The 54,470-nt window shown below is 69.7% G+C and carries 57 protein-coding genes and 1 pseudogene (2 of these 58 running past the window's edge); 35 read left to right on the top strand and 23 right to left on the bottom strand.

Going from position 1 to position 54,470, the window contains the following annotated elements; translation table 11 throughout:
- Together adeC and AVME950_RS14310 are read left to right on the top strand one after the other, a co-directional pair.
- On the top strand, positions 1–148 hold the 3' end of the coding sequence (gene adeC / locus AVME950_RS14315) for an AdeC/AdeK/OprM family multidrug efflux complex outer membrane factor (protein WP_284430324.1). It extends 1,307 nt beyond the left edge of the window; 148 of the gene's 1,455 nt are visible here — the last part of the coding sequence; its start codon lies off the left edge, out of view; its stop codon occupies positions 146–148.
- A gap of 40 nt (positions 149–188) precedes the next feature.
- Positions 189–836, top strand: coding sequence for a TetR family transcriptional regulator (locus AVME950_RS14310; protein ID WP_284430323.1), 648 nt, complete (start codon positions 189–191; stop codon positions 834–836).
- Between the two features lie 7 nt (positions 837–843).
- Here AVME950_RS14310 and AVME950_RS14305 read toward each other — a convergent pair whose 3' ends face one another.
- Entirely contained in the window at positions 844–1,764 is a 921-nt protein-coding gene (locus tag AVME950_RS14305; protein ID WP_284430322.1) for a LysR family transcriptional regulator, read from the bottom strand.
- A 107-nt stretch (positions 1,765–1,871) separates the two neighbouring features.
- On the opposite strand from AVME950_RS14305, the gene AVME950_RS14300 reads away from it, so the two are divergent.
- Complete coding sequence (locus AVME950_RS14300) at positions 1,872–2,678, top strand: SDR family NAD(P)-dependent oxidoreductase (protein WP_284430321.1); 807 nt, start codon at positions 1,872–1,874, stop codon at positions 2,676–2,678.
- A gap of 8 nt (positions 2,679–2,686) precedes the next feature.
- Here AVME950_RS14300 and AVME950_RS14295 read toward each other — a convergent pair whose 3' ends face one another.
- Entirely contained in the window at positions 2,687–4,228 is a 1,542-nt protein-coding gene (locus AVME950_RS14295) for a YifB family Mg chelatase-like AAA ATPase (RefSeq protein ID WP_284430320.1), read from the bottom strand.
- Positions 4,229–4,746: 518 nt separating this feature from the next.
- On the opposite strand from AVME950_RS14295, the gene AVME950_RS14290 reads away from it, so the two are divergent.
- The 13 genes from AVME950_RS14290 to AVME950_RS14230 all read left to right on the top strand — a co-directional run bounded on the left by AVME950_RS14290 (position 4,747) and on the right by AVME950_RS14230 (position 17,269).
- Positions 4,747–5,409 carry a carbonic anhydrase gene (locus tag AVME950_RS14290; protein ID WP_284430319.1) on the top strand — a complete coding sequence of 221 codons (663 nt, stop codon included), beginning with the start codon at positions 4,747–4,749 and terminating at the stop codon, positions 5,407–5,409.
- A gap of 18 nt (positions 5,410–5,427) precedes the next feature.
- The gene (locus AVME950_RS14285; protein WP_284430318.1) at positions 5,428–7,041 is read left to right on the top strand and encodes a SulP family inorganic anion transporter; all 1,614 of its coding nucleotides are present in this window, start codon (positions 5,428–5,430) and stop codon (positions 7,039–7,041) included.
- 298 nt (positions 7,042–7,339) lie between these two features.
- A complete protein-coding gene (locus AVME950_RS14280) occupies positions 7,340–8,068 on the top strand; it encodes a TorF family putative porin (protein WP_272565959.1) in 729 nt (242 codons plus the stop codon).
- Positions 8,069–8,110: 42 nt separating this feature from the next.
- A complete protein-coding gene (gene glnK / locus AVME950_RS14275) occupies positions 8,111–8,449 on the top strand; it encodes a P-II family nitrogen regulator (RefSeq protein ID WP_092744562.1) in 339 nt (112 codons plus the stop codon).
- A 46-nt stretch (positions 8,450–8,495) separates the two neighbouring features.
- Positions 8,496–9,932: an ammonium transporter gene (gene amt, locus AVME950_RS14270; RefSeq protein WP_284430317.1), complete on the top strand. Its 1,437-nt coding sequence runs from the start codon at positions 8,496–8,498 to the stop codon at positions 9,930–9,932.
- A 204-nt stretch (positions 9,933–10,136) separates the two neighbouring features.
- Positions 10,137–11,114 carry an SMP-30/gluconolactonase/LRE family protein gene (locus tag AVME950_RS14265; RefSeq protein WP_502869411.1) on the top strand — a complete coding sequence of 326 codons (978 nt, stop codon included), beginning with the start codon at positions 10,137–10,139 and terminating at the stop codon, positions 11,112–11,114.
- Positions 11,115–11,232: 118 nt separating this feature from the next.
- Positions 11,233–12,357: a glycolate oxidase subunit GlcE gene (glcE, locus tag AVME950_RS14260; RefSeq protein WP_284430316.1), complete on the top strand. Its 1,125-nt coding sequence runs from the start codon at positions 11,233–11,235 to the stop codon at positions 12,355–12,357.
- 4 nt (positions 12,358–12,361) lie between these two features.
- Complete coding sequence (locus AVME950_RS14255) at positions 12,362–13,165, top strand: YoaK family protein (RefSeq protein ID WP_284430315.1); 804 nt, start codon at positions 12,362–12,364, stop codon at positions 13,163–13,165.
- Between the two features lie 23 nt (positions 13,166–13,188).
- Positions 13,189–14,448: a glycolate oxidase subunit GlcF gene (glcF, locus tag AVME950_RS14250; RefSeq protein WP_284427008.1), complete on the top strand. Its 1,260-nt coding sequence runs from the start codon at positions 13,189–13,191 to the stop codon at positions 14,446–14,448.
- A gap of 78 nt (positions 14,449–14,526) precedes the next feature.
- On the top strand, positions 14,527–15,507 hold the full coding sequence (locus tag AVME950_RS14245; RefSeq protein WP_284430314.1) for a ProQ/FINO family protein: 981 nt from the start codon (positions 14,527–14,529) through the stop codon (positions 15,505–15,507).
- Between the two features lie 102 nt (positions 15,508–15,609).
- A complete protein-coding gene (locus AVME950_RS14240) occupies positions 15,610–16,008 on the top strand; it encodes a VOC family protein (RefSeq protein ID WP_284430313.1) in 399 nt (132 codons plus the stop codon).
- A gap of 13 nt (positions 16,009–16,021) precedes the next feature.
- Positions 16,022–16,498 (top strand): GyrI-like domain-containing protein, encoded by a 477-nt coding sequence (locus AVME950_RS14235; protein WP_284430312.1) that lies wholly within the window; start codon positions 16,022–16,024, stop codon positions 16,496–16,498.
- A 66-nt stretch (positions 16,499–16,564) separates the two neighbouring features.
- Positions 16,565–17,269: a helix-turn-helix transcriptional regulator gene (locus AVME950_RS14230; RefSeq protein WP_284430311.1), complete on the top strand. Its 705-nt coding sequence runs from the start codon at positions 16,565–16,567 to the stop codon at positions 17,267–17,269.
- Positions 17,270–17,320: 51 nt separating this feature from the next.
- Here the strand turns inward: AVME950_RS14230 and AVME950_RS14225 are convergent, their stop codons facing one another.
- Positions 17,321–18,916 carry a hypothetical protein gene (locus AVME950_RS14225; protein WP_284430310.1) on the bottom strand — a complete coding sequence of 532 codons (1,596 nt, stop codon included), beginning with the start codon at positions 18,914–18,916 and terminating at the stop codon, positions 17,321–17,323.
- Between the two features lie 665 nt (positions 18,917–19,581).
- Here AVME950_RS14225 and AVME950_RS14220 point away from each other — a divergent pair.
- The gene (locus AVME950_RS14220) at positions 19,582–20,286 is read left to right on the top strand and encodes a hypothetical protein (RefSeq protein WP_284430309.1); all 705 of its coding nucleotides are present in this window, start codon (positions 19,582–19,584) and stop codon (positions 20,284–20,286) included.
- A 14-nt stretch (positions 20,287–20,300) separates the two neighbouring features.
- A complete protein-coding gene (locus AVME950_RS14215; protein WP_284430308.1) occupies positions 20,301–20,771 on the top strand; it encodes a hypothetical protein in 471 nt (156 codons plus the stop codon).
- 31 nt (positions 20,772–20,802) lie between these two features.
- Here AVME950_RS14215 and AVME950_RS14210 read toward each other — a convergent pair whose 3' ends face one another.
- The 4 genes from AVME950_RS14210 to lplT all read right to left on the bottom strand — a co-directional run bounded on the left by AVME950_RS14210 (position 20,803) and on the right by lplT (position 24,915).
- Positions 20,803–21,288, bottom strand: a complete 486-nt coding sequence (locus AVME950_RS14210; protein ID WP_284430307.1) for a glutathione peroxidase — start codon at positions 21,286–21,288, stop codon at positions 20,803–20,805.
- Positions 21,289–21,356: 68 nt separating this feature from the next.
- Positions 21,357–22,367 carry a TRAP transporter substrate-binding protein gene (locus tag AVME950_RS14205; protein ID WP_284430306.1) on the bottom strand — a complete coding sequence of 337 codons (1,011 nt, stop codon included), beginning with the start codon at positions 22,365–22,367 and terminating at the stop codon, positions 21,357–21,359.
- A 202-nt stretch (positions 22,368–22,569) separates the two neighbouring features.
- Complete coding sequence (locus AVME950_RS14200) at positions 22,570–23,442, bottom strand: DMT family transporter (protein ID WP_284430305.1); 873 nt, start codon at positions 23,440–23,442, stop codon at positions 22,570–22,572.
- A 192-nt stretch (positions 23,443–23,634) separates the two neighbouring features.
- The gene (gene lplT, locus AVME950_RS14195; protein ID WP_272565936.1) at positions 23,635–24,915 is read right to left on the bottom strand and encodes a lysophospholipid transporter LplT; all 1,281 of its coding nucleotides are present in this window, start codon (positions 24,913–24,915) and stop codon (positions 23,635–23,637) included.
- Positions 24,916–25,054: 139 nt separating this feature from the next.
- Between lplT and alr the strand changes: the two genes are divergently transcribed.
- Positions 25,055–26,161 carry an alanine racemase gene (gene alr / locus AVME950_RS14190; RefSeq protein ID WP_284430304.1) on the top strand — a complete coding sequence of 369 codons (1,107 nt, stop codon included), beginning with the start codon at positions 25,055–25,057 and terminating at the stop codon, positions 26,159–26,161.
- Positions 26,161–26,988: a hypothetical protein gene (locus AVME950_RS14185; protein ID WP_284430703.1), complete on the top strand. Its 828-nt coding sequence runs from the start codon at positions 26,161–26,163 to the stop codon at positions 26,986–26,988. The genes alr and AVME950_RS14185 overlap by 1 nt, the downstream gene beginning before the upstream one ends.
- 19 nt (positions 26,989–27,007) lie before the next feature.
- Here the strand turns inward: AVME950_RS14185 and AVME950_RS14180 are convergent, their stop codons facing one another.
- On the bottom strand, positions 27,008–27,943 hold the full coding sequence (locus AVME950_RS14180) for a LysR family transcriptional regulator (RefSeq protein WP_284410533.1): 936 nt from the start codon (positions 27,941–27,943) through the stop codon (positions 27,008–27,010).
- Between the two features lie 158 nt (positions 27,944–28,101).
- Between AVME950_RS14180 and AVME950_RS14175 the strand changes: the two genes are divergently transcribed.
- Positions 28,102–29,694, top strand: coding sequence for an ABC transporter substrate-binding protein (locus AVME950_RS14175; protein WP_284430303.1), 1,593 nt, complete (start codon positions 28,102–28,104; stop codon positions 29,692–29,694).
- Positions 29,695–29,820: 126 nt separating this feature from the next.
- On the opposite strand, the gene AVME950_RS14170 is transcribed toward AVME950_RS14175, so the two are convergent.
- The 3 genes from AVME950_RS14170 to AVME950_RS14160 all read right to left on the bottom strand — a co-directional run bounded on the left by AVME950_RS14170 (position 29,821) and on the right by AVME950_RS14160 (position 31,967).
- Positions 29,821–30,429, bottom strand: coding sequence for a glutathione S-transferase family protein (locus AVME950_RS14170; RefSeq protein WP_284430302.1), 609 nt, complete (start codon positions 30,427–30,429; stop codon positions 29,821–29,823).
- 135 nt (positions 30,430–30,564) lie between these two features.
- Positions 30,565–31,542, bottom strand: coding sequence for a 2-dehydropantoate 2-reductase (locus AVME950_RS14165; protein ID WP_284410538.1), 978 nt, complete (start codon positions 31,540–31,542; stop codon positions 30,565–30,567).
- A 110-nt stretch (positions 31,543–31,652) separates the two neighbouring features.
- The gene (locus AVME950_RS14160; protein WP_284430301.1) at positions 31,653–31,967 is read right to left on the bottom strand and encodes a hypothetical protein; all 315 of its coding nucleotides are present in this window, start codon (positions 31,965–31,967) and stop codon (positions 31,653–31,655) included.
- A 221-nt stretch (positions 31,968–32,188) separates the two neighbouring features.
- On the opposite strand from AVME950_RS14160, the gene radA reads away from it, so the two are divergent.
- From radA to AVME950_RS14125, 7 genes are all read left to right on the top strand, one after another.
- Positions 32,189–33,568 (top strand): DNA repair protein RadA, encoded by a 1,380-nt coding sequence (radA, locus tag AVME950_RS14155; RefSeq protein WP_284394641.1) that lies wholly within the window; start codon positions 32,189–32,191, stop codon positions 33,566–33,568.
- Between the two features lie 82 nt (positions 33,569–33,650).
- Positions 33,651–34,100, top strand: a complete 450-nt coding sequence (locus tag AVME950_RS14150) for a glycerate kinase (protein WP_284430300.1) — start codon at positions 33,651–33,653, stop codon at positions 34,098–34,100.
- Between the two features lie 42 nt (positions 34,101–34,142).
- Positions 34,143–35,081 carry a branched-chain amino acid transaminase gene (locus AVME950_RS14145; RefSeq protein ID WP_272565924.1) on the top strand — a complete coding sequence of 313 codons (939 nt, stop codon included), beginning with the start codon at positions 34,143–34,145 and terminating at the stop codon, positions 35,079–35,081.
- A 5-nt stretch (positions 35,082–35,086) separates the two neighbouring features.
- Positions 35,087–35,293, top strand: coding sequence for a zinc-finger domain-containing protein (locus AVME950_RS14140; protein WP_272549760.1), 207 nt, complete (start codon positions 35,087–35,089; stop codon positions 35,291–35,293).
- A gap of 3 nt (positions 35,294–35,296) precedes the next feature.
- Positions 35,297–36,097, top strand: a complete 801-nt coding sequence (locus AVME950_RS14135; RefSeq protein ID WP_272565923.1) for a glycosyltransferase family 2 protein — start codon at positions 35,297–35,299, stop codon at positions 36,095–36,097.
- Positions 36,094–37,410, top strand: coding sequence for an O-antigen ligase family protein (locus tag AVME950_RS14130; protein WP_284430299.1), 1,317 nt, complete (start codon positions 36,094–36,096; stop codon positions 37,408–37,410). Before AVME950_RS14135 ends, AVME950_RS14130 begins: the two co-directional genes overlap by 4 nt.
- Before the next feature lie 19 nt (positions 37,411–37,429).
- Positions 37,430–38,404 carry a glycosyltransferase gene (locus AVME950_RS14125; protein WP_272565920.1) on the top strand — a complete coding sequence of 325 codons (975 nt, stop codon included), beginning with the start codon at positions 37,430–37,432 and terminating at the stop codon, positions 38,402–38,404.
- A 29-nt stretch (positions 38,405–38,433) separates the two neighbouring features.
- Here the strand turns inward: AVME950_RS14125 and AVME950_RS14120 are convergent, their stop codons facing one another.
- The 4 genes from AVME950_RS14120 to AVME950_RS14105 all read right to left on the bottom strand — a co-directional run bounded on the left by AVME950_RS14120 (position 38,434) and on the right by AVME950_RS14105 (position 42,634).
- The gene (locus AVME950_RS14120; protein WP_284405767.1) at positions 38,434–38,949 is read right to left on the bottom strand and encodes a hypothetical protein; all 516 of its coding nucleotides are present in this window, start codon (positions 38,947–38,949) and stop codon (positions 38,434–38,436) included.
- Positions 38,950–39,177: 228 nt separating this feature from the next.
- Positions 39,178–40,398: a HAMP domain-containing sensor histidine kinase gene (locus AVME950_RS14115; protein ID WP_284430298.1), complete on the bottom strand. Its 1,221-nt coding sequence runs from the start codon at positions 40,396–40,398 to the stop codon at positions 39,178–39,180.
- A gap of 3 nt (positions 40,399–40,401) precedes the next feature.
- A complete protein-coding gene (locus AVME950_RS14110; protein WP_284427522.1) occupies positions 40,402–41,118 on the bottom strand; it encodes a response regulator in 717 nt (238 codons plus the stop codon).
- A gap of 181 nt (positions 41,119–41,299) precedes the next feature.
- Positions 41,300–42,634 carry an AmpG family muropeptide MFS transporter gene (locus AVME950_RS14105; protein ID WP_284430297.1) on the bottom strand — a complete coding sequence of 445 codons (1,335 nt, stop codon included), beginning with the start codon at positions 42,632–42,634 and terminating at the stop codon, positions 41,300–41,302.
- Between the two features lie 109 nt (positions 42,635–42,743).
- On the opposite strand from AVME950_RS14105, the gene AVME950_RS14100 reads away from it, so the two are divergent.
- From AVME950_RS14100 to AVME950_RS14090, 3 genes are all read left to right on the top strand, one after another.
- Positions 42,744–43,415: a helix-turn-helix domain-containing protein gene (locus AVME950_RS14100; RefSeq protein WP_284430296.1), complete on the top strand. Its 672-nt coding sequence runs from the start codon at positions 42,744–42,746 to the stop codon at positions 43,413–43,415.
- Positions 43,416–43,543: 128 nt separating this feature from the next.
- Complete coding sequence (locus tag AVME950_RS14095) at positions 43,544–44,476, top strand: DMT family transporter (protein ID WP_502869410.1); 933 nt, start codon at positions 43,544–43,546, stop codon at positions 44,474–44,476.
- A gap of 103 nt (positions 44,477–44,579) precedes the next feature.
- Positions 44,580–45,479, top strand: a complete 900-nt coding sequence (locus tag AVME950_RS14090) for a M48 family metallopeptidase (RefSeq protein WP_284430294.1) — start codon at positions 44,580–44,582, stop codon at positions 45,477–45,479.
- A 28-nt stretch (positions 45,480–45,507) separates the two neighbouring features.
- Here AVME950_RS14090 and AVME950_RS14085 read toward each other — a convergent pair whose 3' ends face one another.
- Positions 45,508–46,146, bottom strand: a complete 639-nt coding sequence (locus AVME950_RS14085; RefSeq protein ID WP_284430293.1) for an MBL fold metallo-hydrolase — start codon at positions 46,144–46,146, stop codon at positions 45,508–45,510.
- A gap of 106 nt (positions 46,147–46,252) precedes the next feature.
- Between AVME950_RS14085 and AVME950_RS14080 the strand changes: the two genes are divergently transcribed.
- Positions 46,253–47,098, top strand: coding sequence for a hypothetical protein (locus AVME950_RS14080; RefSeq protein WP_284430292.1), 846 nt, complete (start codon positions 46,253–46,255; stop codon positions 47,096–47,098).
- Positions 47,099–47,188: 90 nt separating this feature from the next.
- Here the strand turns inward: AVME950_RS14080 and AVME950_RS14075 are convergent.
- The 4 genes and pseudogenes from AVME950_RS14075 to AVME950_RS14060 form a co-directional block, all read right to left on the bottom strand.
- Positions 47,189–47,311, bottom strand: a pseudogene (locus AVME950_RS14075) (exodeoxyribonuclease III); the annotation flags it as partial.
- Between the two features lie 42 nt (positions 47,312–47,353).
- Positions 47,354–47,767 carry a PIN-like domain-containing protein gene (locus tag AVME950_RS14070; protein ID WP_284430291.1) on the bottom strand — a complete coding sequence of 138 codons (414 nt, stop codon included), beginning with the start codon at positions 47,765–47,767 and terminating at the stop codon, positions 47,354–47,356.
- Positions 47,764–48,453 carry a DUF433 domain-containing protein gene (locus AVME950_RS14065; RefSeq protein ID WP_284430290.1) on the bottom strand — a complete coding sequence of 230 codons (690 nt, stop codon included), beginning with the start codon at positions 48,451–48,453 and terminating at the stop codon, positions 47,764–47,766. Before AVME950_RS14065 ends, AVME950_RS14070 begins: the two co-directional genes overlap by 4 nt.
- A gap of 95 nt (positions 48,454–48,548) precedes the next feature.
- Entirely contained in the window at positions 48,549–49,364 is an 816-nt protein-coding gene (locus AVME950_RS14060; RefSeq protein ID WP_284430289.1) for an exodeoxyribonuclease III, read from the bottom strand.
- Here AVME950_RS14060 and pyrE point away from each other — a divergent pair.
- Both pyrE and AVME950_RS14050 read left to right on the top strand, forming a co-directional pair.
- Entirely contained in the window at positions 49,363–50,061 is a 699-nt protein-coding gene (gene pyrE / locus AVME950_RS14055; RefSeq protein WP_284407823.1) for an orotate phosphoribosyltransferase, read from the top strand. The two genes, AVME950_RS14060 and pyrE, sit on opposite strands and share 2 nt — an antisense overlap.
- 5 nt (positions 50,062–50,066) lie before the next feature.
- On the top strand, positions 50,067–50,735 hold the full coding sequence (locus tag AVME950_RS14050; protein ID WP_372588235.1) for a DUF4124 domain-containing protein: 669 nt from the start codon (positions 50,067–50,069) through the stop codon (positions 50,733–50,735).
- 35 nt (positions 50,736–50,770) lie between these two features.
- Here AVME950_RS14050 and gatB read toward each other — a convergent pair whose 3' ends face one another.
- The 3 genes from gatB to gatC are packed head-to-tail and all read right to left on the bottom strand — an operon-like array spanning position 50,771 to position 54,046.
- Positions 50,771–52,231: an Asp-tRNA(Asn)/Glu-tRNA(Gln) amidotransferase subunit GatB gene (gene gatB, locus AVME950_RS14045; RefSeq protein WP_284430288.1), complete on the bottom strand. Its 1,461-nt coding sequence runs from the start codon at positions 52,229–52,231 to the stop codon at positions 50,771–50,773.
- Between the two features lie 2 nt (positions 52,232–52,233).
- Positions 52,234–53,736, bottom strand: coding sequence for an Asp-tRNA(Asn)/Glu-tRNA(Gln) amidotransferase subunit GatA (gene gatA, locus AVME950_RS14040; RefSeq protein ID WP_284430287.1), 1,503 nt, complete (start codon positions 53,734–53,736; stop codon positions 52,234–52,236).
- Positions 53,737–53,746: 10 nt separating this feature from the next.
- The gene (gene gatC, locus AVME950_RS14035; protein WP_284394626.1) at positions 53,747–54,046 is read right to left on the bottom strand and encodes an Asp-tRNA(Asn)/Glu-tRNA(Gln) amidotransferase subunit GatC; all 300 of its coding nucleotides are present in this window, start codon (positions 54,044–54,046) and stop codon (positions 53,747–53,749) included.
- Between the two features lie 207 nt (positions 54,047–54,253).
- Here gatC and AVME950_RS14030 point away from each other — a divergent pair, with 207 nt between their 5' ends.
- Positions 54,254–54,470: the 5' end (the start) of a rod shape-determining protein gene (locus AVME950_RS14030; protein ID WP_092745880.1), read on the top strand. The gene runs 827 nt beyond the window's last position; the window shows 217 of its 1,044 coding nt (coding positions 1–217); the start codon lies at positions 54,254–54,256; the stop codon falls past the right edge of the window.

Here is a 54,470-nt window from a genome sequence, read left to right as displayed (position 1 = left end):
GCGCTCGCTCTACACCGCGCAGCAGAACCTGATCGGCACGCGGCTGTCGCGCTACACCAACCTCGTCACGCTCTACAAGACGCTCGGCGGCGGATGGGTGGAATCGACCGGAACACCGGTGGCCGCCGTCGGCACCGCGAAACCCTGATGCCGGCCGGGCACCTGACGGGGCCTGAGCGCCTGCCACCGTGGCCAAGCACACCAAGACCGAAGCGGAGCTGACGCGGGCGCGCATCGTCAGCGCGGCGTTGCAGGCCTTCGCCCGGCATGGGGTGCAAGGCGCCGGGCTGGGCGAGGTGGCGCGGCAGGCGGGGGTGTCCCGCGGCGCGATCTACTGGCACTTCGCGGACAAGACCGCGCTGCTGCAGGAGCTGCTCGGCCGCCTTCGGTGGCCGCTGGACATCGGTGCCCGCCTGGATGCCTACCAGAGCGCGGCGCAGCCCCTGTCGCTCCTGCACCGCTGCCTGGCCCACCAGATCGGCGAGTGCCGTGAAGACCCGGTGCAATGGCCGCTGGTGCAATGGGTGCTGCGCGAAGCCGTTGAGGCAGAGGGGTGGGAGGGCCTGCGACCGCGCGCGGCGGTGGCCCAGGCGGCGGCCGTTCGCCACCTGGAGTCCGCGCTGGCCGTGGCGGCGCGCCGGGGCCACTTGCGCGAGGGCCTGGAGCCGGCCCTGGCGGCGCGCTGTCTGCATGCGGTCGGGCGCAGCGTGTTGGCCGAGCCGGTGGAGGAGACCGATCCTGCCGGATACCGGCGGCATGTGGACGCCTGCCTTGGGTTTCTGATGGACGGCATGGCGCCGGGCAGGCCGCGCGCTGCCCTTGCCCCCAGCCCCTGACGCGGGCTCAGGCAAACGCATCGATGCGCGCTACGTGCGCCTCGATCACCTGCGCCATCCAGTCCATCACCACGCGCACGCGGCGGGGCAGGTGGCGGCGGTGGGCGTAGAGCAGGGTCAAGGCCATCGGCGGGGCCGGGTGGTCGGGCAGCACCTGCACCAGCGTGCCGCGCTCCAGGTGCGCATGCACCCCGATCAGCGGCGCCTGCACGATGCCCAGCCCCGCCAGGCAGGCGGCCTGGTACGCCTCGGCCCCGTTGACGGTGATGGGGCCGGCCATCGGCTGGCGCACGGTTTCGCCCTCGCGCAGGTACTCGAACCCGCCGGACCTCGCGCCCAGCGTGGTCACGTAGTGGATCAGGTGGTGGTGCGCCAGGTCCTGCACGGACTGCGGCTGCCCGGCCCGCGCCACATAGCCCGGGCTGGCGCAATTGACCATGCGCAACTGCCCGAGCGGCCGCGCCACCAGGCCCGGCTCCGACACCGTGCCCACGCGCACCACGCAATCGAAGCCCTCGCGCACCAGGTCTACGCGGCGGTCGGTGCTGCTGATCTCGATCTCCAGGCGCGGGTGGCGCTGCAGCAGCTCGGGCAGCTGCGGCAGGACCACGCGGCGCGCGATGCCGGTGGACATGTCGATGCGCACCCGCCCCCGCAGCGCTTCGCCCCCGGGCTGCTGGAACATGGACTGCAGCTCGTCCACATCGGCCAGCAGGTCCTTGCAGCGCTCGTAGTAGGCCTGGCCGTCCTGCGTGAGCTGCACCCGCCGCGTGGTCCGGTGCAGCAACCGGGTGCCGAGCTGGCTTTCGAGCTGCTGAACCGCCACCGACGCGGCGGCTTTCGGAATGCCGAGCGCATGGGCGGCCTGGGTGAAGCTGGACAGCTCCGCCACGCGGACGAACACCAGCATGCGGTCGAGGGGGTTCATTGTCTTTCTGGGGTGAACAAACTGATCAATTTTTGCCGATTTATGAAAGGGTGCCTGCTCAATAGACTGCCAAGCACGCTGTTTTCATGTCCACTCAAAGGCCTGCCATGACCGCTTCTCTCCCCTCCCCATCCTCCACCGCGCCCTCGCCGGAAGCCGGCGCGCCCATCGCCTTGGTCACCGGCGGCAGCCGGGGCCTGGGCCGCAATGCCGCGCTGCACATCGCCCGGCAGGGCATCGACGTGATCCTGACCTACCGCAGCCAGGCGGCCGAAGCCGAGGCCACCGTGGCCGAGATCGAACGCCTGGGCCGGCGCGCCGTGGCCCTGCCGCTCGACGTCTCGCAGAGCGCCGGCTTCGCCGCGTTCGCGGCCCAGGTGCGCGAGGTGCTGTCGGGCCGCTGGCAACGCGAGCGCTTCGACTTCCTGGTGAACAACGCGGGCATCGGCATCCATGCCGGCTTCATGGAGACAACCGAGGCGCAGTTCGACCAGCTCGTCGACATCCATTTCAAGGGCGTGTTCTTCCTCACGCAAAAGCTGTTGCCGCTCATGAACGACGGGGGGCGCATCGTCAATGTGTCCACCGGCCTGGCCCGCTTCGCGCTGCCGGGGTTCGCGGCCTATGCGGCCATGAAGGGCGCCGTGGAAGTGCTGACCCGCTATCTGGCCAAGGAGCTGGGCCCGCGCGGCATCGCCGTGAACGTGGTCGCCCCGGGTGCCATCGAGACGGACTTCGGCGGCGGTGCGGTGCGCGACAACGCGCAAATGAACGCCTTCATCGCGTCCCAGACCGCGCTGGGCCGGGTCGGCCAGCCGGACGACATCGGCGGCGTGATCGCCTCGCTGCTGCTGCCCGGCAGCCGCTGGGTCAACGCGCAGCGCATCGAGGCGTCCGGCGGCATGTTCCTGTAAGCCTCAGTTCAAGCCGCGCCGCGGTGCAGCACCCGCCGGTACTGCACGGCCTCGGCCACGTGCGCCGGGGCGATGGCCGCGCTGCCCGCCAGGTCCGCGATCGTGCGGGCCACCTTCAGCGCGCGGTGCGTGCTGCGGGCCGACCAGGCCAGCCGGGTCGCGGCGGCCTGCAGAAAGCGCGCGGCCGCATCGTCCAGCGCCAGGTGGGTGTCGATCTGCTGGCCCTGCAGGGCCTGGTTGGGCAGGCCCTGGCGGTCGATGGCCCGTTGCCGGGCCTGCACCACGCGCTCGCGCACCGCCGCCGTGGCCTCGCCGGGCGGCGCCTGCAGCAGCTCGCCCGGGGGCAGCGCGGGCACTTCCACATGCAGATCGATGCGGTCGAGCAACGGGCCGCTGAGCTTTCCCTGGTAGCGTGCCACCTGATCGGGTGTGCAGCGGCAGGTGCGCTGGCCGGAGCCGAGAAAGCCGCAAGGGCAGGGGTTCATCGCGGCCACCAGCTGGAAGCGGGCAGGGTATTCGGCCCGCTGTGCCGCTCGGGCGATGGTGATGCGGCCTGTCTCCAGCGGCTCACGCAGGGCTTCCAGCGCACTGCGGGCGTACTCCGGAAATTCATCGAGAAAAAGGACGCCATGGTGGGCGAGCGAGATCTCGCCGGGCCGTGGGGGTGAGCCGCCGCCGACCAGTGCAATCGCGCTGCAGGTGTGGTGCGGGGCGCTCGTATTTCTGTTGCCCCATCTTTCCGGGCCGAAGCGGCCGGCCAGGCTCGCAATGGCCGCGCTCTCCAGCGCCTCGTCCACCGTCATCGGCGGCAGCAGCCCGGCAAAGCGGTGCGCCAGCATCGATTTGCCCGATCCTGGCGGGCCGACCAGCAGCAGACCGTGGCCACCCGCGGCGGCGATCTCCAGCGCCCGCTTGGCGGCGGCCTGGCCCTTCACGTCGGCCAGATCCGCCGGCGGCGGCGCCGATTGCAGCGGTGACGCCTGCAGCCGCACGAACCCCTCGCCGGCCGGCTCGGCGGGCGCGTGGGCGGTGACGGGCAGAAAGTGCTGCACCACGTCGAGCAGGTGGCGCGCCCGGTACACCTCGGTGCCTGGCACCAGGGCGGCTTCCTCCGCGCTGCCGGGCGGCAGCACCATGCGCACGGCCACGCCGGCCGAGCGCAGGGCCAGACTGGTGGCGAGCGCGCCGCGCACGGGGCGCAACTCGCCGGACAGCGACAGTTCTCCCGCGAATTCATGGCCCGCCAGGCGCACGCTGTCGATCTGCCCGCTGGCCGCCAGAATCCCAAGCGCAATCGGCAGATCGAATCGGCCGGAGTCTTTGGGCAGATCGGCCGGCGCGAGATTGACCGTGATTTTCTGGTTGTGCGGAAACTCCAGCCCGGCATTCTGCAGTGCCGAGCGCACGCGTTCCCGCGCCTCCTTCACTTCCACATCCGCCAGACCGACCAGCGTGAAGCTGGGCAATCCGTTGGCCAGATGCACTTCGACCGTCACGCACGGGGCCTGCAGTCCCAGCAATGCCCGGCTCTGCACCAAAGCAAGACCCATGGTTGATTTTCTCCCTCGTTGGAAAGCCGGCTGTTCACCAGCGCCTGAATTTCGAAGGGCGAGGATATCGGCAATCGCGGCCCTTCCGGCACGGCAGCGGTGGCGAACCGGTGCAGAGGGCGCCCAGGCTGGCTGCTCCATGGCGCGGGATCGCTCCATCGGTCGGCCTTCGCGCGCCGCCGTTGCGGTCCTGTTTTGAATGCCTTCGTTTGCCGGGGTTAATCAGGGTCGGCAAAGCCGGGGATTAATTCCATGGAAAGGTCGGACCCGAAAAGATAAACAGCGGTTTAATAATGTACAACTCCGTACTTTATTCGCTGCGAATATTATTTTCACTCGAGGAGTTAAATAAAATTTCCTTATGTTGTGTGGAAAACAAGCGTGGCGCTGAGGCCATTGATCGAATCACACGCAAGCAAATGAAACATAAAAACCCCATATTAAAAATGGCAGTGGTTTTTGATCTAGCCTAATACCGTGCTGCACTGCAACATCGAATCAACAACACGGAGGTTTCCATGGACCTGACCACGCGACTCATGCTTCAAAACCGTGCCTGGGCTGACGAAATGACGTCACGCGACCCGGCATTTTTCGAAAACCTGGTGGCCGGCCAGCAGCCGCGCGTCTTCTGGATCGGGTGCGCCGACAGCCGCGTGCCCGCCGAAAGCATCACCAATGCCCTGCTGGGCGAGTTGTTCGTGCACCGCAGCGTGGCGAACCTGGTCCGTCCGGACGATCCCAACATCATGAGCGCGCTGCAATACGCCCTCGACGTGCTCCAGGTGCGGTACGTGATCGTCTGTGGCCATGAAGGGTGCGGCGGCGTCCGGGCCGCGCTGATGCCGGCCGAAAGCGCGGTGCCGGCGCGCGGAGACTACCTGGCCGAGCACCTTCGCCCGCTGCGGGCCCTGTACCGCCGCCGTGCGGGCGAGATCGACGGCCAGACCGTCCCCGATCCGGACGATGCCGATGAAGTCGCGGCCCGGGTGGGCCGCTTCGTGGAGCTGAACGTGGCCGATCAGGTGCACACGCTGGCGGCCACGCCCCAGGTGCAGCGCGCCTGGCAGCGGGGGCAGTCCCTGCAGCTGCTGGGCTGGGTCTACGCCTTGCGGGACGGGCGCCTGCGCCAGGTGCTGGACCTCGATGCCAGCAGCATCCAGCTGGCCGCGGCGGCCTGACCCGAAGGAGTGCGCACCATGCAAACCACCCTTCGCAACCCGGACGGCGCGTCGGCCGCCGGTCTTCTGGCCCACTGGCGCAGCGACGTGCCGGCGGGCGTCGTCGTCTTCCTCGTGGCCTTGCCCTTGTGCCTGGGCATCGCATTGGCCAGCGGCGTGCCGCTGATGGCGGGGCTTGTCTCCGGCATCGTGGGCGGGCTGGTCGTGGCCTGGCTGTCGGGCTCCCAGCTCAGCGTGAGCGGGCCGGCGGCCGGCCTGGTCGTGATCGTCGTCGATGCGATCGCCAAGCTGGGGAGCTTCGAGGCGTTCCTCGTGGCCGTGATGGTGGCGGGCGCGCTGCAGTGGCTGTTCGGCCGCCTGCAGGCCGGCGATCTGGGCGCCTGCTTTCCCTCGCCCGTCATCAAGGGGATGCTGGCCGCCATCGGGCTGATCCTCATCCTCAAGCAGCTTCCGGTGGCGTTTGGCTTCGTGTCGGGCGAGCAGGCCATGCGCCTGGTGCCCCGCACGATCGACGGCTTCGATGACCTTGGCCGGCTGGTCGGCGCCGTCACCGGCAGTGCGGTGATCATCGCCGCCGGTGCGCTGGCCATCCTGTTCGCCTGGGACTCCCCCTGGGCCAAGCGCCTGCCGCTGATCGGCCGGCTGCCCGGACCGCTGCTGGCGGTGCTCTGGGGCATCGGGTACCAGGCCGTGGCCATGGCCACCGAGCCGTCCGTGGCGCTGCCCGACCACCAGCGCGTGGCCCTGCCCGAAGGCGACGGCCTGGCCGCGCTGTGGTCTCAGCTCGCCTCGCCCGACTGGTCGGCGCTGGCGCGGCCGGAGGTCTACACCATCGCCTTCACCCTCGCCGTCGTGGCCAGCCTGGAAACCCTGCTGAGCCTGGAGGCGGCCGACCGGCTCGATCCGCTCAAGCGCGTGGCGCCGCCCAACCGGGAGCTGCAGGCGCAAGGGGTGGGCAACATGCTGGCCGGCCTGCTGGGGGGGCTGCCGATCACGGCGGTGATCGTGCGCACCTCGGCCAACATCCAGTCCGGTGCGCGCACCCGGCTGTCGGCGGTGTTCCATGGCGTGCTGCTGCTGGCGAGCGTGCTTTTCCTGTCGGAGTTCCTGCAGTGGGTGCCGCTGGCCGCGCTGGCCGCCGTGCTGCTGCACACCGGCTTCAAGCTGGCCAAGCCGGCCATGATCGCGGCGGTCTGGCGCGAAGGCTGGTCGGCGTTCGTGCCGTTCGCGGTGACGGTGGGCGCGATCCTGGCGACCGACCTGCTCATCGGCATCCTCATCGGGCTGGCCTGCAGCATGCTCTTCCTGATCCAGGCGAACACGCGCGGCGCGCTGACGATGATCTCCGAGGGCAACGTCCACCTGATCCGGCTCAGCAAGGATGTGTCGTTCTTCAGCAAGGCCACGCTGCGCAACCACCTGAACCGGGTGGAGCCGGGGCATTCGCTGGTCATCGACGGCTGCAACTGCGGCTTCATGGACCGCGACATCCGCGAGGCGCTGGACGATTTCATGGCCCATGCGCAGGAGCGCGGCATTCAGGTCGAACTGCGATCCATGCCGCAGGCGGGCCCCCCCGTCCCTTCGGACGAGCCCCCGGCGCAGTGGCTCAAGGCCCGTTCGGCGCGCTGACGGCGGGAGCGCTTCCTCCAAAAAAACAGCGCGGTCGGCCCCGCCGGGCGGCGGGATGCACCAACGCAGTGTGTCCCGCCGCCCTGTCCCCATGGCGGTGCATGGACGGACGATCGCGGCGAATCATGGCCTTGGTGGCACTGCAATGGTGCAAAAAGTAACGCGGGCGCATAGCATGTAACCACTTTCGGCATAGCTGCCAGGCCGGCGCCCAGGCCCGGATGGCACCGTGCGAGGGAGATGGCACGGTCCATGCTTGGAGCGTGGACATCCCTAATCAGCCACCCCCGGAGGAACCATGTCCCGTGTATCCATGAAGTCCTTGAGCGTCGCCCTCGTTGCCGCCCTGCCTCTGCTGGCCAGCGCACAACTGACGGGCAACGTCAGCCTGACCACCAACTACAAGTTCCGTGGCCAGGACCAGGACGCCAGCCGGGTCAAGGCCGTCAAGCCCGCCATCCAGGGCGGCTTCGACTACAGCTTCGGCGACAGCGGCTGGTATCTGGGCAACTGGAACTCCAGCGTGGACTGGCTGCCGGGCAATTCCATCGAGATGGATTTCTATGGCGGCTACAAATTCAAGGCCGGCGACGTGGACCTGGACCTGGGCGCGCTGACCTATGCGTACCCCGGCAATTCCGTCGGCAACACCACCGAACTCTACGGCGCGGCCACCTACGGCCCGCTGACGGCGAAGTACTCGCACACCATCTCCAAGGACTACTTCGGCTGGGCCTCCGCCAAGACGACCAGCAACAAGGGCCGCAACACCGGCTACTTGAACCTGGCGTATGCGCAGGAAGTGGCCCCCAAGACGACGCTGAAGGCATCGGTCGGCTTCACGCGCTTCGCCAGCGACATCAAGGACCTGGGCGTGCCCAACTACATGGACTACAGCGTGGGCGGTGCCTACGACTTCGGTTCGGGCCTGTCCCTGTCGGCCGCCGTGGTGGGCGCCAACAAGAAGGCCTTCTTCGGCCCGGTCAACAAGTCGCGCCTGATCGTTGCGCTCACGAAAACCCTGTAAGACAACGGGCGCCGAGGGGTGCCTCCAATGGAGAAAAGCAACATGAAAATGGTGACAGCCATCATCAAACCCTTCAAGCTCGACGAGGTGCGCGAAGCCCTGTCGGACATCGGGGTCCAAGGGATTACGGTGACCGAGGTCAAGGGCTTCGGCCGCCAGAAGGGCCACACGGAGCTGTACCGCGGCGCCGAATACGTGGTGGACTTCCTCCCCAAGGTGAAGATCGAGGCGGCCGTGTCCGACGAGCTGGTGGACCGCGTCATCGAAGCCATCGAGGGGGCCGCGCGCACCGGCAAGATCGGCGACGGCAAAGTCTTCGTGTGCCACCTGGAGCAGGTCGTCCGCATCCGCACCGGCGAGACCGGCAAGGAAGCCCTGTAAGGCCCGGCCCCCCGCGCCTGTCACCAGACACCCAAGAGAAACTGCCATGAAAAAACTGCTTGCTTCCTTCCTGCTGGGGTTGAGCCTGATGGCCTCCGGCACCGCCGTGCTGGCCCAGACGCCCGCGGCATCCGAACCCGCATCGGCCACGGCACCCGCCGCCGCCCCTGCGGCCGCAGCCCCTGCGCCAGTGGCGGCCGCACCCGCACCGGCGGAAGCCGCCGCGGCCGCAGCACCTGCCGCCGCCCCCACGCCCAAGCTCGATTCGGGCGACACGGCCTGGATGCTGACCTCCACGCTGCTCGTGATCCTCATGACCATCCCGGGCCTGGCCCTGTTCTACGGCGGCCTGGCCCGCTCCAAGAACATGCTGTCGGTGCTGGTGCAGGTGTTCGTGATCTTCTCGCTGATGAGCGTGCTGTGGGCCGTGTACGGCTACACCCTCACGTTCGGCGGCGAAGGCACGTTCTTCGGCGGCTTCGACAAGATCTTCCTCAAGGGCATCGCGCCGGACACGCTCTCGGGCGCGCTGCCGACCATCCCCGAGTACGTGTTCGTGGCCTTCCAGGGCACCTTCGCGGCCATCACCGTGGCGCTGATCGTGGGCTCGTTCGCCGAACGCATCAAGTTCTCCGCCGTGCTGATCTTCAGCGTGCTGTGGTTCACCTTCAGCTACATCCCCATGGCGCACATGGTGTGGGGCGGCGGCCTGCTGGGCAAGGACGGCGCGCTCGACTTCGCCGGCGGCACCGTGGTGCACATCAACGCCGGGATCGCCGGCCTGGTGGGCGCCTACATGGTGGGCAAGCGCATCGGCTTCGGCAAGGAAGCGCTCACGCCCCACAGCCTGACGCTGACGATGGTCGGTGCCTCGCTGCTGTGGGTGGGCTGGTTCGGCTTCAACGCCGGCTCCGCCGGTGCCGCCAACGGCGCTGCGGGCCTGGCCTTCATCAACACCGTCCTGGCCACGGCCGCCGCCACGCTGAGCTGGCTGGCCGGTGAGTCGCTGCACAAGGGCAAGGCCTCCATGCTGGGCGCCGCATCGGGTGCCGTGGCGGGCCTGGTGGCCGTCACGCCGGCCGCCGGTTTCGTCGGTCCCATGGGCTCCATCGTGCTCGGCCTGATCGCCGGCGTGGTCTGCCTCTGGGGCGTGGGTGGCCTCAAGAAGATGCTGGGCGCCGACGATGCATTCGACGTGTTCGGCGTGCACGGCGTGGGCGGCATCATCGGTGCCATCCTGACCGGCGTGTTCGCATCGCAAGGCCTGGGCGGCACGGGTGGCCTGACCCCCGACACGTTCGCCATGGGCGCACAGGTCTGGATCCAGCTCAAGAGCGTGCTGGTGACCATCGTGTGGTCCGGCGTCGTGGCCTTCATCGCCTACAAGATCGCCGACCTGCTGGTGGGCCTGCGTGTGCCGGAAGAAGCCGAGCGCGAAGGCCTGGACATCACTTCGCACGGCGAAACCGCCTACAACCGCTGACCGGCTGAGATCCCTGCCGCGGTGACTGGTGGCATCGCGGCGGTGCGACAACAAGCGAGATATTCCTCCTGGACATTGGGCCCGCCGCAAGGTGGGCCTTTTTTTTGGCCCGCGGCCACCGGCCGCGAATAATGGAAGCAGCAGACCGGCGCGCCAGCGGTGGCGTGCCCGGCCCCTTCCACCGCCTTCCCAGGAGACCCCCCCATGCCCATGGACTGGCGTCCCGCCACTTCCGAGCCCGACCAGTTGGGCGAATCGCCTTTCTGGCACCCCATCGAATCGCGCCTGTACTGGGTGGACATCGCCGGCCGCGCGCTGTGCCGGCTGCACCCGGCCTCGGGCCGGGCCGAGCGCTGGGCCATGCCGTCCGAGCCCGGCTGCATCGCGCCCGCGCGCACCGCGGGCCAGCCCAGCGGCCTGGTGATCGCCCTGCGCGACACCCTCTACCGCGCCAAGGACTGGGGCGGCCCCCTGGTGCCGGTGGCCCGGCTGCCGATCGATCCGGCCACGGAGCGGGCCAACGATGGCAAGTGCGACGCGCTGGGCCGATTCTGGGTGGGCACGATGCACGAGCCCGCCGCGGGCCCCCGCCAGCCGGTCGCCGCGCTGTACTGCGTGGATGGGCGCGGCGACGGGGCGCCCCTTGTGCGCCGGATGCTGGACGGGGTGGCCACGGCCAACGGCCTGGCCTGGTCGCCCGATGGCGGCACGCTGTACTGGGTCGATACCCCCTCGCACACCATCCGGGCCTGGGCGTGCGATGCCTCGGGCGAGCCCGTGGGCGCGCCGCGCGTGCTGCATGCCTTCGCGCCCAAGCCCGATGGCTGGAAGCCCGGCCAGCCGGGCTACGGCGGCCGGCCCGACGGCGCGGCGGTGGATGCCGAAGGCCACTACTGGTGCGCCATGTACGAGGGCGGCCGCGTGCTGCGGCTGTCGCCCGGCGGCGAGATCGTGGCCGACATTCCCGTGCCGGCGCAGTGCCCCACCATGCCCTGCCTGGGCGACGACGGGCCGGAGGGCGCCACGCTGTTCGTCACCTCGGCCCGCCAGGGGCGCCCGGCCGACGAACTGGCGCGCGAGCCGCATTCGGGCCACCTGCTGGTCGCTGGCGAGCGCCTGCCGGTGGCCGGGCGGCCGGTGAACTGGTACGAAGAGGGACTGCTGCCCGCCGGCCTCGCCTGAGCACTGGGGCGCCGCGCCGGATGGCCTGCAGCCGGGACGGTGGATTCACGCCCGGCGTTCAAAAAATTCACGGCCGGCCGAGCCCCGCTGGCGAAGGGGGGCCGCTACGATCCACGCCATGGACTCCGCCCTCCGCCAGATCATCGACCGCGTGCGCGACAGCGTCCAGCGCCAGGCCCCCGTGTGCATCCGCGGCGGCGGCACCAAGGACTTCCACGGCGGCGCCGTGCTGCAGGGCGAGCGCCTGGACACCACGGCCCTGTCGGGCATCGTGAACCACGAGCCGAGCGAGTTGGTCGCCACCGTGCGCGCCGGCACGCCGCTGGCCGAACTGGAGGCCGCGCTGGCGGCCCACGGCCAGTGCCTGCCCTTCGAGCCGCCGCATTTCGGCCCGGGCGCGACCGTGGGCGGCATGGTGGCCGCCGGCCTGTCGGGACCCGCGCGCGCCAGCGTGGGCGCGGTGCGCGACTATGTGCTGGGGCTGGAGCTGGTCAACGGCCGGGCCGAGCTGCTGCGCTTCGGCGGCCAGGTGATGAAGAACGTGGCGGGCTACGACGTCTCGCGCCTCATGGTGGGCGCCTGGGGCACGCTGGGCGTGCTCACCGAGGTCAGCCTGAAGGTGCTGCCCGTGCCGCCGGCCGAGGTCACCCTGCGCTTCGATGCCAACCCGGCCGACGCGTTGCGCCGGCTGCAGGCCTGGGGCGGGCAGCCGCTGCCCCTGAACGCCAGCCGCTGGGAAGGCGGTCCCGGGGGCACGGGCCTGCTCTGGGTGCGGCTGCGCGGGGCCGTGGCCGCCGTCGAGGCCGCCTGCCGCAGCATGGGGGGCGAGCGCCTGGACACCGCTGCCGCGGCGCCCGCCTGGCAGGCCTGCCGCGAGCAGACCCTGCCGTGGTTCGCTGCCCGGGCCGAGCGGCCGGACCTGGCCCTGTGGCGCCTGTCGGTGCCCGCCGCCGCGCCCATGCTGGCGCTGCCCGCCGGTGTGGCGGCGCCGCTGATCGAATGGCACGGCGCCCTGCGCTGGGTGCAGGCCCCGCCGGACGCGGGCGCGGCGCTGCACGAGGCAGCGCAGGCCGTGGGTGGAAGTGCTTCTCTTTTTGTAGCAGGCAAGGCAATCGGTACTAGGGCTTCAGGCCATTTCGATCCGGTATTGCCCGGCACGCTGGCACAGATCCATGCCCGGCTGCAGCAGGCGTTCGATCCGGCGGGCATCTTCAACCCCGGCCGGATGGGCCCGGGGCGGTAGCGCCATGCGGCTGCTGCGGCACCTCACCGGCCGGCACCGGACCCCGTCCACCAACCGGCTGCTCGGCCTGCTGCTGGCCTTCAACGCCGGGGCGGTGAACGCGGGCGGCTTTCTGGTGGTGCACCGGTACACCTCGCACATGACGGGGTTCCTGTCGATGGTGGCCGACAACCTGGTGCTGGGCAACATGGCGCTGGTGCTGGGCGCGGTGGGCACGCTGTGGGCCTTCATGTCGGGCGCGGGCACCACGGCCATCCTGGTCAACTGGGCGCGCCACCACCGGCTGCGCAGCGGCTTCGCGCTGCCGCTGCTGCTGGAGGCCCTGCTGCTGCTGGTCTTCGGGCTGCTGGGCGCCATCACGCTGGAATGGCGCACGCCGTTTTCCGTGCCGCTCACCGTACTGCTGCTGGCCTTCCTGATGGGGCTGCAGAACGCGGTGGTCACCAAGATGTCTTCGGCGCAGATCCGCACCACGCACATGACCGGCGTGGCGACCGACCTGGGCATCGAGATCGGCAAGATGCTGTACTGGAACCGCAACGGCACGCCACCCGAGGCGCAGGTGCACGCCAACCAGGCGCGGCTGCGGCTGTTCGCCAGCCTGCTGGCCATGTTCACCGTGGGCGGCATCGTGGGCGCGGCCGGTTTCAAGCACGTGGGCTTCATCTGGGTCGTGCCGCTGGCCGCCATCCTGCTGGGCCTGTCGCTGCCGCCGCTGGCAGCCGATTTCGAACACCTGGCCCGGCTGTGGCGCGCCCGCCGCGCGCTGGCCCAGCGCGCGCCGCACGCCGAGCCCCCCGGCCCCTGACCACCCCACCGCCGAGACACGCCATGCAAACCACGCTCGCCCCCGAATTCCAGGGCACGCCCGAAGGGCAGGAGGCCGAAGCCATCCTGCGCAAGTGCGTGCATTGCGGCTTTTGCACCGCCACCTGCCCCACCTACCAGCTGCTGGGCGACGAGCTGGACGGCCCGCGCGGCCGCATCTACCTCATCAAGCAGGTGCTGGAGGGCGAGCAGCCCACGCGCAAGACGCAGCTGCACCTGGACCGCTGCCTGACCTGCCGCAACTGCGAGACCACCTGCCCGAGCGGCGTGCAGTACGGCCACCTGGTGGACATCGGCCGCAAGATCGTGGACGAGAAGGTGCCGCGCCCGCTGGGCGAGCGCGCCCTGCGCTGGGCGCTCAAGGAGGGCCTGCCGTCGCCCTGGTTCGGCCCGGCCATGAAGGCGGGGCAGGCCGTGCGCGGGCTGCTGCCCGAGGGCCTGCGCGCCAAGGTGCCGGCGCCGCGCGACGCCGGGGCGTGGCCCGGGCGCGAGCACGCGCGCAAGGTGCTCCTGCTGGCCGGCTGCGTGCAGCCCGCCATGGCGCCCAACATCAACGCCGCCACGGCGCGCGTGCTCGATGCGGCGGGCATCCAGACCGTCGTGGCGCCGCAGGCCGGCTGCTGCGGCGCGGTGCGGTTCCACCTGAACGACCAGGCGGGCGGCAAGGCGCAGATGCGCGCCAACATCGATGCGTGGTGGCCGTTCGTGGAACAGGGCGGTGTCGAGGCCATCGTCATGAATGCCTCGGGCTGCGGCGTCACCGTCAAGGACTACGGCCACCTGCTGCGGGACGACCCGGCCTATGCCGAGCGCGCCACGCGCATCAGCGCGCTGACGCAGGACCTGTCCGAGTGGCTGCCCGAGCTGCTGGCCGGGCTGGCCGGCACGCTGCGCGGCCGCGTGGTGCCGCCGGACACGCTGTTCGCCTACCACCCGCCGTGCACCCTGCAGCACGGCCAGAAGCTGCGCGGCGGCGTCGAGACGCACCTGAGCGCCCTGGGCTTTCGGGTGCGGGTGGCGCGCACCGAGGCGCACCTGTGCTGCGGCTCGGCCGGCACCTATTCGGTGCTGCAGCCGGAGCTGGCCTATCCGCTGCGCGACCGCAAGCTCGCGGCGCTGGGCGAGGCGTTCGGCGAGCCGCCGCCCGGGGCCATCCTGTCGGCCAACATCGGCTGCATCACCCACCTGCAAAGCGGCACGCCGCTGCCGGTGCGCCACTGGGTGGAAGTGCTCGACGAGGCGCTGTCGCCCGCCGCCCGCTGACCCTGCCGGCCCCGAGGCTGGCATGATGGTGGGTTTTGACCGCCGCGCTGACGCGCACCAACCGCGTTTTCCTCTGCCATGACCGACTCCGTGACCGCACAAGAACAACAGAACCACGTCCCCGCGCCGGCCTCCACCTCGGCGGCCGCGACCGACGCTTCCAGCGCACCGGCCGCGACCGGCGCCGCTGCCGCCACGGCATCGCCCGCGGCCGATGGCCCGCAGGCGGGCGAAGGGCCGCAGGAGGAGGCCGCGCCGCGCGCCGACCGCCCTGCCTCGCGCCGCGGCGGCCGCAACCGCCGCAAGCCCGGTGGTGCCCCGGTCGCCGAAGGCGCCGCGCCCGCAGCGCAGGCCGCGCCCCGCAACGGCAAGGGCGCCGGCCCGCAAGGCTCGCAAGGCCCGCGCCGCACGCATCCCGCGCTGGAACAACTGGCCGCGCTGTACCCGCACCTGTTCGGCGCGCAGTTCCTGCCCCTCAAGCGGGGCATCTTCCAGGACCTGCAGGCCGCCCACCCCGATCTGTTCGAGCGCGACGCGCTCAAGCTCGCCCTGGGCATCCACACCCGGTCCACACGCTACCTGCAGGTGGTGGCCGAAGGCCGCCAGCGCCACGATCTGCAGGGCCATGCCGTGGAGGCCATGGCCCCCGAGCATGTGCACCACGCGCTGCTGGAAGTGTTCCGCCGCCGCAAGCCCCGCGACGGCGAGGACATGACCGCCAAGCTGCGCCGCCGCATCGCGCAGGCCTACGAGGCTTCGGGCCTCACCCGCGAGGCGTACGACGCGCTGGTGCGGGGCCGCGACGAGGCCGCCAATGCCCTGCTCGACGAAGCATTCGCCGAAGTGGCCGAGCGCGACGCCAAGGCCGAGGCGCTGCTGCGTGCCTTCGAGGCCAGCGGCAGCACGGTGGCGCAGTTCGCCGACATGTACGGCATGGACCCGCGCACGGCCGAACGCTCGCTGCACCGCGCGCGCCAGCTGCGCGCCGCGCCGGTGGCGGCTCCTGCCGCACCGGCCGCCGACGCGCCGTCCGAACCCCCGGCCGAGCCCGCCGCCTGAGCCCGCGCGGCCGGGCCGGCGCAGCCTCCTGACACGACGCTGTCAGGAGGCCCCCCGCACCATGGCGTCCTTCGCAACAACGACCGAAAGGACCCATCCGCCATGACCTCTTCTGCCCCCGCTTCTTCCGTGTCCGCCATCAGCTGGTTCGAGATCCCCTGCGCCGACCTCGGCCGCGCCCAGGCCTTCTACGAACAGGTGCTGGGCCGGCCCATGCAACGCCAGACGATGGGCGGCGATCCGCTGGCCGTCTTCGCCTACGACCGGCCGGCCACCGGCGGCTGCCTCATCGAAGGCCCGAGCCGCCGCGTGGCGCCCGATGCCGGCGTGCGCATCTACCTCGACTGCGCCCCGGCCCTGGACGCCGCCGTCGAGCGCATCGCCCCGGCGGGCGGGCGCGTGATCGATGCCTGCATCGAGCTGCCGAACGGCATCGGCTTCATCGCGCACCTGTGCGACACCGAGGGCAACACCGTCGGCCTGCACGCCATGGCGCGCTGAAGGGGCGGGCCGCATGACCCCCACCCTGGAAACCTTCGGCGCCTTCACCGTCGCCGGCATCGCCACGCGCACCTGCAACCGCCAGGAGCGCGACCCTGCCCAGGCCCGCATCGGCCCGCTGTGGCAGCGGTTCGCCGCCGAGGGCGTGGCCCAGCGGGTACAGCAGCCCGGCCTGGCGCCGCCCCGCGTGATGGGCGTGTACAGCCGGTATGCGTCCGACCACGAGGGCGAATTCGACGTGCTCGCGGGCGTGGCCCTGGACGGCCCCGGCCCCGGCGCCGCGCCGGGTGTGGAGCGCGTGCAGGTGCCGGCTGGCCTCTACCTCGTGTTCCGCCGGCAGGGCGTGCTGCCGCAGGCCGTGATCGACACCTGGGGCGCGGTGTGGGCGCACTTCGGGCAGCACCCCGTGCCGCGCCGCCGCTTCGACGTCGATTTCGAGGCCTACGAATGCCCCGACCAGGTGGCCGTCTGCATCGGCGTGCAGGGCTGACGCGCCCTGTGCGGGGCAGGGCACAATCCTCGCCCACGCCCCGATCCCGCCCCGATTGCCTCACCCATGCGCCGTGCCGACCGCCTGTTCCAGATCGTCCAGCTCATCCGGGGCCGGCGCCTGTCCACGGCCGACTTCCTGGCGAAGCGGCTGGAGGTCTCGGCGCGCACCATCTACCGCGACGTGGCCGACCTGCAGCACCAGGGCGTGCCCATCGAGGGCGAGGCTGGCGTGGGCTACCGCCTGGGCGCGGGCTTCGACCTGCCGCCGCTCATGTTCAGCCAGGGCGAGGCCAATGCGCTGGTCGCCGCCGCCCGGCTGGCGCAGTCCTGGCTGGACACCGGCCTGGCCGGCGAGGTGGAAAGCGCCCTGGGCAAGATCCTTTCGGTGCTGCCGCCCGCGGCGCGCGCGGCCGCCGAGGCGCAGGCGCTCTATGCCCCGGCCGTGGCGGTGGACCCACGCACCCAGGCCCTGCTGCGCCCGCTGCGCGAGGCCGTGCAGTCCCGCCATGTGGTGCGGCTGCACTATGCCGACGAACAGGGGCGCCCCAGCGAGCGCCGGGTGCGGCCGCTGGGGTGCTTTTACTGGGGCAAGGTCTGGACGCTGTCCACCTGGTGCGAGCTGCGCGACGACTTTCGCGGTTTTCGCGTGGACCGGATCGTCTCGCTCGACGTGCTGGACGAGCGCTTCACCGTGGAGCCCGGCCGCTCGCTGGCCGACATGCTGCGCCAGGTGTGGGGCCGCCCCGGGGTCGGGCCCGGCGGCGGCTGAGGGCCGCCCGCCGGCAGGCCCTGCGGCGGCCCTTGGCCGCCCCGGCGGCTGTCAGCGCGGCAGTTCCAACTCGGGCGGGGTGCACAGGCGCCCGTTCCAGCAGGCCCCCAGGACCAGGGTCCGGGCGCCCGACGCGCTTTGCATCATGCCGCGCAGCAGGCCGTTGCGGTCCACCGTGAGCTGCTGGGCGCGGTAGGCCTCGCTCGTGGTGCCGCTGGGGGCCGTGCAGGTGCGCGTGCCTTCCGAGTCCAGGCCCTCGCCCGACAGGCGGTAGGTGCCGCGGTACTCGCAGGCCGTCAGCAGGTCCGCGGTCCGCGTGTCCATGCGAAAGATGCCGTCGCGCACCACCATGTCGATGCCGGTGGCGGTCGGGGTGGGTGACCAGAATGGGTACGCCTGGGCGGAAAAGGCCTTGTTGAAACGCACCAAGTGGTCTTCGTAACGGAAGCGCGAGATGCGGCGCGGCGTGTCGAAGGGCAGCGTGATGGTCGCGGTCGTGGGGCTGTCGAACACGATGGTCGCTGCGCCCATGGTCGTGGCCACTTCCGCTGGGCGGATGGCGCCGCCGATCACCGGGCCGTTGCGGAATTCGGTCAAGGGCACCGTGAACTGGGCGTTGGTGTCGCGGTTCGCGGTGCTGCCCTGCATGAACAGCGAAGAGCCGTCGGTGCGGTAGCCCAGGTAGGACAGCACCAGCGCGCGGCTGCCGTTCTGGGTGTCGATCTGCAGGCTGCGGCCCGGTCGGCCATTCAACTCGCCGTCGAAGGCCCAGATGCCGGGCTGCACCACGATGTCGGATGGCGAAGCGCCCCATGCGCAGGTGCCCGGGCTGCCGAGAATGACGGCGCCCGCATGGCAGGCGCCCATGAAGAAGGATTCGATCCCATCCTTGCGCAGCGTGCCGGTGGCCAGGCCATAAGCGTCGACGGCGAACTGCTCGATCCGGTACGGACTGCGCTGCTGGTTGCCGGAAGGGTCCACGCAACTGGCGGTGCCGTCGGATTCGATGCCCTGTCCGCGCTTTTGGTAGGTGCCCGAGTAGGAGCACAGGCGGCCGTCGGACGTGCTCAGCTGGCTCATCAGGAAATTGCCGTCGCGCAGTTCGACGCGGTAGGAGGCGATGGGCGTCTGTGACAGGCGGGTGGAATAGGTCTGCAGGGTGTACTGCCCGCTGCTGCCACCTTGCACCGCGGATCCATACGTGAAGCGCGAGATGCGGCGCGTCACGTCGCCCGGCAGCGTGACGGTGCCGGAGGTGGGCGAATCGAAGGCCAGCTCGATCTCGCCCGGGCTGCCCGCCACTTCGCCATTGCCCGCACCGCCGCCGATCACGGGCGGCCCGTTGCGGAACTCCTGCAGGGGGCCCCGGAAGGCCGAGCTGTCGCCGCCGCGCAGGCCGCTGGCCTGCAGGAACACGGACGACCCGTCGGCGCGGTAGCCCAGGTAGGACACGATGAGGGCGCGGCCCTGCTCGGTATCGATCTGCAGGCTGCGTCCGGGCTGGCCATTCAGCTCGCCGTCGAAGGCCCACAGGCCCGGCTCCGGCTCGGCATTGGGCGGGGTGGTGGTCTGCGCCCAGGCCGACGAGGCCAGGATCAGGCCCCCGGCGCAGAGCGCGAGTGTCTTGGTCATTGCGAAACGGGACATGCGGGAAGTTCCTCCTTGGATTGGAATCAGGGTGCCGTGGCCTGCAACAGGCCCGACGCGAAATGCCTGCAAGCCCCGTCGAGGCGGGCGGCAGTTCTGCGAAAAAAGCGGGGTCTGGCTGGCGGATGCCATCCGCGACCTTCCGGGAAAGGCGGTCCGTTGCCCCCATCACCCGGTTTTGGATTTGCTCCTGTTTTTGTAGCGATATGCCCTAGGAAATCATGCGCTGCAGGCCTTTTCCTCCAAAAAAATCCGTATCACCCACCTTCAGCGTGATCTTCACCGCCGCAGGACAAGGCCTGCGAAAAGTTCCTTCCGGCATATGCAATGAGTGGCGAAGACCCGTAATAGATACAAATTCAACGGGCTTGCCAATCCCCCAAGGGTGGGGGTGGCACTTCGACAGGACGCCCCGAGTGGGACGAAAGGCGCCGCAGTGCGGGGTTGCGCCCCTTTCGCAGATTCCACATTTTTCTACGTATTGAAACCTCTTTGACCGATGGTTTCGCCCGAGTGCCGCTCAGGCGGTTACTTTCGGCGCGTGCATGCCGCCATGCACCGGTGCGCAAAAAATCCAGGCCTCGCGGCGCAGCCCCCCGCTGCGCGGCCGGCGGCCACAACGCAAAACAGCGCCGTTTCCCATCCAGACGAGGAGACCACAACGCATGCAGAACGACGATCCGAAAGACCGCGCCGCTTTCGACTCGGCCATCCAGGCCCTGAAGGCGGAGATCGCCAACGCCGGGGCGCATCTCTCGCTGGATGCCTCGGCCCGGCTGGCCTACACCCGGCAGATCCAGGCCATGGCCAACGACCTGCAGTTCGAGGCGATGAGCGGCCGCATCACCTGGGCCCAGGCGGCCGAGCAGGCCCAGGTGGCGCGCAACACCATCATGGAGATCATCCGCGGGCGCAGCACGCCCATCGGGCGCGCCATGGCGCAGAGCCTGAAGGCCGAGGGCAAGACGCTCAACGAACTCATCGCCCGCAAGGCCCAGCAGATCCATGGTCCCACCGTGCAGTTCGACCGGCTCACCGCGGCGCAGCAGAACGCGGTGTATGGCGAGATCGTCCAGTCCGCCGGCCGTTCCAACCCCAAGGTCACGCAGACCATGCGCGGCCTGTCGCGCGCGGGCCGGGGGCTGATCGTGCTGTCCATTGCGCTGTCGGTCTACAACGTGGCGACGGCCAACGACAAGGCCGCCGCGGCGGGCAAGGAGCTTGCCGTGACCGGGGCGGGGATCGGCGGCGGCATCGCCGGGGGCGCGCTGGCGGGTCTGGCCTGCGGGCCCGGCGCGCCAGTGTGCGTGACCGTCGGGGCGTTCGTGGGCGGCGCGCTGGCGGCCTTCGGCGTGGATTTCCTGTGGTGAGCGGCGGGCCGGCGATGCGCATCCTCACCCCCGCTGACATTTCCCTGGCACCCTTGCCCGCCGAGGGCGGCGAGGCCCCGATGCAAAGCCGGGTCGTGCAGGGCGGCCTGCCCCTGCAGGCCCGCGTGGACGGGTTGGTGCTGGAGGCGGCCTTCGAGTGCCGGGGCTTTCACCTGCTGTTCACCACCGACGATGTGCCGCAGGAAGACCTGCTGCACATCACGCTGTTCGATGGCCAGTGGCAGCCGCTGGACGCGGCCACCATCGGCGGGGCCTACACCACGGGGAGTTTTTCGCTGATCGGGCTGGAGGGCGAGCACACCGTGCGGTTCCGCTTCATCGGCGACACCGACTGGAGCGTGGAGATTTTGCCCAGCCCGGGCTTTCGCATGCCGCTGGTCTCGGAGCCCCGGGGCGTCACGCGGGCGCTGGGGTTCTCCAGGCACTTCGTGGTGCGCGGCGATCCGCAGCCGCAGGGCCGCTAGGAAGGCATCGGCCCGCCGATCGCTCGGTCCATCAGCCGGCCAGCGCGGCGGCGATGTCCGGCGCCATGGACTGCGGCGTATCGCGCGGGCCGTAGCGGCGCAGCACCTGCCCGTCCCGGCCGATGAGGAACTTGGTGAAGTTCCACTTGATCGCCTGGGTGCCCAGCAGGCCCGGGGCCTCGGCCTTGAGCCAGCGGTACAGCGGGTCGGCGTCGGCGCCGTTCACGTCGATCTTGGCCATCATCGGAAAGCTCACACCGTAGTTGAGCTGGCAGAAGCTGGCGATCTCGTCGTTGCTGCCCGGGTCCTGGCGGCCGAACTGGTTGCAGGGAAACCCCAGCACGGCCAGCCCCTTGGGGCCGTATTGCTGGTGCAGGGCCTCCAGCCCGGCGAACTGCGGCGTGAAGCCGCAGGCGCTGGCCGTGTTGACGATGAGCAGCAGCTGCCCCGCGTACTGCCGCAGGGGCACGCTCTGGCCGTTCATCTGCCGGGCCTCGAAGTCGTAGACGCTGGTCATGGCGGGCATCCCTTGCAAGAAAGGTGGATGGATCGGATCGATCGGGCGCCGCCACGCCGGCAGGGCGTTCACCGGGTCTTGGCGGCAGCGGCATTCTCGCCGGAGAAGTACGGAATCATCATGCGGTTGCCGTCGGCGCCGGTGTCGCGGATGTATTCGAGCGAGAACTGCTCGCCCAGGCGCCGCAGCTCGCGGCGCAGCTCGAAGTCGGGCGTCTCCACCTTGATGCCGTTGCGCGCCAGCTCGGCGATGGAGGCGGTGGACGCGGCGCTGCTCGCGTTCCACCCCCGCACCTGGGCCTGGGCGGCGGCCTCCTCGACGATCTTGCGCGTGCCTTCGGGCAGGGACAGCCACTGGGCCTTGTTCACCAGCACCAGGTTCTTCGGGTACCAGGCATGCACGTTGTAGAAGTATCTGATGGGCAGATCCCACACCTTGTTCTCCACGCCCGTGACGGGCGAGGTGAAGAGCGTGTCGATCTGCCGGTCGAGCACGGCCTGGTTGATGCCCTTGGTGGGCACGTCCACCGGCGTGGCGCCCATCAGCTGGGCGATGCGCACGGTGCTGGGGCTGTAGCTGCGCATCTTGGCGCCGCGCAGGTCGCTCACGTGGCGGATGGACCGCGTGGTGAACAGACCCTGGGCCGGCCAGGGCACGGCGTACAGCGGCACCAGGCCCTGCCGGTCCAGCGCCTCCTGCAGCACGGGGCGCTGCGCCTTCCACAGCCGCAGCGCGTCGTCGTAGCTGTCCACGATGAAGGGAATGGCGTCGGCCCCGGCCAGCTTGGTGTCGGCCGCCAGCGAGCTGAGCAGCACCTCGCCCGCCGCGATCTTGCCGGTGCGCACCTGGCCGGCGATCTCGGACAGCCGGGCCACGCTGTTGTCGGGGCGCACGTCGATCACCAGCGCGCCTTTCGTGCGGTCGTTCACCTCCTGGGCGAACTGCTGCAGGTTGACGGTGTGGAACACGTCGGGCAGGTAGCCCGTGGCGAGGGTCCACTTTGCCTGCGCCGACGCGGCGCCGGGCAGCGCCAAAGAACCGAGCGCCATGAAGAGCGCGCACCATGAACGACGTTTCATACCGAATCTCCGAAAGCGCGCAGCGCCGGCCTGCGGATGCATGACAGCGGCGTACGCTTGTGACGTAACTTGCAATGACTATACCGGCGCCCCGCGGGCGCGCAAGCACCGGCCGGGAGAGCCTTGATTTCCATGGCGGCCAAGGGCGTTTGGGCCCCGGCCCTGCGGCGGGGCGGCCCCTGCGCGGCGGCCCGCCGGGCGCTCAGCGCCGCAGCGATGCGAGGAGGGCGGCGAACACGATCAGGCCCCCGCCCAGCAAGGTGCGCGGCTGCAGCTGCGCGGCCGACAGCAGCACCGACGACACGCTGGCGAACACCACCTCCGACAGCAGGATCACCGCCGTGGTGCCCGCCGCCAGCCGCGACGCCCCGTACTGCAGCGCCCCGTTGCCCAGCCACAGCGCCACCGCCAGCAGGGCGGCCGTGGCGACCCAGGTGGCGTTCACCGGGGGAAACGGCTCCACCACGCCGGCCTGCAGCCCGATGCAGGCCACCACCAGCGCCATCAGCATGCAGCCGCCGAACATGACGAACATGCGCGCCTGTCCCGGCACCGCATGCAGCCGCCGCAGCGTGACGTTGGTCAGCGCGAAGAGGAAGCCGCCCGCCAGCGCCAGCCCGTCGGCGAGCGACAGGTTCTGCAGCAGCCGGGACGGCGAGGTGCCCTCGGGCACCAGCACCAGCACCACGCCGGTGAAGGCCAGCGCCAGCCGCAGCAGCGCCATGGGCGTGGGCCGCTCGCCCAGCACCCGCCAGGCCAGCAGCAGGCCCCAGACCGGCATCAGATAGAACAGCAGGACCACGCGCACCACGTCGCCCACGGTCACCGCCCAGTTGAAGGCCACGTTGTTCAGCCCCGAGCTCAGGGCCAGCAGCCACAGCTGCGGGTGCTGGCGCACCTGTGCCCACAGGCCCGGGCGCAGCGCCAGCAGGCCGGCCAGGATGGCGCTGTACATCACGGCGGTCGCCCACAGCGGGTGCAGCCCCGCCCCGTGCATCACCCGGAACGGCCACCATGCCAGGCCCCAGACGAAGGCATTGAACAGCAGGGCGAAATAGGGCAGCGGCGATGGCATGGAGCGTCGTGGTGCGGCAGGGGTGCCTCCGCTTCGCAGTCGGATGGGCACGGAAAAAGAGGGGCCGCAGCATCGGCATGATTTTCTGCCCCCGGACGAAGGCAGTTCCATGTCAGGCTGTGGTTAAGTTGTACTTTCCACTGCGCAGGCCGGCAGACGGCCGCACGTGGCGCCCGGGGCCCGCCGCGGCAGTCAGTGGTGGTGGTCGTGCCGCGCCAGGTGCAGCAGGTGGTCCACTTCTTCGCGGTAGCGCACGCAGTTGTGCTGGTGCCAGCGGCGGATCAGCCACATCACCCCGGCCACCACGAGGCCGAACGCGGTGATGGCGCCGAACACCGACAGCCCCATCTTGAGCGACAGGCTGTAGAACGCGCCCAGCGCCAGGATGCAGGCCTGCTCGTTGAAATTCTGCACCGCGATGGAGCGGCCCGCGCCCATGAGGTTGTGGCCCCGGTGCTGCAGCAGCGCGTTCATCGGCACCACCAGGTAGCCGCCCAGGCCACCCAGCAGGATGAGGAAGGGAATGGCGACCCAGATGCTCTTGATGAACACCATCAGCACCAGCAGCAGGCCCATGGCGATGCCCAGCGGGATCACCTTGGTGGCCATGTCCAGCCGCATGCGCATGGAGGCGACCACCGCGCCCACGGCCGTGCCGATGGCCACCACCCCGGTGAGGGCCGAGGCCTGGGTGGTGTTGTAGGAGAGCGCGGCCGCGGCCCAGGCCAGCACGATGAACTTGAGGTTGCCGCCCGCGCCCCAGAAGAGGGTGGTGGTGGACAGCGAGATCTGGCCCAGCTTGTCGCGCCACAGGCGGTTGTTGCAGGCCCAGAAGTCCGGCAGCATCGCCAGCGGGTTGGAGGGCAGCGGGCGCATCTCCACGCCGGTGTGGGGAATGCGGGTGTTGAACCACGCGGCCACCAGGTACAGGGTGATCAGCGCGGCGATGGCGGCCTCGGCCGCGGTGTCCACGCCGGTGTCCACGAAGGGCAGGTCCACCGACAGCAGCAGGCCGGCGATGGCGGGCCCCACGAGCTGGCCGCCCAGCAGCACGCCCAGGATGATGGAGGCGATGGTCAGCCCCTCGATCCACCCGTTGGCCTTGACCAGCTGCGAGGCCGGCAGCAGTTCGGTGAGGATGCCGTACTTGGCGGGCGAGTAGGCCGCGGCGCCCAGGCCGACCACGGCGTAGGCGATCAGCGGGTGCGAGCCGAACAGCATCATGAGGCAGCCCACGACCTTGATCGCGTTGCTGAAGAACATGACCTTGCCCTTGGGCATCGCATCGGCGAAGGCGCCCACGAACGGCGCGAGCACCACGTAGAACAGCGCGAACATCGGCACGAGCGCCGCACGCTGCCATTCCGGCGACCCGTTGGTGCGCAGCAATTCCACGGCGGCCACGAAAAGTGCGTTGTCGGCCAGCGAGCTGAAAAACTGCGCCGACATGATGGTGTAGAAACCGCGCTTCATCGAATGGCTGTTGGGTGCATCAGTTCGCCTGATGCCCTGTTAAATATCGGAACCCGCTGCAAGTGACTGGCGGTTATATCACGCGGTTTCTAGAGGGCGATGCCAGAATTCCTTCCTTTTCGCTCCGCAGATCCACCCCATGCCGCGTCCCATCCAAGCCACCATCCACACTGCTGCGCTGCAACACAATCTCGAGCGCGCCCGCGCCAGTGCGCCGGACGCCCTGGCCTGGGCGGTGGTGAAGGCCAATGCCTACGGCCACGGCATCGAGCGCGTGTTCGAGGGGCTGCGCGCGGCCGACGGCTTCGCGCTGCTGGACCTGTCCGAGGCCGAGCGCCTGCGCGCCCTGGGCTGGCGCGGCCCCATCCTGCTGCTGGAGGGCGTGTTCGAGCCGCGCGACCTGGAGCTGTGCTCGCGCCTGGGGCTGTGGCACGCGGTGCATTGCGACGAGCAGATCGACTGGCTGGCCGCCCACAAGACGCAGGCGCCGCACCGCGTCTTCCTCAAGATGAACACCGGCATGAACCGCCTGGGCTTCACGCCCGAGCGCTACCGCTCGGCCTGGGCGCGGCTCAATGCGCTCACGCAGGTGGACGAGATCTCGTACATGACCCACTTCAGCGACGCCGATGGCCCCCGCGGCATCGCGCACCAGATGCAGGCCTTCCAGTCCGCCACGCAGGACCTGCCCGGCGAGAAGAGCGTGTGCAACAGCGCGGCCACCCTGCGCCATGCGGTCGATGCGCGCGTGCGCGGCGACTGGATCCGCGCCGGCATCGTGCTCTACGGCGGGGCGCCGGACTACCCCGAGCACGACGCCGCCCACTGGAACCTGCAGCCGTCGATGACGTTGTCGGCCCGCGTGATCGCGGTGCAGCACGTGCAGGCCGGCGACACGGTGGGCTACGGCTCCGCCTTCACGGCCGACGCCCCGCTCACCATCGGCGTGCTGGCCTGCGGCTATGCCGACGGCTACCCGCGCCACGCCGGCACCGGCACGCCCGTGCTGGTGAACGGGGTGCGCACGCGCGTGGTGGGCCGGGTGAGCATGGACATGATCACGGTGGACCTCTCCCCCGTGATCGCGGCGGGCGTGGAGGCGGGCTTCGGCGCCGAGGCCACGATGTGGGGGCGCGCCGCCAGCGGTGCCGTGCTGTCGATCGACGAGGTGGCGCATGCCGCCGGCACGGTGAGCTGGGAGCTGATGTGCGCCCTGGCCCCGCGCGTGCCGGTGGCGGTGGCCTGATGCGCCCGGGGCAGCGCGCGCCGGCCGCCCGATCCGGCAAGGGCTCGACCTGGCGGCGGGTGCAGGCGCCCGACCGCGAACTGGTGCACACCCTGCGCCAGCGGCATCGGCTGCACGTGCACGGCTGGTGCATCGGCGCCTTCATGATGGCGTTGATGTGGGCCACCTCGCACACCCAGAAGGTGATGGGCGTGGACTCGCTCGCGCTGCGCTACGGCATCACGCTGGGCGTGGGCTACGTCGCCTACCTGCTGGTGCTGCGGGCCTGGGCGGCCTGGCTGGTGCGGCCGCCCCGCCAGCGGGACGACAGTGGGTGGACCGACGGCATCGACCTGCCGTCCGACATCGACCTGCCGACCGGCGGCGCGCGGGTGCCCGTGCCGCGCAGCGGAGGCGGCGGAGACTTCGGTGGCGGCGGGGCGAGCGGCGATTTCGGCGAGGGCGTGGGGAGCGGCCTGGGCGATGTGGCCGGCGGGGCGCTGGAGGCCGCCAGCGGTGCGGACGAGGGCGCGGTGGTGATCGTGCCCGTGGTGGCCATCTTCCTCATCGGCGCGGCCATCGTGCTGGGCGCGGGGGCGCTCGCGCTGCTGTACTTCGGCTTCGACGTGCTGCTGGCCGTGGCGGTGGAACTGGCGTTCTCGTATGCCACCGCGCGCGCCGCGATGGGCGTGGAGCGGGCCGGCTGGCTCTCGGCCGCGGTGCGGCTGACCTGGAAGCCGCTGCTCGGCGCACTGCTGTGCGCGGTGGTGCTGGGCGCGGCCATCGACCGCTTCGTGCCGCAGGCCAACTCCCTGCCCGAAGCCGTGCGCCTGCTGCGCGCGCGCTGAAGCCCGCGGGGGCCGGGTTCTACTTCGGCGCGTGCAGCAGCCGCAGGAACGCCTGGGCCGGCGGGCTCAGCGGCCGGTCGGCCCGCACCAGGCTGCCGTAGGCCTCCAGCGTGTGCTGGAAGCGGTAGGGCAGCACGTGCAGCAGGCCGTGCTCTGCATCGCGCTGCGCCACGGCCTCCGGGATCACCCCGATCAGTTCGGAGCGCCGCACCAGGTTGATGGTGGTGAGGATGGAGCCGGTCTCGATCAGCCCCTGCGGCAGCGCCGCGCCGTGGTCCTTGAACTCCTGCGCGATCAGGTCGCGCATGGGGCTGCCGGCCGGCTGCAGCACCCACGGAAAATCGAGCAGCGCCGCGAAGCCCACGCGCGCCTTGCCCGCCAGGGGATGGCCGTTGCGCACCACCACCGCCAGGCCTTCGCCGTCAATGGGCTGGAAGGTGCAGTCCCGGCCCGAATCGCCGGAACGCCGGCCCACGACCACTTCGAGCACGCCCTCGCGCAGTTGCGCCAGCAGCCGGTCGCTCGTGTCCACGGCGATCTCCAGCGCCAGCAGCGGGAACACCGCCTTCAGCCCGAGCAGCGCGTCGGTCAGCCGGCCCGGCGAGGCCGCCATGATGCTGCCGACCGACAGCTTGCCCGCGCTGCCCAGCCGCATCTCGCTGAGTTCGCGGTTCAGCGCTTCCATGCTGCCGCGGATGCTGCGAAAGTAGCCGGTCACCCGCTCGCCCGCAGCGTTCAGCCGCAGGCCCCGGCCCACCCGGTCGAACAGCGGCTGGCCGAGGGCGGCCTCCAGTTCGTGGAGCATCTTGGTCGCGGCCGGCTGGCTCAGGCCCAGCGCGCCCGCGGCCGCGCGCAGCGTGCGGTGCTCGGCAATGGCCAGCATCAGCGCGACCTGCCGCATGCGCAGCCGGTTGAGCAGCTGCGGGGTGCTTTCCTGCGGATCGATGGAGCCCATGGGGGATGGCCTGTGTGAGGGGTGGAAGGCAACGCGACGGGCCCCTGAATTTACCCGGCCGCGGGGCCTGCATAACGTTAGAACCACAAAGTCGTTCGCCACGCGGAGGGCCGCGGGCATAGTGGCCGCACTCTTCGTTGCTTCAGGGCCTTTGCACCATGCGCTTTTCGCTTTCCTTCGCGGCCACCCTGGCCGCTGCCGCCTTCACCGTGGCCACGCCGCTGGCCGCGCAGGCCGCCACCTTCCGCTTCGCACGCTCGGCCGACGTGTCCTCCTGGGACATCCACGCGCAGAACGTGGGCGTGAACAACGCGCTGCATTCGGCCGTGTACGAAACGCTGGTCGAATACAACAGCAAGACCTTCAAGCCCGAGCCGCAGCTGGCCACCGCCTGGAAGCGGGTCAGCCCCACGCAGCTGCGCATCACGCTGCGCCAGGGCGTGAAGTTCAGCGACGGCTCCGCCCTCACGGCCGACGACGTGAAGTTCTCGCTGGAGCGCGCCAAGGCCAAGACCTCCAACTACGCGGTGTACACGCAGGGCATCGATCGGGTGGAGGTGGTGGATGCGAACACCGTGGACATCTTCTCCGAGGTGCCCAACCCGGTGCTGGTCAACCAGCTGACCGAGCTGCGCATCATGAGCAAGCCCTGGGCCGAGAAGAACAACGCCACGGCGCCGAAGGACATCAAGACCAGCGACGAGCCCTACACCCACCGCAACACGCTGGGCACGGGGCCGTTCGTGCTCAAGTCCTGGGCGCCCGACCAGCGCCTGGTGCTGGCGGCCAATCCCCACTGGTGGGGCAAGGGCCAATTCGGCGGCAACGTGACCGACGTGGTCTACACGCCCATCAAGTCCGATGCCACGCGCACGGCGGCGCTGCTGTCGGGCGAGGTGGACTTCGTGCTCGACCCCAGCCTGCAGGACGTGCCCCGCATCCGCCAGCAGCCGCAGCTGAAGGTGCTGGACGGCGCCGAGAACCGCACCATCTTCCTGGGCCTGGACCAGTTCCGCGACGAGCTGCAGAACTCCAGCGTGAAGGGCAAGAACCCGCTCAAGGACGTGCGCGTGCGCAAGGCGCTCTACCAGGCCATCGACATCAACGCCATCCAGCGCGTGGTGCTGCGCGGCCTGGCCCAGCCCACCGGCGCGATCATCGCGCGGCAGGTGAACGGCTGGACCCCGAAGGCCGACGTGCGCTGGCCCTACGACCCGGCCGCCGCGCAGAAGCTGCTGGCCGAGGCCGGCTACCCGCAGGGCTTCGACGTGGACTTCGCCTGCAGCGCGGGCCGCTACATCAACGACGAGCAGCTGTGCCAGGCCATCACCGCCCAGTGGGCCAAGGTGGGCGTGAAAGCCAGGCTGCGCTCGCTGCCGTTCGCCACGTACTTCCCGATGATCCAGCGCAACGAGGCCAGCATCTACCTGCTGGGCTGGGGCGTGCCGACGTTCGACGCGTTCTATTCGCTGCAGTCGCTGATCCGCTCGCCCGGTGCCGGCGGCGACGGCAACTTCAACCTGGGCCGCTTCAGCGACCCGCAGCAGGACGCGCTGATCGAGCGCATCAAGAAGGAAACCGACGCCGCCACGCGCAACAGCCTGATCGAGCAGGCGCTGGTGCAGGACCACCAGCTCATCTCGCACATCCCGCTGTACAACCAGGTGATCCCCTGGGCGGCCTCGCAGAAGGTGGAGATCATCCACCGCGCGGACAACCGCATCGACTGGCGCCTGCTGAAGGTCAACTGAGCCGCCAGGCCAGATCGTTGCCGGTCATCGCGCCCGGCCTTCACGAACCGCCCCGCGGGCCGCCCGGCCCCGGGGCTTTTTCTCGAGGGGCGCCGCCTCGCGCGGCACCCGCCCCCCCGCAGGACATCAATCCAACGACCGCTGCACCGCCGGCCGCGCCGCCACGCGCTGCGCGTGCGCATGCACCTTGGGGAACCGGGCGATGTCCACGCCATCGCTTTGCAGCCATCCACCGATGGTGAACAGGTAGCCGTCGCTCACCGAATAGGCGTCGCCCAGCACCCACGGCCCCTGCAGCTGCTGCTCGATCAGCGCGAAGCATTCGGTCATGTTGGCGCCGACCTTGCGCTGCATCGCGGCGATGGCCTCGGGCTCGTCGGCCCAGCGGCTGGCGCGGGGCCGGTGGGCATGGGCCACGTGCACGGTGGAGGCGAGGTAGCTGTTGAACTCCTGCATCCGCGCGAACCCGTGGGGATCGGTGGGCGCCAGCCGCGCGTCAGGGAACCGCTGGGCCACATAGGCCAGCAGCGCGGGCGTCTCGGTCAGCACGCCCTGCTCGGTGACCAGGGCCGGCACGCGGCCCTTGGGGTTGATGGCCAGGTACTCGGGCGTGCGCTGCTGCTGCGCCTTGAAGTCCATGCGCTCCAGCGCGTGATCGGCGCCGGCTTCGTTCAGCGCGATGCGAACGGCCTGCGCGCAGGTGCCGGGGGCGTAGTAGAGGGTCAGCGAGGCCATGGGGGCTCCAGTGGGTTGGCGATGGGAAAAGGAACGGCCGCCGCCTGCGGCCTCGTGGTTCAAGTCAAAAACCACGGGAAGGCAATGGGTACTAGGGCGTCTTGCTATGGTTTTTGATGGACTTGCCTTTGCACGTCAGTGCAGGCCACGCACCCTCGCCATCAGCCGCACCAGGCCCAGCAGGGCGTCGGTGTGCGGCGTGGGCACGGCGGTGAGGCGGCCCAGCTCGTGCACCGCGCCCACCAGGGCGTCGATCTCCAGCGGCTTGCCGGCCTCCACGTCCTGCAGCATCGAGGTCTTGAACGCCCCCAGCTTGCGGGTGACGGCGTGGCGGTCTTCGGGCTGCTGATCGATCGGCAGGCCCAGCCGTTCGCCGATGGCCTTGGCCTCGCGCATCACGTCGGAGATGAAGGTGCGCACCAGGTCGTCGTCGAGGATGCGGTCGGTGGTGGCACCGGTGAGCGCGCTGATGGGGTTGACCGTCAGGTTGCCCCAGAGCTTGAACCACACGTCCTGCTGGATGCGGGAGGACACTTCGGCCTCGATGCCGCCGCGCCGCAGCGTGTCGGCCAGTGCCTGCAGCCGCGGCGTGGGCGCGCCGGCGGGCTCGCCCAGGATGAGCCGGTTGCCGAAGTGGTGGCGCACCACCCCGGGCGCATCGAGCGAGCAACTGGTGTGGACCACGCCGCCGATCACCTGGCCGGCCGGCACGGCACGCGCCATGGCGCCCGAGGGGTCGACCGACTGCAGCGCCTGGCCTTGTGCGGGGCCGCCGCAGCCGTCGAGGAACCACCACGGCACGCCGTTCATGGCCGTGAGCACCAGCGTGTGGGGGCCGATCAGCGGCGCGATGCGGGCGGACACGTCGGGCAGGGCCGGGGCCTTGACGGCCAGCACCACCAGGTCCTGCACGCCCAGGGCGGCCGGATCGTCGTGCGCGCGCACCGGCGTGGCGTGCACGGAACCATCGGGTTGAACGAGGCGCAGGCCCTGCGCATCGAGGGCCTGCCGCGTGGCGCCGCGCGCCACCATGGACACATCGCCGCCTGCTCGCGCCAGCGCCACGGCGAGCCAGCCGCCGATGGCGCCCGCGCCATAGATACATGCCTTCATCGAAACATCCGCCTCTGCAGGGACCGGCCGAACGGCCGCGAAGCGGTGGATGTTAAGCGCTCCCCGCGGCGTGCGCCGGGGGAGGCGGCAGGGGCGCGGTCAGCGCGCGATCACTTGGCGTCGCTGGCCGGCTCGGAGGCCGCGGTGGCCGGCGCCGGCGTGCTGCCGCCGAACACGGCGCCGCCGGCCGGGGCGGAGGAAGACGGGGTGGAGGACATGCCAGCGTCCGACGCAGGCGTGGCAGGGGCGGGGGTGGCGGGGGTCGTCGGCGCCGGGGTAGTGACGGGTGCGGTGTTGGTGGGCGTGTCGGCCGGCTTGTTGCGGTCGCAGGCGGTGAGCGCCAGGGCGGACACGACGATCAGCGGGGCGGCGGCGAGCCAGCGGCGGGAAGGGGTGGCCGAAGCGTTCATGGTGGTTGGGGTCATGGGTTGTATCTCCTTGAATGGCGTGCGACGGACTGCCGCTGGAATGGGCATGCTAGGCAGGCTCCAGGAAGCGCGGGGTAGGATAGGGTTGACATCGCAATTGCTTACTTTCAGGCCGCGCACCCCCGCTGGCGCCCGGCTTGGGGCCGCTGCGGGCCGGCCGCCGCCGGGCATGCCGCCCGCTGCGATCCCCCCTGCTGCCCCGTTTCCCGATCCCTGCCATGGCCAAAGAAAAAACCCTCTTCACCTGCTCCGAGTGCGGCGGCACCAGCCCGCGCTGGCTGGGCAAATGCCCGGCCTGCGGTGCCTGGAACACCCTGGTCGAAACCGTGGCCGAGGCCGGCCCGGGCAAGAACCGCCTCAGCGCGCCGCAGTTCTCGGGCCTGGCCCAGGCCCAGGCGGTGATGCCGCTGGCCGCCATCGAGGCGACCGACATCGCCCGCACCCCGAGCGGCATTGACGAGTTGGACCGGGTGCTGGGCGGGGGCATCGTGGAGGGCGGCGTGGTGCTGATCGGCGGCGACCCGGGCATCGGCAAGTCCACGCTGCTGCTGCAGGCGCTGGATGCGCTGCAGCGCGTGGGCCTGCCCACGCTGTACGTGACGGGCGAGGAAAGCGGCGCGCAGGTGGCGCTGCGCTCGCGCCGCCTGGGCCTGGACCACAGCCAGGTGAACGTGCTGGCCGAGATCCAGCTGGAAAAAATCCTCGCCACCATCGATGCCACCCAGCCGGCCGTGGCGGTGATCGACTCGATCCAGACGGTGTACTCCGACCAGCTCACGAGCGCGCCCGGGTCGGTGGCCCAGGTGCGCGAGTGCGCGGCGCACCTCACGCGGGCGGCCAAGGCCTCGGGCGTGACCATCATCCTCGTGGGCCACGTCACCAAGGAGGGGGCGCTCGCCGGCCCGCGCGTGCTGGAGCACATGGTCGATACGGTGCTGTACTTCGAAGGCGACACGCACAGCCAGTTCCGCCTGGTGCGCGCCATCAAGAACCGCTTCGGCGCGGTCAACGAGATCGGCGTGTTCGCCATGACGGAAAAGGGCCTCAAGGGCGTGACCAACCCGAGCGCCATCTTCCTGAGCCAGCACAGCGAGCCCGTGCCCGGCAGCTGCGTGCTGGTCACGCTGGAGGGCACGCGGCCCATGCTGGTGGAGATCCAGGCCCTGGTGGACGAGGGCGGCCCCAGCCCGCGCCGGCTGTCGGTGGGGCTGGACCGCGACCGCCTGGCCATGCTGCTGGCGGTGCTGCACCGGCATGCCGGCGTGGCCTGCATGGACCAGGACGTGTTCGTGAACGCCGTGGGCGGCGTGCGCATCAGCGAGCCCGCGGCCGACCTGGCGGTGATGCTGTCCATCACCTCCAGCCTGCGCGGCAAAGCACTCCCCCGCGGGTTCATCGCCTTCGGCGAAGTGGGGCTGGCCGGCGAGGTGCGCCCGGCCCCGCGCGGGCAGGAGCGGCTCAAGGAGGCGGCCAAGCTGGGCTTCAGCGTGGCCGTGGTGCCCAAGGCCAATGCGCCCAAGAAGCCCATCGAGGGCATCACCATCCATGCGGTGGAGCGCGTGGAGGAGGCGATGGAGGTGGTGCGCGGCATGGGCTGACGGCCGCCCGCCGGGCGGCGATGCCGCGCCTACGCACCATCCACACCCGGCCCCGGCGGCCGCCATAGGACAATCTCGCCCCATGAATCTGCGCAACCTCTTCATTCCCGTCGGCATCGCGGTGCTGGTCTTCGCGGCCCACCGCTCCTATGGCTGGCAGGGCGTCATGGCGGTCGGGGGCGGGCTCGTGATGTGGGTGCTGCTGCATTTCACCCGGCTCATGAACGTCATGCGCAAGGCGGCCGACCGGCCCATCGGCCATGTGGGCAGCGCCGTCATGCTCAATGCCAAGCTGCGCAAGGGGGTCAATCTCATGCACGTGGTGGCCATGACGCGTTCGCTGGGCGAGCCGCTGTCGGCCGACGGCGAGGAGCCCGAGCGCTACCGCTGGACCGACGGCACGCAGTCGCACGTGACGTGCGAATTCCGGGCCGGCAAGCTGGTGGAATGGGCGCTCGTGCGGCCCGTGCCGCAGGAGGATGCGCCCCAGGCGCCGGCGGATGTGGCGGCCCCTGCCCGCGCAGACTCGTAAAATCGCGGGTTTTGCGACTTCCAGCAATTCCAAAGGAACCCCATGAGTCCCGTAGCTCCCTCGATGGCCGACCGTGACGGCAAGATATGGATGGACGGCCAGATGGTCGATTGGCGCGACGCCAAGATCCATGTGCTGACCCACACGCTGCACTACGGCTGCGGCGCCTTCGAAGGCGTGCGTGCCTACAAGACGGCCGACGGCACGGCGATCTTCCGCCTCGAGGAGCACACCGAGCGCCTGTTCAACAGCGCCAAGATCCTGCGCATGACCATTCCGTTCACCCGCGACGAGGTGAACGAGGCCCAGAAGGCCGTGGTGCGCGAGAACCAGCTCGAATCGTGCTACCTGCGCCCGCTGACCTGGATCGGCTCGCAGAAGCTGGGCGTGTCCCCCAAGGGCAACCAGATCCACCTGATGGTGGCGGCCTGGGCCTGGGGCGCCTACCTGGGCGAAGAGGGCATGAAGCGCGGCATCCGCGTCAAGACCAGCAGCTACACGCGCCACCACGTCAACATCACCATGACGCAGGCCAAGGCGGTGAGCAACTACACCAACTCGATCCTGGCCAACATGGAGGCCCTGGACGACGGCTACGACGAGGCCCTGCTGCTGGACGCCTCCGGCTTCGTGTCCGAGGGCGCGGGCGAGAACGTCTTCATCATCAAGAACGGCGTGGTGTACACGCCCGACCTGTCGGCCGGCGCGCTCAACGGCATCACGCGCAACACCATCGTCCACATCTGCAAGGACCTGGGCCTGGAGCTGGTGCAAAAGCGCATCACCCGCGACGAGGTGTACATCGCCGACGAGGCCTTCTTCACCGGCACCGCCGCCGAAGTGACGCCCATCCGCGAACTCGACCGCCTCGCCATCGGCAGCGGCTCGCGCGGCCCGATCACCGAAAAGATCCAGAGCGCCTTCTTCGACATCGTGAACGGCCGCAACCCCCAATACGCCCACTGGCTCACCAAGGTCTGAAGAACATGTCGCAAGCCATCGTCGAACTGGTCGCCAAAGACCTCAACCCCCAGGGCGGCGTCTTCTGCCCCAGCCCCAAGGCGGACATGAAGATCTGGAACACCCACCCCAAGGTGTACCTGGACGTCGCCCACACGGGCGAGGCCAAGTGCCCCTACTGCGGCACGGTGTACCGCCTGAAGGCGGGAGAACGCGTCCACTCCGGCCACTGATTGATGCCGGCTGAACGCGGCAGCGCGGCCCGCCCCACGCTCACGGTGGCGGTGCTGACGCTGAACGAGGGCCACCGCATCGAGGCCTGTCTGGCGAGCGCCTCGTTCGCCGACCAGATCGTGGTGGTGGACAGCGGCAGCACGGACGACACCGTGGCCGTGGCGCGGCGCCTGGGTGCCCAGGTGCATGTGTATCCCGACTGGCAGGGCTTTGCCGTGCAGCGCAACCGCCTGCTGGCGCATGCCACGGGCGACTACGTTTTCTTTCTCGACGCCGACGAGGTGATGGGCCCCGACTTCCGCGAGGAGCTGCAGGCCATCGTGCGCTCGGGCGAGCGCGCGGTGTGGAAGATCCGCTGGCGCATGGTGGCCTTCGGCCACGAGTTGCGCTACCTGCGCACCACCTCGACCGTGGAGCGCCTGTTCCGGCGCGACATGCTGCGCGAGTACATGGGCGTGGTCCACGAGGAGGCCGTGCTCACCGAGCCCGGCGTGCCGCGCCACGTGATGCGCGCGCGGCTGCTGCACCACTCGCGCGAGACCGTGCGCGGCAGCCTGGAAAAGCTCACGCAGTACGCCATGCTGGGCGCCGCCAAGCGCGCGGCGGCCGGCAAGCGCGGCGGCGTGGGGCGCGGGCTGGCCTCGGGCGCGAGCATGTTCGTGCGGCTGTACGTGCTGCGGCTCGGTTTCCTGTGCGGCGGTGCCGGTTTCCTTTACTGCCTGTTCGTGGCCCTGGAAGCGTTCTTCCGGTATGCCGCGCTGGAGTACGACAGCGACCGCCTGAGCGAGAGCGTGCGCCGGTGAAACCTTCGGATGTCTTCGCACGCCTGTCCGGCGTGGCGGCTTTCATGGTGCCCGGCCTGGCCCTGTGGCTGCGCTCGGGCTATTCGTGGGGCGCGGTGGTCCTGCTGCTGTGCAGCCTGGCCACGGCCGGCGTGTGGCTGCGCCGGCCCCCGGGCCGCGAGGCCTGGTGGCTGTTCGCCTCCATCGTCGCCATGGGCTTCGTGTGGGCCCTCGATTTCGACCCGGCCCAGGGCGGCTGGTCCAACCTGGACCGGCCGTCCAAGTACCTGCTGGCACTGCCCTGCCTTTTCTACCTGCTGGCCTACCCGCCGCGTGCGGTCTGGCTGTGGTGGGGCCTCGCCGTAGGGGCGTGCGGCGCGGGGCTCATCGGCATCTACCAGACCGGCGTGCTGCACCTGCTGCGCGCCAACGGCTACACCAATGCGATCCAGTTCGGCGGCCTGAGCCTGCTGCTGGGCCTGATGTGTTCGGCGGCCCTGCTCGTGCAGTGGGGCCGCTGGGCGCCCTGGCAGCGCGTGGGCTGGGTGGTGTGCATCCTGCTGGGCTTCGAGGGCTCGCTGCTGTCGGAGTCGCGCGGGGGCTGGCTCGTGCTGCCGCTGGCGCTGCCCGTCTGCGCGTGGCTGCAGGCCCGCTGCGGCCAGCGCCGGCTGGCGATGGTCGGGGCGGCGCTGATCCTGGCCGGCATGGCGGGCCTCATGGCGCTCAAGGCGCACGACGTGCGCTCCCGCGTGGACGAGGCGCGCCAGGAGATCACCCAGTACGAATCCAAGGGCGATGCGGCCAGCTCGGTCGGGCAGCGGCTCGCGCACTGGAAACTGGCCTGGTCCATGGGCCTGGACCGGCCGCTCACCGGCTGGGGCCGCTACGGCTACGAGGCCGAGAAGCAGCGGCGCGTGGCCGCGGGGCAGGCCCATCCGTTCGTGCTGCGGTTCAGCCATGCGCACAACGAGGTGCTGGACATCTTCGCCAAGCGCGGCCTGCCCGGCGTGGCGGTGCTGCTGATGTTCTATGCGGTGCCGCTCGCGCTTTTCTGGCCGACGCGCCGGCGCGTCTGCCGGACCACGGAGCACGGCACCATGGACCCCCAGGTGCTGTGCCTGCGCATGGTGGGTGTGCTGCTGCCCATCGCCTACATCGGCTTCGGGCTCACGCAGGTGTTCCTGGGCCACAACAGCGGCACCATGTTCTACCTGTTCATGTGCATGCTGGTGCTGGCCATCCTGCAGGGCCGCGAGCGCGATGCACTGCGGCGGCGGGCGGCGCCGGCCGCCGTGCCGCAGGGCCCGGGCCGGCCCGCCGCTGCCTCCTCCTGACCGCCAAGAAGGTTTCGCCATGCACGTGCTGCTCGTCAACAACTCCCCGATCCCGGTCTACGGCTATGGCGGCACCGAGCGCGTCATCTGGGACCTGGGCCAGATGCTGGTGCGCCTGGGCCACCGCGTGAGCTACCTGGTGCCCGAGGGCTCCACCTGCGACTTCGGCGCGGTGCTGCCCATCCGGCCCGATGCGCCGTGGGATTCGCAGATTCCCGCCGACGTGGACATCACGCACTTCCAGTTCAACCCCCGCACCGAGATCGGCACGCCCTACCTGGTCACCGAGCACGGCAATGCCCGAAAGCCCAAGCCGCTGCCGCGCAACACCGTGTTCCTCTCGCGCGACCATGCGGCGCGCTACGGCTCCACCGAGTTCGTCTACAACGGCCTGCAGTGGGAGAGCTACGGCGCCGTGGACTTCGCCCGGCCCCGCGACCACTACCACTTCCTGGGCAAGGCCGCGTGGCGCGTGAAGAACGTGAGCGGCGCCATCCGCGTGGCCCAACTGGCGGGGGTGGAGCTGGACGTGCTGGGCGGCGACCGCATCAATTTCCGCCGGGGATTCCGGTGGACGCTGTCGCGCCGCATCCATTTCTTCGGCATGGTGGGCGGCGCGCAGAAGACCGAGCGGCTCAACGCCTCGCGCGGGCTGATCTTTCCGGTGCGCTGGCACGAGCCCTTCGGCCTGGCCGTCATCGAGAGCCTGTACTTCGGCTGCCCCGTGTTCTCGACGCCCTACGGCGCGCTGCCGGAACTGGTGCCCGCCGAATGCGGCGTGCTGGCGGACAACGCCAGTGCCCTGGCCGAGGCGGTGCGCGCCAACCGCTTCGACCCCCGCGCCTGCCACGACCATGCCGTGCGCCACTTCGGCGCCGAGCGCATGGCGCGCGACTACCTGCGCATGTACGAGCGTGTGCTGGCGGGTGAGACGCTCAATGCCCAGGCGCCCGTGATCCAGGGCGAGGCCCGCTCGCTCGCCTGGCGCAACTGAGCCGGGGCGGGCGCGGCGCCGCGCTGCGCTCAGACCGCCGCGTGAACCGTGAACCCCATCGGCACCGGGCCGAAGTCCTGGATCACCTTCAGTCCCAGCGACCGGGCGGCCTTGGCGGTGGTGATGCAGCCGTCCGTGCGGCCGTGCCGGCATTCCACGGCGGCCTGCGCATTGCTGTTGACGAAGCACAGCTCCGTGCCGGGGGGCGCCAGCTGCTGCGGCGCGGGATGGGTCGAGATGGTGCGGGGCGCCTCGCCCGTGCGCGATGCCAGGATCATGTTGAAAGTGGGCATCACGAAGACATCCACCATCTGGAAGCGGTTCAGGTTGGAGAACACGAGCTTGTGCAGGTCGGGATACGCCACGCACCCCAGCACCGCGATGGCCGGGTCGTCATGGAGCGACTCGGCGGCGATCTCGAAGGTGGGGTGCAGGTGCACGGTGCCTTTGCGGCCGTTGCGCCGGAACCATTCGTGGGCTGCGGCTTCGCAGTTGGTGCCGGCCGGCCCGAGGGTGTGGATGACCCGGATGTCTTTGACTGCCATGGTGGAACGGGGTGGATCGGTGAGCAAAGTGGACCCCTCGGTCGGGTATTCCGTTGGGCGGAATGCAGGATAAGGGAAACCGCCTTCCGAAGCCACCCGGATCCCGGGGCCAAGCCGCAGAACGAACGAAACAGATGTGACCATGCGCAACAGCGGGCGCATTCGCGTATGGCGACCCCGGGGGTATGCCGACGCTCGCGTGGCGCGTGCCGCGCCTTCGCAGGGAGGTCAGGCGCTCGCCAACGGCAGGCTGAGCACGAAGCAGGCGCCGCTCTCGCCGTCCGGGCGGTCCTCGCAGCGCACCGTGCCGCCCGAGCGTTCCGCGATGGACCGCACCAGCGCGAGCCCCAGGCCCACGCCACCGGCGCGCTCGCTGGCGCCGGGCAGCCGGTAGAAAGGTTCGAAGATGCGTTCGCGCTGGGCCGGCGGCACGCCGGGGCCCTGGTCGCACACGCGCACTTCGGCGTGGGTGCCGGTGCGCTGCAGCCCCACCGTGATGTCGCCCTGGCTGTAGCGGCGGGCGTTTTCCAGCAGGTTGCGCAGGGCGCGGCGCAGCAGCTTGGCCACGCCGTTCACCTCCAGGCCGTCCGCGCTGGCGGCGCCGGCTTCCAGCTCGGCATCCACCCGCACGCACTCCTCGGCCGCCAGGCCCAGCAGGTCCACCAGTTCGATGGTGCCCATGTCCGCCTCGCGCGCGTCCAGGCGGCTGGCGAGCAGGATCTCGTCCACCAGCTGGTCCAACTCGGCGATGTTGCGCAGGATCTCGTCGCGAAACGCCGGGGACGGGGCCGAGCCCTGCATCAGCTCCAGCCCCATGCGGATGCGCGTGAGCGGCGAGCGCAGCTCGTGCGAGGCATTGGCCAGCAGCGACTTGTGGGATTTGACGAGCGTCTCGATGCGCGCGGCCGCGGCGTTGAACTGGCGCGCCAGATCGGCCACTTCGTCATGCCCGGTCTCGGCCACGCGCACGGACAGATCGCCTTCGCCGAAGCGCTGCACGCCGCGCTGCAAGGTCTCCAGCCGCTGCAGCAGCCGCCGGATGATGGGGAACACGCCCACGGCCACGGCCACGCCGACGAGGCCCAGCATCCAGAGGAAGCCGAACGGCGGGCGCGTCCAGAACGCCACCTCGCCGCGCCGGTCGGGGCCGGGCGGCTTCGGGCGCGGCGCCATCTGCAGCGAGAACACCTCGCCGCCCTCGGCCTCCACCCGGAACTCCAGCCCCTCGGCCGGCCCGTTCGGGATGCGCGTGGCCAGCCCGCGCAGCACCGGCTCGCCGCGCCCGTTGATCAGCACCATCTCGCGGGCGGGCGGGGTGGGGGGCGTCTGCGCGTTCTGGTCCGAGGCGATGCGCCAGGCCCATCCCACGGCCAGGGTGAGCACGGCCACGCCCACCACCACGGCCAGCCAGATGCGCAGATAGAGGCGCCGGGAAAACGGGTTGGACATGGGTCAGTCTTGCTGCTTGGCGAACACATAGCCCACGCCGCGCACCGTGAGGATGCGGCGGGGGTTCTTGGCGTCCTGCTCGATCGCGGCGCGGATGCGGCCCATGTGCACGTCGATGGAGCGGTCGAAGGCTTCCAGCTCGCGGCCGCGCACGGCCTCCATGATCTGGTCGCGCGTGAGCACGCGGCCCGCGCGTTCGGCCAGCGCCACCAGCAGGTCGAACTGGTAGGAGGTGAGCTCGGCCGGCTGGCCGCTCACGGTGACGGTGCGCGCATCGCGATCGATCTCCAGCGAGCCGAAGCGCAGCACCTGCGCGGCGGGCGTGCCGCCGTCGGTGCGCCGGCGCAGGATGGCGCGGATGCGGGCGAGCAGCTCGCGCGGCTCGAACGGCTTGGGCAGGTAGTCGTCGGCGCCCAGCTCCAGGCCGATGATGCGGTCCATCGGGTCGCCCTTGGCGGTCAGCATGAGCACCGGCACCTGCGCCGCCGGCCCCTGCAGCGAGCGGATGCGGCGGCACACTTCGAGCCCGTCCATGTCCGGCAGCATGAGGTCCAGGATCACCAGGTCGGGCAGGGGCCCCGCATCGCCCCCCTGCAGGCGCGCCATGCCGCTCTTGCCATCGGCCATGTGCGTCACTTCCAGGCCCGACTGGCCGAGGTATTCCCCCACCATCTGGGCGAGGCGGAAGTCGTCTTCGATCATCAACAGTTGAGAGCTCATGGCGGGTGTCCTTGGGGGAGGCTTCATCGTCGCGCCGGGGGGCGTCGTTGCGTTGAAGTCCCCGTAAAGTTAGGTAAACCAGGGGCATGCCCCCAGCCAGGGCCATTTTGCGGCCGCGCAGGCCGGGCCGGCGTGGTGTGCTCCATGTGCTACTGAATTGATAGCTTCGACGGCATGAAAATCAACGGCGTGGGGGCGTTTCGATCCTGGACGCCAGCGCCACCAGCACCAGCACCGGCAGTCCCAGCAGCGCCGTCCCCACGAAAAACTCGGTGTAGCCGAAGGCGTCCACGAAGCGCCCCGAAAAGCCCGCGATCCACTTGGGCGCCAGCAGCATCATGGAGCTGAACAGCGCGTACTGCGTGGCCGAATACTGCACGTTGGTGAGACTGGACAGGTAGGCGATGAACGCCGCCGACGCGATGCCCCCCGCCAGGTTGTCGGCCGACACCACGAAGACCAGCCCCGTCACGTCGTGCCCGCGCAGGCCCAGCCAGGCGAACAGCAGGTTGCTGCAGGCGCTGAGCACCGCGCCCAGCATCAGCACGCGCATCACGCCCAGGCGCATGGACAGCACGCCGCCCACGAAGGCACCGGCCAGCGTCATCAGTACGCCGAACACCTTGGTGACCGCGGCGACCTCGTCCTTGGTGTAGCCCATGTCCACGTAGAACGGGTTGGCCATGATGCCCATCACCACGTCGCTGATGCGGTACACGGCGATGAGCGCCAGGATCAGCGCCGCCTGCCAGCGGTAGCGCCCGATGAAGTCCGCGAACGGATCGACCAGCGCGCCGCGCAGCCACTCGGCCGGGTTGCGCGCGGGCGGCAGCGGGCGCGGCACGGGCTCGCGCGACAGCAGCACGGTCGTGGTGCCCACCAGCATCGAGGCGGCCATCGTGAGGTAGGCGGCCTGCCAGGCGCCGTGCTGGTAGCCGGCGAGGCTTGGCAGTTCGGCGCGCGCGGCCACCCACAGCACGCCCGCGCCGGCCCAGATCATCGCCAGGCGGTAGCCCGTCTGGTAGGTGGCGGCCAGCGCCGCCTGGCGGTCGGCGTCGGCCGATTCGATGCGGAAGGCGTCCAGCGCGATGTCCTGCGTGGCCGAGCCGAACGCCACGGCCAGCGCGCACCACACCAGTGGTTCGAGCGCCACGCGCGGGTCGTTGAACGCCATGCCCACGAGGCCCGCCATCACCATCGCCTGCGACACCACCAGCCAGCCGCGCCGGCGCCCCAGCCAGCGCGTGAGCAGCGGCAGCGGCATGCGGTCCACCAGTGGCGCCCACACCCACTTGAACGCGTAGGCCAGGCCCACCCAGCTCAGGTATCCGATGGTGGTGCGGTCCAGGCCCGCCTCGCGCAGCCAGAACGACAGCGTGCCCAGCACCAGCAGCAGCGGCAGCCCGGCGGAGAACCCCAGCGCCAGCATGCGCAGGCTGGCCGGTTCGAGGTAGACGAGCCAGGCCTCGCGCCAGCTGCGGCGGGGGGCGGTGGCGGGGGCGTGGTCTGGGGGCATCGGAAGGGGTGGGCGGGTCGGGCCGGGTAGGGGGGATCGCAGGGATTATCCGCACCCCTTCCCCGGGGCGCGTCGGCCGTGCGCGCGCCGTGCCGCTACGATGCGCGCCATGGGCCCCGCCGCCGTCCTCCATCCCACCTGCTCGGTGCGCTGCTACAGCGGCGAACACGCCGCGCATGCGCACGGCCACGCACAGGTGCTCTACGCGCTGCACGGGCGCATGGAGCTGGAGGTGGCGGGCCGCGCCGCCTTCGTGGACACCACCTGCGGCATGGTCATTCCGGCCGGCACGGCGCACGCGTTCCTGGCCCCGCCCGGCGCGCGGATGTTCGTGATCGACGCGCCCGACCAGCCCGGCGTCGCGCGCGTGCGGCGCTTCGCCATCGCGCCCGAGCACCGGGCCTTCGCCGCCAGCGACGATGCCGCGCTGCGGCTCGCCCAGATCCTGCAGGCCCCGCGCGTGCTCGCGCGCCGCGCCATCGCCCCGGAGCGGCTGGAGCGCGCCGTGCGCGCCGCCCTGCACGAGGACTGGCCCACGGTGCGCATGGCGGCCCTGTGTTTCCTGAGCCCGCAGCGCTTTCATGCCCGCTGGCTGGCGCTGACCGGCCGCACGCCCCAGGCGTGGCTGCGCGGCGAGCGCCTGGACATGGCCGCCCGCGAGCTGGCGAACGGCCTGCCGCTGGACACCGTGGCCCTGCGCACCGGCTACGCGAGCGCGAGCGCCCTGGCCTATGCGCTGCGCCGCGACCGGGGCACCGGTGCACGCGCCCTGCGCGCCTGAAACCGGTTGCTATTATTTTTATAGCTATATGCCCTAGTGATCATTGCACTGGAGGCCGATGGGGCCCATAGCCTGCTTCGCCGCACTTCGAGTGTCGCTCGACATTTGCTTTGGCCGTACGCGACACCATGGCGGGTATGACGACTTCCTCCCAATCCACCCGCGGCATCGCTCTGGTGCTGCTGGCCTCCACCCTTTGGGGCACCACCGGCACGGCGCAAAGCCTGGGCGCGGGTGGCCTGTCGCCCTTTTGGGTGGGGGCCGCGCAGCTGGCGGTGGCCAGCGCCTTCTTCTCGGTGCTGCTCATCGCTGCGCGCGGGCTGGCGCGCCACCGCGCGCAGCAGCACGGCCCGGCACCGGGCCCCACCCCCTCGGACCGCCTGCCCGCGCATTGGCTGGCGCTGGCGTCGGCCGGCGTGGCGGGCTACAGCATCTGCTTTTACGCCGGCGTGCAGCGCACCGGCGTGGGCGTGGGCACGGCGGTGGCCATCGGCAGCGGCCCCATCTGGGCGGGACTGATCCAGGCCGTGCTGCTGCGCGCGCCCCTGATCGGCCTGTGGTGGCTGGGCACCGCCGTCAGCGTGGCCGGCGGCGTGCTGATGGTGCTCAGCAAGGGCGCGGGGGCCGGGCCGTCCTGGCCGGGGCTGGCGCTGTGCCTGCTGGCCGGCCTGTCGTACGCCAGCTACGCGCTGGTGAACAAGCGGCTGGTGGCGCGGGCCTCCACCGGCTGGGTCAACTTCTGCGTGTTCACCGGCGCCGCGCTGCTGGCGCTGCCCATGGCATGGCTGCTGGCCGGCGTGCCGCAATGGAGCCTGCCGTCGCTGGCCGTGGTCGTCTATCTGGGCGTGGTGGTGTCCGGCCTGGCCTATGTGGCGTTTTCCAGCGGACTGCGCCACATCGCCGGGGCGACCAGCGTCACGCTGACGTTGGTCGAGCCGGTGGCCGCCTTCGTGCTGGCCGTGGCGATCGTCGGGGAGCGGCAGCCGCTCGCCGCCTGGAGCGGCCTGGGGCTGGTGCTGCTGGGCCTGCTGGTGGTGATCCGCGCGGAGCTGCGCCGGTAAGATCGCAGGGCGACCGGCGCCTCGCATTGGTGCGCTGAAAAAGGGCCCAGGGATGGCTTCCGGCTGACAGACCGGCCCCCGGCCTGCGGCTAGACTGCCGCCCATGTCGCACCTGCCCGCCCCCGATCCCCGCGCTCCGGCGCCTGCCGAGACCGATTCCGCCACGGCCTGTTGCCGGTTCTGCAGCCTGCGCGGCGGTGCCTGGAACGCCCGCCGCGGCTTCCTGCTGGCGGCTGGGGCCGCCGTCGCGGGGCCCGCGCTGGCGCAGGTGGACGTGGGGTCCGCCTCGGGCATGCGCAAGCTGGTGCCGGCCGAGACGATCGAGACCGCCGCCAACCAGCAGTACAGCGAAATGATGGGCAAGGCCAAGGCGCAGCGCGCGCTGGCTGGCCCTGACAATGCGCAGCTGCAGCGCCTGCGCGCCATCGCCCAGCGCCTGATCCCCTACACCGCCCAATGGAACGACCGGGCCCGCCAGTGGCAGTGGGAGGTCAACCTGATCGGCAGCAAGCAGATCAACGCCTTCTGCATGCCGGGTGGCAAGATCGCTTTCTACACCGGCATCCTGGACCAGCTCAAGCTCACCGACGACGAGGCCGCGATGATCATGGGCCACGAAATGGCCCACGCGCTGCGCGAACACGCCCGCGCCCGCCTGGCCAAGACCCAGGCCACCAGCGTGGGCCTGTCCCTCGGGGCGCAGCTGCTGGGCCTGGGCGACCTGGGCAACGCGGCGGCCAACCTGGGCACGCAGCTCATCACGTTGAAGTTCAGCCGCGGCGACGAGACCGAAGCCGACCTGGTGGGCCTGGAACTGGCCGCCCGCGCCGGCTACAACCCCGACGCCTCGGTGAGCCTGTGGCGCAAGATGGGCGAGGCCACCAGCGGCCAGGGCGGCATCGCGTTTCTCTCCACCCACCCCAGCGGGCCGGAGCGCATCCGCCAGCTGGAGCAGAACGTGCCGCGGGTGCAGGGGCTGTACCAGGCGGCGCGCCGGGGGTGAGCCGACCGGGATCGGCGTGGGGCGTGGATCAGGTCCCGCCCACGTAGGGGTTGCTCTTGCGCTCGCGCCCGAAGCTGCTCTCCGGCCCGTGCCCCGGGATGAAAACCGTGCCGTCGCCCATCGGCCACAGGCGCTGCGTGATGCTGTCGATGAGCTGCTGGTGATTGCCCTGGGGAAAGTCGGTGCGGCCGATGCTGCCGGCAAACAGCACGTCGCCCACGAAAGCCCGCTCGATCTGGGGCGCGTGGAACACCACGTGGCCCGGCGTGTGGCCGGGGCAGTGGCGCACCGACAGCGTCTCGTTGCCGATCTGCACCGTGTCGCCATCGTCCAGCCACCGCGTGGGCGTGAAGGCCTCCGCAGGCGGAAAGCCGAACATCGCGCTTTGCTGCGGCAGCCCGTCGATCCAGAACTGGTCCCCGGGATGCGGCCCGACGATGGGCAGCACCCGGGTGCGGGCCAGCTCGCCCGCTCCGCCCGCATGGTCGATGTGGGCGTGAGTGAGCCAGATCTGCTCCAGCTTCAGCTGCCGCCGCTCCGCCTGGGCGAGGATGGCCGGCAGGTCCCCACCGGGATCGATCACCGCGGCCAGAAGGGTTTCGTCGCACCACACCAACGAGCAGTTCTGCTGGAAAGCGGTGACGGGCAATGTGAAATATTGCAACATCGTGTAAGTTAGTATTCAGGCTTCACGGCGATGATTTCGGGTTCGCGCTTCAGCATTCATCGGAGGGCTGGCGCCATTGTCGTCAATGCGAAAGAGAGAGGGAGCGATGTTCAAGAAGCTGGTGGCTGCGGCCTTTGTTTTCGGTGCGGGCGTGGCCCATGCGTTCATCCCCCAGGCGGGGACGTGGGTGGTGACCTCCGAGGTCAACGGCAAGCCCGGCCGCGGCTTCGGCATCGACGTGCAAAACGGCACGCTGGTGATGCAGATGTATGCGTACGAGAACACCGGCAAGTCCACGTTCTACCTGGCCGTGGGCAATGTGGTGGACAACCAGGTCACGGCCGATCTCAAGTCCTATGAAGGCGGCCGTTTCCTGGGCAGCGAAGACCGCTCGGGCACTGAAAAGGGCAACGCGGGCGCGGTCAAAATCCGCTTCGTCGACGGCGTGAGCGGTTTCATCACCTTCCCCGGCGAGAGCGAAAAGGCCATCTCGCGCTTCAACTTCGGTTACGCGGCCGTACCGCAAAGCCTGAAAGGCAGCTGGCTGTTCACGACGTACTCGCCCACGCTGGGCTGGGGCGTTGAGACTCCCACGTTCACAGCCGTGGGCAATGCCACCAGCACCGGTAGCGGGCCGATCTCCGCGCCGTCCAGCAACCTGATGTGTGAACACCAGGTCAGCGGCGGTCTGGCGGGCTTCGTGTTTTGCGTCAAGTTCTTTTCCAACTCCAGCACCACGCAGCACACCTATCTCTTCAAGTACAGCGTGAACGAGGGCGAGGGCGACTGGTATCCCAACAACGGCAAGACCGGCTATGGCTTCTACGTCAAGCGCCTGGTGACCGATGACGGCCAAGTCGCAGGGCTGATCCGCAAGGACGAAGAGGCCTTCGTAGCGCCAGAGCAGGCCCAGGCCTTTGCGGCCGAACTGGCCGCAGCCGCTCACCGCTGATCCGGCCCATGCCCGCAACGGGAGACGGCCGCCCGGCAGGGCCGGTTCCCTGCAAGCGGGTGGATGCCCGCCGCACGCCGCGCGCTGCGCTTACAGCACCATGTCGTACCCGATCGTGATCGGCGCATGGTCCGAAAACTTCTCGGTCTTGTAGATGTGCTCGGTGCGCGCCAGGGCTGCGATGGCCGGCGTGGCCAGGTGGTAGTCAACGCGGCAAAAAACCTACGATCGCCAACCACATCACTGTCGCAATGCTTAGAACGGGATGGCTTGAAACTTGGCGCTTGGGGAATGTTGCCAGGGCACTCTGTATGCACCACCGCTGACGCGGTCGGAGTAGTCGACGATCTGAGGCCACCACCTCACGAATCGTTCAGTCTGCATCCAGAAGCCGTGCTTGGACCATTGGCCATCAAGAACGAAAACGGTGTGGCCAGCTCTGCGAATCGCTTCTCGCTCGGCGCCATGCTGTTTTTTGAATCGGTCGATAGAAACGATGTACCAAGGGCCATCTTGAGAAAGATCGCCAATCCACGTGACATCAGGCGCATTTCTCTCGAACCTATCTGTTAGGTGGATGACCGCTTCCACGCCCGGGGTGAGCTCCGACAGCTCCCTGATGCCATGGGCCAGATGCTGCGACAGGTTGTTGTCGAAGAAAAACTTCAAGCAGCCAGTCTTTCTTCAAAATCTACCGCCGCAGTCACCATATCTGGTGTGATATTGAAGACTCGCGCAACCATTGAGCGGTCTCGCCCCTCCGCCAAGAACGACGCGTGGATCGTGTCGGTTGGAATGCCCGCTTCGGTCAGTACCGGCGAGCCAAATTGCACCGCAGGATCTAGCACGATGGCCTTTCGCCTGCTGACGGGGAACCATCGCTGAGCACCTTCGTGGTCGTACTCAATACCGGCATACAAAGACGGCTTGATGATGTCCGAAAACACGTATTGCTTACGCAGCACGTCAATCAGGCGAGGCTCACCAGTTGCCTGCTCCATAGCTTGCAGAAAGATTCGTTTGCCATCGGTTAAGAAATTGCGGTTTGTTAGTGGGTAGTCCGCCCCGAAGTTGCGCGCCGCTGCGTCAACAGTTGCGCGAATGACTTTCAAGTCAACGCCATGGCGAACGAAGGCGGCGACCATACGAAGTTCAAGCAGATCTCGGAACCCAATGACCTCGTCGGGTAGCCCTTCATCTCGGAGCTGGGTTTGCCACAACGGCTCCGAACGCACATTCTCACCTTTGTACTTTCGCGAATATCCTTGAAGCCACCTGCGAATCGCGCGCGGCTCAGCCTCCACCAGTCTTGCAGCTCGGTGGAGTGGGTAGATGCCGGTGCCGATGATGTTCATGCGTCCTTGCTGTGCGAGTCAAACGAGTGTATGCCAATGCCCTCGAAGTGGCCGCGCCCCGATGTCCCGTTTTCTGACGCCAGCGGCCAGTCATTTCAGAGTTGGAAGTCGTACCCGATGGTCAGCGGCGCGTGGTCGCTGAACTTCACGTCCTTGTAGATCGCCGCCGTGCGGGCGTGCTGCGCCATGCCAGGTGTGGAGATCTGATAGTCCAGCCGCCATCCGACGTTGTTTGCATACGCTTGCCCCCGGTTGCTCCACCACGTGTAGGCGGTGTCCGTGGCGTCTGGTTGTAACTGACGGTAAACGTCTATCAGCCCGCCGCCTTCATCAGTTATGTGCAACAACTTTGTCATCCACTCGCGCTCCTGCGGAAGGAAGCCGCTGTTCTTCTGGTTGCTGCGCCAGTTCTTGAGGTCGATGGCCTGATGGGCGATGTTGATGTCGCCGCAGAGGATGAACTCGCGCTCGCCTTTGGTGCGCATGAGGTGGGGATGGAACTCGTCCAGGAAGCGGAACTTGGCCAGCTGGCGCTCTTCGCCCGAGGAGCCGCTCGGAAAGTACGCGCTGATGATCGACAGCTTGCGCGCGGGCGTGTCGAAGCGCGCTTCCACGTAGCGGCCCTCGGCATCGAACTCCTGCGAGCCGTAGCCGATGCGCACGTCGCTCGGCTCGTGGCGCGAGTAGATGCCCACGCCCGAGTAGCCCTTCTTGGCCGCGAAGTGAAAGTGCCCTTTCAGACCCGCCAGGTGCTCGAAGCGGCCCAGCATGTCGGCCGACTGCGCCTTGATCTCCTGCACGCAAATACAATCCGGCCGCGTTGCGGCGATCCATGCCTCCACCCCCTTGGATGCGGCGGAGCGGATGCCGTTGAGGTTGAGGCTCGTTAATTTGAAAAGGGGTGAATCCATGGTGACAGACAAGGCGCAATCGGTGGAACAGGACCGCCTGGCGCAGGACTTCGTGCAATTCGCCGTGGAAGCGGGGGTGCTGCGCTTCGGCGAATTCAAGACCAAGGCAGGCCGCTTGAGCCCGTATTTCTTCAACGCCGGGCTGTTCGATGACGGCGCCAAGATGGGCAGGCTGGCCGAATTCTATGCAAAAGCCCTGCTGGCGAGCGGCATCGAGTTCGACATGGTGTTCGGTCCCGCGTACAAAGGCATTCCGCTCGCGGCCACGGTGGCCGTCGAACTGGCACGGCACGGACGCAACGTGCCCTTTGCCTACAACCGCAAGGAAGCCAAGGACCACGGCGAAGGCGGCACGCTGGTGGGTGCCCCGCTGCGCGGCCGCGTGCTGATCGTGGACGATGTGATGTCCGCCGGCACGGCGGCGCGCGAGTCGATCGCGCTGATCCGCGCCGCGGGCGCCCAGCCCCATGCCATGGCCATCGCCCTCGACCGGCAGGAGAAAGCGACCGAGAACGGCCAGGACGTGGAGCACAGCGCCGTGCAGTACGTGCGCGACCATCTGGGCATGCAGGTATGCACCATCGCCAAGCTGGCAGATTTATTGCAGTATTTGGCCCAGAGTGGGGAGCCGGGTGTGCACACCCACCATGAACACGTGCTGGCATACCGCCAGCGCTACGGCGTGCAAGGGGGGTAGTTCGTTTGAGCAAGACGGCCTGGAGATTCGGCTGGTGGGTGATCGCCCTCTCGGGCCTGGCGGGCACGCCGGCCGGGGCGCAGCCGAGCGGCTCTCCGACCGCCGGCATCTACACCTGCGTGAATGCCCAGGGCCGTCGCCTCACGGCGGATCGGCCTATCGCCGAGTGCGTGGACCGGGAGCAGCGGGTGCTGGGCCCATCGGGCACAGAGCGCCAGCGCCTGGGCCCCACCCTCACCGACCAGGAGCGCGCCGCCCTGGAGGCCCAGCGCCGCAAGGAGGCCGAGGAGCGCGCCCGCATCGCCGACGAGCGCCGCCGCGAGCGCGTGCTGGTGGCCCGCTACCCCGACCAGGCCTCGCACGATGCCGAGCGCGCCGCGGCCATCCAGCAGGTCAACGAGGTCACGGCCGTCGCCGAAAAGCGCGTGGCCGACCTGCAGCGCCAGCGCAAGGCGCTCGATGCCGAAATGGAGTTCTACCGCCGCGATCCCAGCAAGGCGCCCATGCTCCTGCGCCGCCAGATCGCCGAGCAGGAAGACGCGCTGGCCGAGCAGCAGCGGTTCATCGCCGGGCAGGAGCAGGAAAAGCGCCGCGTGCACCAGCGGTTCGACGCCGAACTGGTGCAGCTCAAGAGCCTTTGGGCGGGGCAGCGCCCCGCCATGCCTTCACAGTAAAGGCACCCTTCCCCGGTGGCCGGGGCAGGGCGGCGTCAGGAAGACGCCGCCGCGAGCCGGGCGCGCAGCAGATCGTTCACCTGCTGCGGATTGGCCTTGCCCTTGCTGGCCTTCATGGCCTGGCCCACGAGCGCGTTGAAGGCCTTGTCCTTGCCCGCGCGGAACTGGGCCACGTTGTCGGGGTTGGCGGCGATCACATCGTCGATGATCTTTTCCAGCGCGCCGGAGTCGTTCATCTGCTTGAGGCCCTTGGCCTCGATGATCGCGTCCACGTCGCCCGCAGCCGCATCGCTCCACAGCGCATCGAACACCTGCCGGGCGGCGTTGTTGGAGATCGTGCCATCGGCGATGCGGGTGACCAGTTGCGCCAGTTGGGCGGCGCCCACGGGGGCCGCGGCGATGTCGCTCTCGCCGGCATTCACCCGCCGCGACACCTCGCCCATGATCCAGTTGCTGACCAGCTTGGGTTGCTGGCTGGCCTGCGCCGCCGCTTCGAAATACGAAGCCATCGCCTTCGACTGGGTCAGCGTGGTCGCGTCGTACTCGGGCAGGCCGTAGTCGGCCACGAAGCGCGCGGCCATGCTGCGGGGCAGCTCGGGCATCAGCGCGCGCTGCTCGTCCACCCATTGCTGCGAAATCTGCAGCGGCGGCAGGTCCGGATCGGGGAAGTAGCGGTAGTCGGCCGCGTCTTCCTTGGTGCGCATGGCGCGGGTCTCGCCCGTGCCGGGGTCGAACAGCACCGTGGCCTGCTGGATCGCGTGGCCGTCCTCGATCTGCTCGATCTGCCAGCGGATCTCGTAGTCGATCGCCTGCTGCATGAACTTGAAGCTGTTCAGGTTCTTGATCTCGCGGCGCGTGCCCAGCGGGGCGCCGGGCTTGCGCACCGAGACATTGGCGTCGCAGCGGAACGAGCCCTCCTGCATGTTGCCGTCGCAGATGCCGATCCACGTCACGATCTTGTGCAGCTCCTTGGCGTAGGCCACGGCCTCTTCGGACGAGCGCATGTCGGGCTCGGTCACGATCTCCAGCAGCGGCGTGCCGGCGCGGTTCAAATCGATGCCGCTCTGGCCGATGAAGTCCTCGTGCAGCGACTTGCCCGCGTCTTCTTCCAGGTGGGCGCGCACGAGCTTCACGGTCTTCTTCTCGTCGCCCAGGAAGAACGACACCTCGCCGCCCTGCACCACCGGGATCTCGAACTGGCTGATCTGGTAGCCCTTGGGCAGATCCGGATAGAAGTAGTTCTTGCGGGCGAAAACGCTCTCCGGCGCAATGGTGGAGCCCAGGGCCAGTCCTAATTTGATGGCGCAGGCCACGGCCTCGCGGTTCATCACGGGCAGGGTGCCCGGCAGGGCCAGGTCCACCGCGCAGGCCTGCGTGTTGGGCGCGGCGCCGAAGGCGGTGGGCGCGCGGCTGAAGATCTTGGATTTCGTCGCAAGCTGGGTGTGGGTTTCGAAGCCGATGACGACTTCGTAGCCGTGGATCAATGGGGCGGTCATGTTCAGAGGCCTCCCGGCGTGCGGAGGTGGAAATCGGTGGCTTGCTGCAGGCGGTGGGCGGCGTTGAGCAGCCGGGCTTCCTGGAAGTAGTTGCCGATCAGCTGCAGGCCCACGGGCATGCCGTCCTCGCCGAAGCCGGCGGGCACGCTCATGCCGGGCAGGCCGGCGAGCGAGGCGGGCAGCGTGAAGATGTCGGCCAGGTAGTCGGCCAGCGGGTCGTTGCCGTGCTCGCCGAGCTTCCACGCCACCGTGGGCGCCACCGGGCCGGCGATGAGGTCGCACGACTGGAAGGCATTCTGGAAGTCGTCGGCGATCATGCGGCGGATCTTCTGCGCCTGCAGGTAGTAGGCGTCATAGTAGCCGTGCGACAGCACGTAGGTGCCGATCATGATGCGGCGCTTGACCTCGTCGCCGAAGCCCTCGGCGCGCGTCTTCTTGTACATGTCCACCAGATCGGTGTAGTCGCTGGCGCGGTGGCCGAACTTCACGCCGTCGAACCGCGAGAGGTTGGACGAGGCCTCGGCCGGTGCGATCACGTAGTACACGGGAATGGACAGCTCGGTGCGCGGCAGGCTGATGGGCACCAGCTTGGCGCCGAGCTTCTCGTATTCCTGGAGCGCGGCGTCCACCGCGGCGCGCACGCCGGGAGCCAGGCCCTCGCCGAAGAACTCGGCCGGGATGCCGATGCGCAGCCCGTCGATGCCGTCGTTCAGCTGGCGGGTGAAGTCCTGCGCCGGCAGGTCGAGCGAGGTGGAGTCGCGGTCGAGGTCCGGGCCGCAGATGGCCGACAGCAGCAGGGCGCAGTCCTCGGCCGAGCGGGCCATGGGGCCGGCCTGGTCCAGGCTGGAGGCGAAGGCGATCATCCCGTAGCGCGAGGCGCGGCCATAGGTCGGCTTGATGCCCGTGATGCCGCAGAACGAGGCGGGCTGGCGGATCGAGCCGCCCGTGTCGGTGCCCGTGGCGGCAGGCGCCAGGCGCGCGGCGACCGCCACGGCGCTGCCGCCCGACGAGCCGCCCGGCACGCGGCTGGCGTCCCAGGGGTTGCGCACCGGCGCGGGCGCATCGAAGCCCACCGGGGCCACGGCGGAGTTCTCGTTGGCCGAGCCCATGGCGAACTCGTCGCAATTGAGCTTGCCCAGCGTGACGGCGCCGGCCTGGGCCAGTTGGCCGACCACGGTGGCGTCGAACGGCGACTGGTAGCCGGCCAGCATCTTCGAACCGGCCGTGCTGGGGAAGTCGCGCGTGACGAAGATGTCCTTGTGGGCGATGGGCACGCCGGCCAGCGGGCCCGCCGTGCCGGCCGCGATGGCCGCGTCCTGCGCACGGGCCTGCGCCAGGGTGGCTTCTTCGTTCACGGCGACGTAGGCGCCCAGATTCTGGTGGGCGGCGGCGCGCGCCAGGAAGTGCTGGGCGGCTTCGACGGCGGAGACGCGGCGCTCGCGCAGTTCGGTGGCCAGGGCGGCCACGCCCAGATCGTGCAATGCGGTGGTGGAGTGAGTGATCATCGGGGCGCCCTCATTCGATCACCTTGGGCACCAGGAACAGGCCGTTCTCCACGGCCGGCGCGCTGCGCTGGTTGGCTTCGCGCTGATCGGGTTCGCTGGCGATGTCCTCGCGCAGGCGCAGGGCCACGGCCTGGACGGCGGCGACCGGGTGCGCGAGGGGGGCGATGCCGGTAGTATCCACAGCCCGCATCTTCTCGACGATGCCGAAGAAACCGTTGATCTGCGTGAGCATGCGCTCACTGTCGTCCGAACTCAATTCGAGCCGCGCCAGATTGGCGATGCGACCGATGTCCTGGGGTGTCAGTGCCATAGGGGAAGGGGGGTGGGAAACCGGATGTAAAGCTGAAATCCGGGCCATGCCGGAGGGAGTTATTCACAGGGGATGCGGTATTATCCCGGCTTTGCCGCAATACCCTCCCAACTGCCGGTCATTGTGCGAAAAAATCCAATAAACACCCCCTAATATCACCCGGCGATGGCAGGCCGACGTGCATGCCGTGCCTGAGAGGATTTTTGAATGTTCGGAGCTTTCCGTCGGTACTTCTCCACCGACCTTGCGATTGACCTTGGCACCGCCAACACCCTGATTTTTGCCCGCGACAAGGGCATCGTGCTCGATGAACCCTCGGTCGTCGCCATCCGCCACGAAGGCGGCCCCCACGGAAAGAAAGTCATCCAGGCCGTCGGCCGCGAAGCCAAGGCCATGCTGGGCAAGGTGCCCGGCAACATCGAAG

Source organism: Acidovorax sp. SUPP950 (assembly GCF_030158935.1).
Taxonomy (GTDB): domain Bacteria; phylum Pseudomonadota; class Gammaproteobacteria; order Burkholderiales; family Burkholderiaceae_C; genus Paracidovorax.
Note: the sequence above shows the minus strand (reverse complement) of the source record. Positions and strands in the feature narration are given on the sequence as shown.

Bases quoted from the DNA above. Each gene is read 5' to 3' on its own strand.
- AVME950_RS14305 (WP_284430322.1), bottom strand. From the start codon at position 1,764: ATGAACCCCCTCGACCGCATGCTGGTGTTCGTCCGCGTGGCGGAGCTG.
- AVME950_RS14300 (WP_284430321.1), top strand. From the start codon at position 1,872: ATGACCGCTTCTCTCCCCTCCCCATCCTCCACCGCGCCCTCGCCGGAA.
- AVME950_RS14295 (WP_284430320.1), bottom strand. From the start codon at position 4,228: ATGGGTCTTGCTTTGGTGCAGAGCCGGGCATTGCTGGGACTGCAGGCC.
- AVME950_RS14290 (WP_284430319.1), top strand. From the start codon at position 4,747: ATGGACCTGACCACGCGACTCATGCTTCAAAACCGTGCCTGGGCTGAC.
- AVME950_RS14285 (WP_284430318.1), top strand. From the start codon at position 5,428: ATGCAAACCACCCTTCGCAACCCGGACGGCGCGTCGGCCGCCGGTCTT.
- AVME950_RS14280 (WP_272565959.1), top strand. From the start codon at position 7,340: ATGTCCCGTGTATCCATGAAGTCCTTGAGCGTCGCCCTCGTTGCCGCC.
- glnK (WP_092744562.1), top strand. From the start codon at position 8,111: ATGAAAATGGTGACAGCCATCATCAAACCCTTCAAGCTCGACGAGGTG.
- amt (WP_284430317.1), top strand. From the start codon at position 8,496: ATGAAAAAACTGCTTGCTTCCTTCCTGCTGGGGTTGAGCCTGATGGCC.
- AVME950_RS14265 (WP_502869411.1), top strand. From the start codon at position 10,137: ATGCCCATGGACTGGCGTCCCGCCACTTCCGAGCCCGACCAGTTGGGC.
- glcE (WP_284430316.1), top strand. From the start codon at position 11,233: ATGGACTCCGCCCTCCGCCAGATCATCGACCGCGTGCGCGACAGCGTC.
- AVME950_RS14255 (WP_284430315.1), top strand. From the start codon at position 12,362: ATGCGGCTGCTGCGGCACCTCACCGGCCGGCACCGGACCCCGTCCACC.
- glcF (WP_284427008.1), top strand. From the start codon at position 13,189: ATGCAAACCACGCTCGCCCCCGAATTCCAGGGCACGCCCGAAGGGCAG.
- AVME950_RS14245 (WP_284430314.1), top strand. From the start codon at position 14,527: ATGACCGACTCCGTGACCGCACAAGAACAACAGAACCACGTCCCCGCG.
- AVME950_RS14240 (WP_284430313.1), top strand. From the start codon at position 15,610: ATGACCTCTTCTGCCCCCGCTTCTTCCGTGTCCGCCATCAGCTGGTTC.
- AVME950_RS14235 (WP_284430312.1), top strand. From the start codon at position 16,022: ATGACCCCCACCCTGGAAACCTTCGGCGCCTTCACCGTCGCCGGCATC.
- AVME950_RS14230 (WP_284430311.1), top strand. From the start codon at position 16,565: ATGCGCCGTGCCGACCGCCTGTTCCAGATCGTCCAGCTCATCCGGGGC.
- AVME950_RS14225 (WP_284430310.1), bottom strand. From the start codon at position 18,916: ATGTCCCGTTTCGCAATGACCAAGACACTCGCGCTCTGCGCCGGGGGC.
- AVME950_RS14220 (WP_284430309.1), top strand. From the start codon at position 19,582: ATGCAGAACGACGATCCGAAAGACCGCGCCGCTTTCGACTCGGCCATC.
- AVME950_RS14215 (WP_284430308.1), top strand. From the start codon at position 20,301: ATGCGCATCCTCACCCCCGCTGACATTTCCCTGGCACCCTTGCCCGCC.
- AVME950_RS14210 (WP_284430307.1), bottom strand. From the start codon at position 21,288: ATGACCAGCGTCTACGACTTCGAGGCCCGGCAGATGAACGGCCAGAGC.
- AVME950_RS14205 (WP_284430306.1), bottom strand. From the start codon at position 22,367: ATGAAACGTCGTTCATGGTGCGCGCTCTTCATGGCGCTCGGTTCTTTG.
- AVME950_RS14200 (WP_284430305.1), bottom strand. From the start codon at position 23,442: ATGCCATCGCCGCTGCCCTATTTCGCCCTGCTGTTCAATGCCTTCGTC.
- lplT (WP_272565936.1), bottom strand. From the start codon at position 24,915: ATGAAGCGCGGTTTCTACACCATCATGTCGGCGCAGTTTTTCAGCTCG.
- alr (WP_284430304.1), top strand. From the start codon at position 25,055: ATGCCGCGTCCCATCCAAGCCACCATCCACACTGCTGCGCTGCAACAC.
- AVME950_RS14185 (WP_284430703.1), top strand. From the start codon at position 26,161: ATGCGCCCGGGGCAGCGCGCGCCGGCCGCCCGATCCGGCAAGGGCTCG.
- AVME950_RS14180 (WP_284410533.1), bottom strand. From the start codon at position 27,943: ATGGGCTCCATCGATCCGCAGGAAAGCACCCCGCAGCTGCTCAACCGG.
- AVME950_RS14175 (WP_284430303.1), top strand. From the start codon at position 28,102: ATGCGCTTTTCGCTTTCCTTCGCGGCCACCCTGGCCGCTGCCGCCTTC.
- AVME950_RS14170 (WP_284430302.1), bottom strand. From the start codon at position 30,429: ATGGCCTCGCTGACCCTCTACTACGCCCCCGGCACCTGCGCGCAGGCC.
- AVME950_RS14165 (WP_284410538.1), bottom strand. From the start codon at position 31,542: ATGAAGGCATGTATCTATGGCGCGGGCGCCATCGGCGGCTGGCTCGCC.
- AVME950_RS14160 (WP_284430301.1), bottom strand. From the start codon at position 31,967: ATGACCCCAACCACCATGAACGCTTCGGCCACCCCTTCCCGCCGCTGG.
- radA (WP_284394641.1), top strand. From the start codon at position 32,189: ATGGCCAAAGAAAAAACCCTCTTCACCTGCTCCGAGTGCGGCGGCACC.
- AVME950_RS14150 (WP_284430300.1), top strand. From the start codon at position 33,651: ATGAATCTGCGCAACCTCTTCATTCCCGTCGGCATCGCGGTGCTGGTC.
- AVME950_RS14145 (WP_272565924.1), top strand. From the start codon at position 34,143: ATGAGTCCCGTAGCTCCCTCGATGGCCGACCGTGACGGCAAGATATGG.
- AVME950_RS14140 (WP_272549760.1), top strand. From the start codon at position 35,087: ATGTCGCAAGCCATCGTCGAACTGGTCGCCAAAGACCTCAACCCCCAG.
- AVME950_RS14135 (WP_272565923.1), top strand. From the start codon at position 35,297: ATGCCGGCTGAACGCGGCAGCGCGGCCCGCCCCACGCTCACGGTGGCG.
- AVME950_RS14125 (WP_272565920.1), top strand. From the start codon at position 37,430: ATGCACGTGCTGCTCGTCAACAACTCCCCGATCCCGGTCTACGGCTAT.
- AVME950_RS14120 (WP_284405767.1), bottom strand. From the start codon at position 38,949: ATGGCAGTCAAAGACATCCGGGTCATCCACACCCTCGGGCCGGCCGGC.
- AVME950_RS14115 (WP_284430298.1), bottom strand. From the start codon at position 40,398: ATGTCCAACCCGTTTTCCCGGCGCCTCTATCTGCGCATCTGGCTGGCC.
- AVME950_RS14110 (WP_284427522.1), bottom strand. From the start codon at position 41,118: ATGAGCTCTCAACTGTTGATGATCGAAGACGACTTCCGCCTCGCCCAG.
- AVME950_RS14105 (WP_284430297.1), bottom strand. From the start codon at position 42,634: ATGCCCCCAGACCACGCCCCCGCCACCGCCCCCCGCCGCAGCTGGCGC.
- AVME950_RS14100 (WP_284430296.1), top strand. From the start codon at position 42,744: ATGGGCCCCGCCGCCGTCCTCCATCCCACCTGCTCGGTGCGCTGCTAC.
- AVME950_RS14095 (WP_502869410.1), top strand. From the start codon at position 43,544: ATGGCGGGTATGACGACTTCCTCCCAATCCACCCGCGGCATCGCTCTG.
- AVME950_RS14090 (WP_284430294.1), top strand. From the start codon at position 44,580: ATGTCGCACCTGCCCGCCCCCGATCCCCGCGCTCCGGCGCCTGCCGAG.
- AVME950_RS14085 (WP_284430293.1), bottom strand. From the start codon at position 46,146: ATGTTGCAATATTTCACATTGCCCGTCACCGCTTTCCAGCAGAACTGC.
- AVME950_RS14080 (WP_284430292.1), top strand. From the start codon at position 46,253: ATGTTCAAGAAGCTGGTGGCTGCGGCCTTTGTTTTCGGTGCGGGCGTG.
- AVME950_RS14065 (WP_284430290.1), bottom strand. From the start codon at position 48,453: ATGAACATCATCGGCACCGGCATCTACCCACTCCACCGAGCTGCAAGA.
- pyrE (WP_284407823.1), top strand. From the start codon at position 49,363: ATGGTGACAGACAAGGCGCAATCGGTGGAACAGGACCGCCTGGCGCAG.
- AVME950_RS14060 (WP_284430289.1), bottom strand. From the start codon at position 49,364: ATGGATTCACCCCTTTTCAAATTAACGAGCCTCAACCTCAACGGCATC.
- gatB (WP_284430288.1), bottom strand. From the start codon at position 52,231: ATGACCGCCCCATTGATCCACGGCTACGAAGTCGTCATCGGCTTCGAA.
- gatA (WP_284430287.1), bottom strand. From the start codon at position 53,736: ATGATCACTCACTCCACCACCGCATTGCACGATCTGGGCGTGGCCGCC.
- gatC (WP_284394626.1), bottom strand. From the start codon at position 54,046: ATGGCACTGACACCCCAGGACATCGGTCGCATCGCCAATCTGGCGCGG.